Annotated in this window: 52 protein-coding genes and 3 pseudogenes (2 of these 55 running past the window's edge); 23 read left to right on the top strand and 32 right to left on the bottom strand. The window is 60.0% G+C overall.

The window, feature by feature from the left end; all coding sequences use genetic code 11:
- Positions 1–145, bottom strand: the 5' end (the start) of a protein-coding gene (locus FHX09_RS02200; protein WP_184449236.1) for a GAF domain-containing protein. The gene continues 1,208 nt to the left of window position 1, outside the view; 145 of the gene's 1,353 nt are visible here — the first part of the coding sequence; the start codon lies at positions 143–145; its stop codon lies off the left edge, out of view.
- Positions 142–627: a pyridoxamine 5'-phosphate oxidase family protein gene (locus FHX09_RS02195; protein ID WP_184449234.1), complete on the bottom strand. Its 486-nt coding sequence runs from the start codon at positions 625–627 to the stop codon at positions 142–144. The genes FHX09_RS02200 and FHX09_RS02195 overlap by 4 nt, the downstream gene beginning before the upstream one ends.
- Positions 628–914: 287 nt before the next feature.
- Between FHX09_RS02195 and FHX09_RS02190 the strand changes: the two genes are divergently transcribed.
- The 4 genes from FHX09_RS02190 (at position 915) to FHX09_RS02175 (ending at position 4,673) form a co-directional block, all read left to right on the top strand.
- Positions 915–1,376, top strand: a complete 462-nt coding sequence (locus FHX09_RS02190; protein ID WP_183723031.1) for a cupin domain-containing protein — start codon at positions 915–917, stop codon at positions 1,374–1,376.
- A gap of 56 nt (positions 1,377–1,432) precedes the next feature.
- Positions 1,433–2,278: an arylamine N-acetyltransferase gene (locus FHX09_RS02185; protein ID WP_184449233.1), complete on the top strand. Its 846-nt coding sequence runs from the start codon at positions 1,433–1,435 to the stop codon at positions 2,276–2,278.
- A gap of 35 nt (positions 2,279–2,313) precedes the next feature.
- Positions 2,314–2,931, top strand: coding sequence for a YceI family protein (locus FHX09_RS02180; protein WP_132593890.1), 618 nt, complete (start codon positions 2,314–2,316; stop codon positions 2,929–2,931).
- A gap of 1,301 nt (positions 2,932–4,232) precedes the next feature.
- Positions 4,233–4,673, top strand: coding sequence for a DUF3299 domain-containing protein (locus FHX09_RS02175; protein ID WP_246699369.1), 441 nt, complete (start codon positions 4,233–4,235; stop codon positions 4,671–4,673).
- 168 nt (positions 4,674–4,841) lie between these two features.
- On the opposite strand, the gene FHX09_RS02170 is transcribed toward FHX09_RS02175, so the two are convergent.
- From FHX09_RS02170 to aztA, 9 genes are all read right to left on the bottom strand, one after another.
- On the bottom strand, positions 4,842–6,227 hold the full coding sequence (locus FHX09_RS02170; protein ID WP_184449231.1) for an ATP-binding cassette domain-containing protein: 1,386 nt from the start codon (positions 6,225–6,227) through the stop codon (positions 4,842–4,844).
- A complete protein-coding gene (locus FHX09_RS02165; protein WP_132593932.1) occupies positions 6,224–6,997 on the bottom strand; it encodes an ABC transporter permease subunit in 774 nt (257 codons plus the stop codon). Before FHX09_RS02165 ends, FHX09_RS02170 begins: the two co-directional genes overlap by 4 nt.
- A gap of 2 nt (positions 6,998–6,999) precedes the next feature.
- On the bottom strand, positions 7,000–7,944 hold the full coding sequence (locus FHX09_RS02160; RefSeq protein ID WP_245505555.1) for an ABC transporter permease: 945 nt from the start codon (positions 7,942–7,944) through the stop codon (positions 7,000–7,002).
- Entirely contained in the window at positions 7,941–9,440 is a 1,500-nt protein-coding gene (locus tag FHX09_RS02155; protein WP_245505556.1) for an ABC transporter substrate-binding protein, read from the bottom strand. Before FHX09_RS02155 ends, FHX09_RS02160 begins: the two co-directional genes overlap by 4 nt.
- Before the next feature lie 236 nt (positions 9,441–9,676).
- Positions 9,677–9,970, bottom strand: a complete 294-nt coding sequence (locus FHX09_RS02150; RefSeq protein WP_132593893.1) for a hypothetical protein — start codon at positions 9,968–9,970, stop codon at positions 9,677–9,679.
- A complete protein-coding gene (locus FHX09_RS02145; protein ID WP_246699382.1) occupies positions 9,967–11,028 on the bottom strand; it encodes a GTP-binding protein in 1,062 nt (353 codons plus the stop codon). The genes FHX09_RS02150 and FHX09_RS02145 overlap by 4 nt, the downstream gene beginning before the upstream one ends.
- Positions 11,029–11,150: 122 nt before the next feature.
- Positions 11,151–12,113 (bottom strand): zinc ABC transporter substrate-binding protein AztC, encoded by a 963-nt coding sequence (gene aztC, locus FHX09_RS02140; protein WP_132593895.1) that lies wholly within the window; start codon positions 12,111–12,113, stop codon positions 11,151–11,153.
- A 19-nt stretch (positions 12,114–12,132) separates the two neighbouring features.
- The gene (aztB, locus tag FHX09_RS02135) at positions 12,133–12,999 is read right to left on the bottom strand and encodes a zinc ABC transporter permease AztB (protein WP_184449226.1); all 867 of its coding nucleotides are present in this window, start codon (positions 12,997–12,999) and stop codon (positions 12,133–12,135) included.
- The gene (aztA, locus tag FHX09_RS02130; RefSeq protein WP_132593899.1) at positions 12,992–13,792 is read right to left on the bottom strand and encodes a zinc ABC transporter ATP-binding protein AztA; all 801 of its coding nucleotides are present in this window, start codon (positions 13,790–13,792) and stop codon (positions 12,992–12,994) included. Before aztA ends, aztB begins: the two co-directional genes overlap by 8 nt.
- A gap of 128 nt (positions 13,793–13,920) precedes the next feature.
- On the opposite strand from aztA, the pseudogene FHX09_RS02125 reads away from it, so the two are divergent.
- From FHX09_RS02125 to FHX09_RS02115, 3 genes and pseudogenes are all read left to right on the top strand, one after another.
- Positions 13,921–14,912: pseudogene (locus FHX09_RS02125) on the top strand (GTP-binding protein).
- A 78-nt stretch (positions 14,913–14,990) separates the two neighbouring features.
- Positions 14,991–15,404: a Fur family transcriptional regulator gene (locus FHX09_RS02120; protein WP_132593901.1), complete on the top strand. Its 414-nt coding sequence runs from the start codon at positions 14,991–14,993 to the stop codon at positions 15,402–15,404.
- A gap of 42 nt (positions 15,405–15,446) precedes the next feature.
- Positions 15,447–16,415, top strand: a pseudogene (locus FHX09_RS02115) (GTP-binding protein); the annotation flags it as partial.
- A 605-nt stretch (positions 16,416–17,020) separates the two neighbouring features.
- Here FHX09_RS02115 and FHX09_RS02110 read toward each other — a convergent pair.
- The 3 genes from FHX09_RS02110 to FHX09_RS02100 form a co-directional block, all read right to left on the bottom strand.
- On the bottom strand, positions 17,021–18,304 hold the full coding sequence (locus FHX09_RS02110) for a type II toxin-antitoxin system HipA family toxin (RefSeq protein WP_184449224.1): 1,284 nt from the start codon (positions 18,302–18,304) through the stop codon (positions 17,021–17,023).
- Positions 18,304–18,654 carry a helix-turn-helix transcriptional regulator gene (locus FHX09_RS02105; RefSeq protein WP_132593905.1) on the bottom strand — a complete coding sequence of 117 codons (351 nt, stop codon included), beginning with the start codon at positions 18,652–18,654 and terminating at the stop codon, positions 18,304–18,306. The genes FHX09_RS02110 and FHX09_RS02105 overlap by 1 nt, the downstream gene beginning before the upstream one ends.
- A gap of 260 nt (positions 18,655–18,914) precedes the next feature.
- The gene (locus FHX09_RS02100; protein WP_165933187.1) at positions 18,915–19,064 is read right to left on the bottom strand and encodes a hypothetical protein; all 150 of its coding nucleotides are present in this window, start codon (positions 19,062–19,064) and stop codon (positions 18,915–18,917) included.
- Positions 19,065–19,128: 64 nt separating this feature from the next.
- Between FHX09_RS02100 and FHX09_RS29580 the strand changes: the two genes are divergently transcribed.
- Entirely contained in the window at positions 19,129–19,521 is a 393-nt protein-coding gene (locus FHX09_RS29580; RefSeq protein ID WP_348649153.1) for a recombinase family protein, read from the top strand.
- Positions 19,518–19,919 carry a recombinase family protein gene (locus FHX09_RS29575; protein WP_348649152.1) on the top strand — a complete coding sequence of 134 codons (402 nt, stop codon included), beginning with the start codon at positions 19,518–19,520 and terminating at the stop codon, positions 19,917–19,919. The genes FHX09_RS29580 and FHX09_RS29575 overlap by 4 nt, the downstream gene beginning before the upstream one ends.
- Here FHX09_RS29575 and FHX09_RS02090 read toward each other — a convergent pair.
- The 7 genes from FHX09_RS02090 to FHX09_RS02060 all read right to left on the bottom strand — a co-directional run bounded on the left by FHX09_RS02090 (position 19,867) and on the right by FHX09_RS02060 (position 30,184).
- Entirely contained in the window at positions 19,867–20,787 is a 921-nt protein-coding gene (locus FHX09_RS02090; RefSeq protein ID WP_184449222.1) for a zincin-like metallopeptidase domain-containing protein, read from the bottom strand. The genes FHX09_RS29575 and FHX09_RS02090 overlap by 53 nt on opposite strands.
- Before the next feature lie 395 nt (positions 20,788–21,182).
- Positions 21,183–22,553, bottom strand: a complete 1,371-nt coding sequence (locus tag FHX09_RS02085) for an alpha-glucosidase/alpha-galactosidase (RefSeq protein WP_183722034.1) — start codon at positions 22,551–22,553, stop codon at positions 21,183–21,185.
- Between the two features lie 21 nt (positions 22,554–22,574).
- Complete coding sequence (locus FHX09_RS02080; RefSeq protein WP_183722037.1) at positions 22,575–24,242, bottom strand: ABC transporter ATP-binding protein; 1,668 nt, start codon at positions 24,240–24,242, stop codon at positions 22,575–22,577.
- A 10-nt stretch (positions 24,243–24,252) separates the two neighbouring features.
- Entirely contained in the window at positions 24,253–25,386 is a 1,134-nt protein-coding gene (locus FHX09_RS02075; protein ID WP_132593913.1) for an ABC transporter permease, read from the bottom strand.
- 1 nt (position 25,387) lies between these two features.
- Positions 25,388–26,395 (bottom strand): ABC transporter permease, encoded by a 1,008-nt coding sequence (locus FHX09_RS02070; RefSeq protein WP_184449220.1) that lies wholly within the window; start codon positions 26,393–26,395, stop codon positions 25,388–25,390.
- 112 nt (positions 26,396–26,507) lie between these two features.
- Positions 26,508–28,595 carry an ABC transporter substrate-binding protein gene (locus FHX09_RS02065; protein ID WP_132593917.1) on the bottom strand — a complete coding sequence of 696 codons (2,088 nt, stop codon included), beginning with the start codon at positions 28,593–28,595 and terminating at the stop codon, positions 26,508–26,510.
- Positions 28,596–28,717: 122 nt separating this feature from the next.
- Positions 28,718–30,184 (bottom strand): alpha-glucosidase/alpha-galactosidase, encoded by a 1,467-nt coding sequence (locus tag FHX09_RS02060; protein WP_132593918.1) that lies wholly within the window; start codon positions 30,182–30,184, stop codon positions 28,718–28,720.
- A gap of 202 nt (positions 30,185–30,386) precedes the next feature.
- Between FHX09_RS02060 and FHX09_RS02055 the strand changes: the two genes are divergently transcribed.
- Entirely contained in the window at positions 30,387–31,277 is an 891-nt protein-coding gene (locus tag FHX09_RS02055) for an AraC family transcriptional regulator (protein WP_132593920.1), read from the top strand.
- Between the two features lie 21 nt (positions 31,278–31,298).
- Here the strand turns inward: FHX09_RS02055 and FHX09_RS02050 are convergent, their stop codons facing one another.
- Positions 31,299–32,012, bottom strand: coding sequence for a DUF899 family protein (locus tag FHX09_RS02050; RefSeq protein WP_183722040.1), 714 nt, complete (start codon positions 32,010–32,012; stop codon positions 31,299–31,301).
- Between the two features lie 339 nt (positions 32,013–32,351).
- On the opposite strand from FHX09_RS02050, the gene FHX09_RS02045 reads away from it, so the two are divergent.
- Complete coding sequence (locus tag FHX09_RS02045) at positions 32,352–32,687, top strand: hypothetical protein (protein WP_132593922.1); 336 nt, start codon at positions 32,352–32,354, stop codon at positions 32,685–32,687.
- Between the two features lie 49 nt (positions 32,688–32,736).
- On the opposite strand, the gene FHX09_RS02040 is transcribed toward FHX09_RS02045, so the two are convergent.
- Positions 32,737–33,483, bottom strand: coding sequence for a phosphoglycerate mutase family protein (locus FHX09_RS02040; RefSeq protein ID WP_183722043.1), 747 nt, complete (start codon positions 33,481–33,483; stop codon positions 32,737–32,739).
- Between the two features lie 187 nt (positions 33,484–33,670).
- Here FHX09_RS02040 and FHX09_RS02035 point away from each other — a divergent pair, with 187 nt between their 5' ends.
- Positions 33,671–35,086, top strand: coding sequence for a hypothetical protein (locus FHX09_RS02035; protein WP_184449218.1), 1,416 nt, complete (start codon positions 33,671–33,673; stop codon positions 35,084–35,086).
- Between the two features lie 676 nt (positions 35,087–35,762).
- On the opposite strand, the gene FHX09_RS02030 is transcribed toward FHX09_RS02035, so the two are convergent.
- Both FHX09_RS02030 and FHX09_RS29570 read right to left on the bottom strand, forming a co-directional pair.
- Positions 35,763–38,711 (bottom strand): ATP-binding protein, encoded by a 2,949-nt coding sequence (locus tag FHX09_RS02030; protein WP_184449216.1) that lies wholly within the window; start codon positions 38,709–38,711, stop codon positions 35,763–35,765.
- Between the two features lie 830 nt (positions 38,712–39,541).
- Positions 39,542–39,861, bottom strand: a pseudogene (locus tag FHX09_RS29570) (transcriptional regulator); the annotation flags it as partial.
- A 213-nt stretch (positions 39,862–40,074) separates the two neighbouring features.
- Here FHX09_RS29570 and FHX09_RS02025 point away from each other — a divergent pair.
- The 3 genes from FHX09_RS02025 (at position 40,075) to FHX09_RS02015 (ending at position 44,448) form a co-directional block, all read left to right on the top strand.
- Positions 40,075–41,607 carry an FAD-dependent oxidoreductase gene (locus FHX09_RS02025; protein WP_184449214.1) on the top strand — a complete coding sequence of 511 codons (1,533 nt, stop codon included), beginning with the start codon at positions 40,075–40,077 and terminating at the stop codon, positions 41,605–41,607.
- A gap of 828 nt (positions 41,608–42,435) precedes the next feature.
- Positions 42,436–42,714 (top strand): hypothetical protein, encoded by a 279-nt coding sequence (locus FHX09_RS02020; protein ID WP_132587881.1) that lies wholly within the window; start codon positions 42,436–42,438, stop codon positions 42,712–42,714.
- Positions 42,715–43,119: 405 nt separating this feature from the next.
- Entirely contained in the window at positions 43,120–44,448 is a 1,329-nt protein-coding gene (locus FHX09_RS02015; protein ID WP_184449212.1) for an MFS transporter, read from the top strand.
- A 158-nt stretch (positions 44,449–44,606) separates the two neighbouring features.
- Here FHX09_RS02015 and FHX09_RS02010 read toward each other — a convergent pair whose 3' ends face one another.
- The 5 genes from FHX09_RS02010 to FHX09_RS01990 all read right to left on the bottom strand — a co-directional run bounded on the left by FHX09_RS02010 (position 44,607) and on the right by FHX09_RS01990 (position 48,633).
- A complete protein-coding gene (locus FHX09_RS02010) occupies positions 44,607–45,401 on the bottom strand; it encodes a DUF899 family protein (protein ID WP_184449210.1) in 795 nt (264 codons plus the stop codon).
- A gap of 397 nt (positions 45,402–45,798) precedes the next feature.
- Positions 45,799–45,999, bottom strand: a complete 201-nt coding sequence (locus tag FHX09_RS02005; RefSeq protein ID WP_132587884.1) for a DUF2905 domain-containing protein — start codon at positions 45,997–45,999, stop codon at positions 45,799–45,801.
- 65 nt (positions 46,000–46,064) lie between these two features.
- Positions 46,065–46,529, bottom strand: coding sequence for a hypothetical protein (locus tag FHX09_RS02000; RefSeq protein ID WP_246699368.1), 465 nt, complete (start codon positions 46,527–46,529; stop codon positions 46,065–46,067).
- Entirely contained in the window at positions 46,492–47,214 is a 723-nt protein-coding gene (hutC, locus tag FHX09_RS01995) for a histidine utilization repressor (RefSeq protein WP_132587886.1), read from the bottom strand. The genes FHX09_RS02000 and hutC overlap by 38 nt, the downstream gene beginning before the upstream one ends.
- A gap of 57 nt (positions 47,215–47,271) precedes the next feature.
- Positions 47,272–48,633, bottom strand: a complete 1,362-nt coding sequence (locus FHX09_RS01990; protein WP_132587887.1) for a formimidoylglutamate deiminase — start codon at positions 48,631–48,633, stop codon at positions 47,272–47,274.
- Between the two features lie 121 nt (positions 48,634–48,754).
- Between FHX09_RS01990 and hutI the strand changes: the two genes are divergently transcribed.
- Genes hutI through hutU form a run of 4 tightly spaced genes read left to right on the top strand, consistent with a single transcriptional unit; the run spans position 48,755 to position 54,065 of the window.
- Positions 48,755–50,017 (top strand): imidazolonepropionase, encoded by a 1,263-nt coding sequence (gene hutI, locus FHX09_RS01985; protein WP_183722057.1) that lies wholly within the window; start codon positions 48,755–48,757, stop codon positions 50,015–50,017.
- On the top strand, positions 50,014–51,549 hold the full coding sequence (gene hutH, locus FHX09_RS01980) for a histidine ammonia-lyase (RefSeq protein WP_132587889.1): 1,536 nt from the start codon (positions 50,014–50,016) through the stop codon (positions 51,547–51,549). Before hutI ends, hutH begins: the two co-directional genes overlap by 4 nt.
- Position 51,550: 1 nt before the next feature.
- The gene (hutG, locus tag FHX09_RS01975) at positions 51,551–52,351 is read left to right on the top strand and encodes an N-formylglutamate deformylase (RefSeq protein WP_132587890.1); all 801 of its coding nucleotides are present in this window, start codon (positions 51,551–51,553) and stop codon (positions 52,349–52,351) included.
- Between the two features lie 25 nt (positions 52,352–52,376).
- On the top strand, positions 52,377–54,065 hold the full coding sequence (gene hutU / locus FHX09_RS01970; RefSeq protein ID WP_132587891.1) for a urocanate hydratase: 1,689 nt from the start codon (positions 52,377–52,379) through the stop codon (positions 54,063–54,065).
- A 16-nt stretch (positions 54,066–54,081) separates the two neighbouring features.
- Here hutU and FHX09_RS01965 read toward each other — a convergent pair whose 3' ends face one another.
- Both FHX09_RS01965 and FHX09_RS01960 read right to left on the bottom strand, forming a co-directional pair.
- Complete coding sequence (locus tag FHX09_RS01965) at positions 54,082–54,465, bottom strand: type II toxin-antitoxin system VapC family toxin (RefSeq protein ID WP_132587892.1); 384 nt, start codon at positions 54,463–54,465, stop codon at positions 54,082–54,084.
- Positions 54,462–54,719 (bottom strand): type II toxin-antitoxin system prevent-host-death family antitoxin, encoded by a 258-nt coding sequence (locus tag FHX09_RS01960; RefSeq protein WP_132587893.1) that lies wholly within the window; start codon positions 54,717–54,719, stop codon positions 54,462–54,464. Before FHX09_RS01960 ends, FHX09_RS01965 begins: the two co-directional genes overlap by 4 nt.
- 69 nt (positions 54,720–54,788) lie before the next feature.
- Between FHX09_RS01960 and FHX09_RS01955 the strand changes: the two genes are divergently transcribed.
- The 4 genes from FHX09_RS01955 to FHX09_RS01940 form a co-directional block, all read left to right on the top strand.
- A complete protein-coding gene (locus FHX09_RS01955) occupies positions 54,789–55,373 on the top strand; it encodes a HutD family protein (RefSeq protein ID WP_184449208.1) in 585 nt (194 codons plus the stop codon).
- 215 nt (positions 55,374–55,588) lie between these two features.
- Positions 55,589–56,602, top strand: a complete 1,014-nt coding sequence (gene tauA, locus FHX09_RS01950; protein ID WP_184449207.1) for a taurine ABC transporter substrate-binding protein — start codon at positions 55,589–55,591, stop codon at positions 56,600–56,602.
- 74 nt (positions 56,603–56,676) lie between these two features.
- The gene (locus FHX09_RS01945; RefSeq protein WP_184449205.1) at positions 56,677–57,468 is read left to right on the top strand and encodes an ABC transporter ATP-binding protein; all 792 of its coding nucleotides are present in this window, start codon (positions 56,677–56,679) and stop codon (positions 57,466–57,468) included.
- Positions 57,465–57,671 carry the 5' portion of an ABC transporter permease subunit gene (locus FHX09_RS01940; RefSeq protein ID WP_132587897.1) on the top strand. The gene runs 648 nt beyond the window's last position, so only the first 207 of its 855 coding nucleotides appear in the window; it begins with the start codon at positions 57,465–57,467; its stop codon lies beyond the right edge, outside the window. The genes FHX09_RS01945 and FHX09_RS01940 overlap by 4 nt, the downstream gene beginning before the upstream one ends.

Raw genomic sequence — 57,671 nt, 5'->3', positions numbered from 1 at the left:
TGGAAAGCGCGACATGCTCCTCATCGATCCGCACCACATGGGAGAGATAGGATATGTTCGGCATGCCATCGGCCGAGGCCGTGGCGATGATGGAGGGGATGACACCTTCGAAGCAGGCGGAAAGATCAGAAAGCCGCGGATTCATCGGGAGCTCGCACCAGATTGCTCGCCTGCCAGCATGCCGGCGAGCGGGCCGGGAGTCTGGACGTAGATTTCGCTGATTGCGAGCCGGGCGACCCGCGCCTCGCGCGCCGTCAGCCAAGGCGCGATGAGGCGCCGAGGCACACCGAGGGATTCGAGCTCTTCCGTCGCCGAGGCCATGAAGCGGTCGGCGCGATCGAGGTCGCGCCTTTCCGTGTCGCGCATCGTGGCGGTGCCCTTCAGCTGGAAGCTCACATAGTCCGAGGGGCTGACGAAGGTGGCGGCGATCCGCCCGGTCTGCTGGATGCAGGGCTCGAGTCGCGGCCACTGCCAAGCGGAAAAGACGACGTCGATCGTTTCGCGGTCTTCCAGGAGATGAAAGCCGACGCCGCGTCCCGCGGAGGGCCGGCGGCGATCGTCGGCCACCGCGATGATGCACATCAGCGGCCGATTGAAAAAGTCGAGGAGCCTGTCATCGAGCCTCACTGCCACCCCCTATTGCTGTTCCCCAGACTTCTTAGCAAACTTTTAGGATATTCGGCACGGCTTGCACATTCATTTAGGAACGCCGGATTTCGCGGCGCGCTATAGAAACGCCGTACCGGCTGGACGGCCTGAACAATCATCATCTGCCCGTCTTCGGCGGCCCCCGCGCCGCCCAGGGGAATGACGTCGATACCACGCCTCGCATGTCGGGGCGAGACACGATTTCTGCGTCCTGCCGCAAGAGTGAAAGCATCGAGGATCGATGCGGTCCGAACCTGGAGAGAGAGATGAAAAAATTCACCGACGCGGCGGTTTCGCCGTCGGGACATGGGACGCAGGCGATGGCGTTCGGCAGGCATGTCATCCGCATGATGGCAGCCCATACGGGCGGCTCGCTCGGCATGTTCGAGGCTTTCGTGCCGGCCGGCGAAGGACCGCCGCTGCATGTGCACGAGCGCGAGGACGAGTTCTTCCGCGTCCTTGCCGGCCGCTTCGGCTTCTGGTGCGCCGGCGACTATGTCGAATTGACGGAAGGCGGTTGCATCGCGCTGCCACGCGGCGTGCCACACCGCTTTAGCAATGTCGGCAAGACGGAAGGCCACCTCATGGTCGTCGTCACGCCGGGCGGGTTCGAAAGCTTCTTTCCGATCGTCGAACTCTGCAGGCCCGAAACACACGAGCAAATCGCCTCGGTCGCCAGGGACTTCGGCCTGATCTTTCCACCCGACAACGACCGCAAGGTCGCCTGACCCACCCGAACACACCACGGAACCTGAACACCGATCCATCGAAAGGAGACTGAAGGATGACACACGCGCCTTCGAACACAGACGAAATGACCCTGACGGCAGCGCAGCTCGACGCCTATCTCGCCCGGATCAGGATGGAGCGACCGGCTCACCTCGACATCCGCAGCCTGTCACAGCTGCATCGCGCCCATCTCAGGACCTTCACCTGGGAAGCGCTGGATGCCTTCATGGGATGGCCCTCCGCGATGACCCCGACCGCGGCCTTCGCCAAAATGGTCGAAGGCCGGCGCGGCGGTTGGTGCTACGAGATGAACGGCCTCTTCGGCGCCGCGCTTACCGCGCTCGGCTTCCGCGTGACCCGCCTTTGCGGCGGCGTCGATCGGGAGAAGCTCGGTGACATCGCCATTGGCAATCACCTCACCCTGCGCATCGATCTCGACCGTCCCTATCTCGCTGAAGTCGGCGTCGCGGACGCTATCGTCGAGCCGGTGCCGCTGACCGTCGGGCCGATCAGCCAGCGTGGTTTCGACTTCTCGATCATGCCGGCCGACGGCGGATGGCTGCGTTTCAATAACCATGTGCGCGGCATTGCAAAAAGCTTCGACTTCCGGCTCGACCACAGCGACGAGGTGGCGATGGCCACGACGCATGGCTGGCTGATGCAGGATCCGGGCTCGCCGTTCACCAATGCGCTCGCGGTTCTGCGGCACACGGTGGACGGTTATGTCGCCCTGCAGAACGACTGCCTGCGCCGCGTGACCGCAAAAAGCCTCACCGAGCAGCGCATCACGAGCGCTGACCATCTCGCCGACACGTTCGAGACCGTGTTCGACCTCGACATTCCCCGGCACAGCCGCGTCTGGGAGCGCCTTCAGGCTATCAGCCGCGACAAGGCCGCCTGAACCGGCATCATCACGTCAAAGTCAAGGAACCACCCATGCTTCGCATTCCTGTATTCTCACTCGTTATTGCCTTGAGCACGACCTTCGCCCTTGCCGCCGCCGGCGACCCGGCGCCCGGCGGCGCCTACAAGACTGATCCCTCGCATTCTAGCTTCAACTGGTCGTTCAACCATTCCGGCCTTTCAAATTACACCGCGCGTTTCACCAAAGTCGACGCTCGGCTGGAGTGGAAGCCGGAAAAGCCGGAAACCTCCACGCTCTCGGTCACGATCGATCCGCTTTCGGTCCGCACCGACTATCCCTGGCCGGAAAAGGTGAACTTCGATGCTGAGATCGGCGGCGAGGAGACGTTCCTGGCCGCCAAGCCGATTACCTTCATTTCCAAGACGATCCGCGTAACGGGCGAGAATACCGGCGCCGTCGAAGGCCTCCTGACCCTGCGCGGCGAGACGCACCCGGCGACGCTCAACGTCACCTTTAACGGTTCGATGGCCGAGCACCCGATGATGGGCGTCCCGAAGATCGGCTTCTCGGCGACCGGCAGGATCCGCCGCAGCGAATGGGGACTGGATTTCGCAATCCCCGAGCTCGGTGACTTGGTCACCTTTGCCATAGAAACGCAGATGGTGCCCGCCGATTACTCATTCCAGTGAGAAACGAAATGAGATGCAGGTCCGGCCGGACCTGCATCTCAATCACTGCAGCAGGGTCTCATGGCTCAGTCGCCACGTCAACGAAACTAATGAGCTTGGCAAATGTTGTGAAGCTGATTTGTGGGAACGTCGGAACGTCGGAGGGTGCTCGGCGCCGACTCATGATGGCGCATCAAGGCTCTTCAACCGCTGTTCACGGGATGTGAAGTATTGGACTCCCGAAACTGTTCCCCGCCTGGCCACGTTCGATATCAGTGGCGTGAAGTGGAACCTTGAGTCATGGGCAAAGAGAAAGCAATAGTGGAAGGCGCCTCTGCAATGATCCTTAAGCGGAAATACTGGCACCAGATGAAGGGCGATAAGGTAAGGCGCCGGCTGGCGTCTCCTATGTCATCGCCCGATCGTGCGGGCCGCGGCTTCAGCAGTCCACTTCCTCCGGCCAAACTGGGACCACCGCCAACCGTGTCGATTTTCGCCATCGAGAGCACGCGCGCTACTGCAACCAATCGAGATATTGGTGTATCGAGATCGTTGCTTGACCGTCGTTACCCCCATGAAAGTCGCGCGTCATGTCCGGGAGGCGGCAAATGCCTTGGAGGCGGTCCGGGCCACGCAATTCCTGGCACGGAATGAGCTGGATGCGAGGGATCGGAATCCGGCTGCCGTTCACTGAATGCTTGCTTTGACATCTTTTGGAATAAAAAGCCCGCCGTGTTGGCGGGCTTGGGAAGATTTGGTTGCGGGGGCACGCAACCAACGATTCCTGCGATTGGTTGAGCGAGATATACCGAAGCTGGCACGCATCACAGGACCGATGCACACGGTGAAGCCAGACGGTGGTCCACCAATGATGACTTCACAGTGAAGCTCCCTCTGCCTTCAACGATCTAGGCGTGATCACACCGATACCAACAGCGGGGTGATGTCGCCGCTCGCATCGCCTGCACGAAGCGTGACGACAAGCTCGAATTCACCCCCTCGCGATCAAGAGAACATATTGGCTAAAGAGCTCTGACATGCGGCAGAGCGTAGTGACCTGGGCGTTCCCAATAGTCTGGCTTGTCAAATCACGATCGAGACGTGCAACGACATCAAGCTTAGAGCTTGGATCGATGACCACAAAGCCGGCGATGAATCGATCCGACGCGAGATCTGTGATATCAGCCTCGCCTGGTCTGACAGATGCTGGAGCCGCAATGTTCAGTCGAAAAACTCACCTCATATTCGCAGCATGCCTGGCATCTCTTTTCTTTTCGCCATCATTTGCAACGGAAAGAATTTCGTGGAACTCGCTGAGACCGATGGACCAGCGGGGCGCGCTCCTGCCTCCAAGTGAAAGCGTGCCTGACGAAGTGGTCGCCAAGAGCCTCACTTGGCCCATTAACGGGCCCGCGGTGGAGTTGACAGGGTTTCTCCTGCCGATCGACCAGGAAGGAGAGCTTGTCTACGAATTCATGCTCGTCCCGTGGGCGGGAGCTTGCAGTCACGGTGCCGCTCCGCCACCAAACCAGATGGTTCATGTGTTCCCGGCTCAGCCATACCGAATTTCGCGAATATATGAACCGATCGTCGTGAGCGGTCGACTGAAGCCCGGGATCGACCAGGCCCAGCTTTTCATCATGGATGGCAGACGGGTCCTTACCTACGGATACAGCATGACGAAGGCCGATGTCGTTGCCGCGAATAAACTCGACGATCCCGATCTCCGCGCAATCCCTCCCGGAAATTTCCTGTCGAAATAGGGCGCAAGAAGCGAGACATGATCGCACGCGCGAACGAACCAACGCCTTGGCGAGGTATCTCAAGCTACAGTCCTCCACCTCGAGACATCGGCACATGCCTCGAACCGCATGAGCGGCAACGGCAGCGCTGGCGCGCAGAGATCTGCTTCGAGCGATCGCAGCGGCCGATCAGGGAGCTTCCAGACGAAGCACCTGATCGCTGACGGCGGTCAGCAGCGCTTCGTCATGGCTGACGACCATGATCGCCACGTCCCGTTCCCGTGCGACCTTCACCATCAGCTGCATCGTTTCCGCCTGCGTTACCGGATCGAGGCGCGAGGTCGGCTCGTCGGCGAAGAGGAAGACCGGATCGAGGAGCAGCGCACGCAGCAGGGCGATCCGCTGAAGTTCGCCGCCGGAAATCTCACTGGGCAGCCTGTTCAGGAGGTCGGATGACAGCTTGAGGTTCTCGAGAGATGATGCGATGCGGGCACGATCGATTCCGTGAAGCCGCACAAGGTCTTCTAGTCCCTGAGCCAATGTGATCCGGGCCGGAAAAGCAGCCGGCGGGTCCTGCCACAGCTTCTGGTAGCCCAGGCGCCGGATGGATGGGTCTCGCCAGAGCGTGCCTTGATGCGGCAGCAGACCAAGAATTGCATTGCCCAGGCTCGACTTGCCGCAACCCGAGGGACCGAAGATGCCAAGCACCTTCCCCGGCGATAGCGTGAAGTTCACCGGCGCGAAAAGTTGCCTTCCGCCTCGTGCGACCTGAAGACCTTCGGCCCGGATCAACGGTGGCATTTCCGCCGCCGGAGTGCGTCGAGCCCAGCGTCCGGGATCGGAGGCGACCAAAGCCCGGGTATAGGGATGTTCGGGAATGGTCAGCACGCGTCCGGCCGGACCACGCTCAATCACCTCCCCGCCCTTCATGACGAGAATCTCGCCGCCGAGACCCGCCGCAAGGACAAGGTCATGGGTGATGGTCAGGAGGCCGCCTCCTCCTTCAAGGCCACGACGCAGGAGCGCGAGTACATCGTCACGACGACCGGCATCAAGACCCTTGGTCGGTTCGTCGGCGACGGTGACGGTCGCCCCGCCCGCCCGCGCAGCGGCGAAGGCCAGACGCTGCGCCATGCCGCCGGAAAGCTGCCAGGGATATTTGGAGCCTGACCCGTCCAGACCCAGCGCCGCCAGGTCCGCATTGGCGCGGTCATCCGGGCGTTGATCACTCCGGAAGAATTGGTAGACTTCAGCGACCTGGCGTTTTGCGGGCATGAGCGGATCAAGGGCGAGCCAGGGCTCCTGCGGCAGAACCGCGACGCGGCGACCCCAGAGCGCGCGGCTGGCCCGGGACCGGCCCGGCTTCAGCCGCTCGTTTCCGACGATGATGCTGCCGGCCGCCTCAAGTCCCTTCGGCAATGTGCCGATGATCGCCTGCGCAAGCAGGCTCTTGCCCGAGCCGCTTTCGCCCAGGACGGTGACCGCTCTCCCCGCCGGCAGGCTGAGCGAGACCGGATTGACCAAGGCCTCCTTACCTGCATGTACCGTGATGTTTTCGGCGATCAACAAGGTCATCGGCGGCCTCCCGCAATGAGGTTGAGCGACAGGAGCAGGATGAAGCAGGCGAGCACCGGCTGGATGAGCGCCACGGGCGCTTCCCGCCAGCTTGGCAGAAGCTCGACCATCATCAGGCCAAGTTCAGGTGTCGGCGCGCGCATGCCGACGCTGACGAACCCAAGTGCCGCAATGGCGGCAATAGCGTTGGCGACGCCGAATGCCGCTGCCGTGCGCAGCATCGGCCCGATTTCCGGCCACAGAATGCGACGAAACACCCAAAGCGGGCCGAAGCCCTGCAGCGTCGCTGCCTCGACCGCCGGGCTCGCCAGGTGGCTGCGGGCCGCACTGCGTGTCAGCCGGAAGAATTCGATCCATTGCACGGCAGCGATGCCCGCCCAGAAGGCGAGCGGGGTAGACGGCAGGATGACGCCCATCATCAGCACCATCAGCAGGGCCGGCAGCGCCAGGAAGGAGTCCGCCAGCAGCGACAGCCCCCGGTCAATGAGACCACCTCGCCAGCTGGCCAGGGCACCGAGAGCGACGCCAATCACGGCGGCCGTCGCCGTCGCGGAAATGGCAATGACCAGAGAAAGGCGCAAGGCGTAAGCCAGGCGCGAATACATCGACCGGCCCAGATGATCGTATCCGAATGGAGCACCGGCATCCGGGCCTGCCAGCGCCTTCAGGAGCGCCTGCTTGAAGGGACCCACGGTGTCGAAGAGCGGCCCAATCAGGGCGTAGGCCAGTATGGCCACAAGCAGCACCCATCCCATGCGATAGCTTGACATCGTCACGCGCGCACCTCACGCGGATCGATCCGCCGCGCGACCAGATCGATGACGGCGTTTATGACAACGAAGGTCAGGCCCATCACAAGCGCCGTGCCCTGCACCATCGGGACATCGCGGTGGAACACGGCGTGAATGAGCGCGTGACCGATGCCTGGCCAGCCAAAGATCGTTTCGACTACCACCACGCCTTCGGCCAGAAGCACGAACTGAAGGCCGAGATAGGTGATCACCGGAGCACCGATATTGCGCAGGCCGTGGCGAAGGAGAACCTGGATCTCGCTCAACCCTTTCGTGCGCGCGAAGGCGTAGTGGGGACTTGCTTCAACGGCGGCCATTGCATCGCGGGTGATGCGTGCCGAGGCAGCCGCGAGACCGAGCGCCAGCGTCCCGGCCGGCAGGAAAAAGTGGCTTGCCTGGCCATAACCGGCCGATGGTAGCAGACGAAACTGCACCGCAAAGATCACGATCAGAACCAAGCCCAGCAGGAACTGCGGCACAGCCCTGAATGCTGCCGCGATTACGAGCAGCGCCCCATCGAAGCGGCCGCCGGCATTGAGTCCAGCGTAGATTCCGAGCGGCGGGCCGATCAAGAGCGATAGTGCCAGCGCCATTGCCGCCAGTTCAAGGCTTGCACCCAGCTGATGGACAATCTCCCCCCAGACGCTTTGTCCTGAGACCAGCGATTTCCCCAGGTCGAATTGTGCCAGGTCGGACATCCAGCGCAGGAACTGGGCCAGCGGATCGGCGCCCAGTCCCAACTCTACACGAACCGCCTGGGCAAGTTCGGCCGAGGCCAGATCGTAGCCGTAGCGGGCGGCGGCGATGCGATAGGCCATGTCTCCCGGCATTGCCTGCATCATCAGGAACGACATCACGCCGACCACCAGAGCTACGCCTGCCGCCTGCAGCAGGCGGAAGGCTATGATACGCAATGCCGCCGTCACTTGATGAACTCGGCCGACTTCAGCCCGAGCGTACGCTCGTAGGGATCGATCACAATGCCCTTCACCTTCTTGGAAATGGCCGCAGTCTGCTGATACCAGGCGATCGGAATGACGGGCATTTCGGCATGAAGGACACCGGCAAGAGCGGCGCGTTCGGCCGGGGTCCCGCCGTTGGCCGCCATCTTTTGGACGGCAGCCGTGAAATCGGCATTCTGCCAGCCCATCGCACCCCAATCACCGGTCGGCGCGTAGTCCTGCATCAGCGTTCCGATCGGATCAGGCACCAGCGCGAAGTTGCGGGCAAACAGCGCCATCTGAAGAGTTCCTGCGGCGTGCTTGGCGGGGACTTCGGATGAGTTGGTGGAGTTGATGGTGACGGCGATACCGACGTCGCGCAAAAGCTGTTCCAGCACAGCGGCCGTCAGGGGCAGTTCTGGCCGGTCCGGATAAGTCAGCAACTCGACCTCAAATCGCTGGCCGTCCTTTTGCAGCACTCCGTCGGCTCCTGGGGTCCAGCCCGCTTCGGCAAAGGCAGCCTTGGCGGCTTCTGCATCATATGCGAGAGGAGCAAGCGCAGCGTCGTGCCAATCCGCCATGGCCGGGGGAAACATCTGCGTTGCCGCCGCCGGGTAGCGGAGAACTGCCTGCGCCAATCCAGCGCGGTCGATAGCCAGCGACAATGCCCTGCGCTCTTCGATCGTGTCGAAGAAAGGTGAGGCAAGATTGATCTTCAACAGCAACAGGCGCGGCAGAGAGACGGATTCCACATTCACGGACTCCACGGCCTTGAGTCTCGAGACGGAGGCCGGATCGAGGTTGACCACCACTTCCGCATCCCCCGCTTCCGCCATCAGCGCGCGCGTCTCGGACCGACTGATGCCGCTATAACGCACAGCCAGCAATTTTGGCGCACCACCCCAATAGGCTTCAAACCGTTCTGCCTCCAGCGTCATCGGCGGCTCGAGCTTGGTTGCCTTGAAAGCGCCCGTGCCGATCAAAGCCGTCACCGTACCGTCGGCGGCATAGGACGCGGGTGCAAGGATGCCGGTGCGGTATTCGGCGAGGAAGGCGGGCAGCGCCGCGAAGGGCTTGGACAGCGCGATGACGACCTCTTCCCCCTCGGCAGCGATGGAGGCGATCGGCGCTTTCGTCAGGCCCCCCTCCTTCTTGGAAGACCAGTTCAGCGCGTTGGCCGCGGCTTCCGCGGTCAGCGGACTGCCGTCATGGAACGTCACGCCCGATCGAATGTGAAAGCGCCAAGCCAGATTGTCCGCGCTGACCTTCCAACCATCCGAAAGGCCGGGCAGAAGCTGTCCCGAAGCGTCGGCACTCACAAGCGTCTCGACCACATCCATCTTGAGGTAGATGTCGCCTGAGAGCACTGGATCGGCCGACTTGATCTCGAACGGCGCGGCCACGTTCAGGACCGTGTCATCCGCAAAGGCGGCCATGGGGATGAGGGTGGCAAGCAGGGCGACAAGTGGAAGGCGCAGCACAGTCGATCTCCGTTATGTTATAGCATGACGCTCCTCTAGCGGCGTTGTCACTCGTATTCAAGATGCTCCTGCGGAAAAATGTTGCACCCACTATTGCCCCAACATGCAGCGCGCTGCCCGCTCGTCGACGTCCCGTCATACGTTCTATTTTCTGACGCATCGTGCCGCTACCGGCGGTCTGACCGTCATTTCCTTGCTGTCGCGATAAGGCGGATGACGAGACACAACACGATCAGTCATACTGCGCTTCGCGAGAGCCACGGGGTGCAGGCTTCAGCAATATCCTGCTCGGTCACGTCGACCATGGCCTTGTGTACCGAAATCTGTCGGGTCGAACGCCCGGCACTCATGATGACAATGACCGTTTCCTTCGGTGGGCAACCGGGAACGGAACAAGCGAGCTCGTTGACGAAGACAGCATCGGCATCGCCAAGGCGGAAGGCATCGCGGGACCATTGCTTGATGGCACGTGCCGCGCCAACGATCGCCGGTGTTTGGCGCGCGAGCGGATTGGTGAAACCAGACTTCATATGACTCTCCGTTTTCGCGCCTTTGAAGTAGACACCAAGTAGGCGAAAAGCTCCTGGATTTGCTGGCTGCGCAGTTCGTGGCCGATCAACACGAGTTTCGTCGCTCTTGGTTCTCCGGGCCACGCATCGAGGCGCTGTATCGGATAGAGCCTGTGCTGGACTGCGTGGACGATAGCGGGGCGAGAAGGGTCATCCGCCAATGCCACGATTCCCTTCAATCTGAGCAGGCCCGATTGGATGTTGCTGACGATCAGGTCGAGGAACATTTGCAGCTTGTACGGGTCGAGCGGCTGCTCTTGGGTGAGCGCCACGGCCTTGATCCCGTCACCATGACGGTTGGGGTCATGGTCATGCACCCGGTGTCTGGAAAGTCCTTCCATGGCGAGCCATCCCACCACATCGTCGGTCTTGCCCAGCGTCGAATACCGTCCCGCTTCCAGAATGATCTCTGCAGGTCGGAAGTCGGGATCATGCCTGTCGTGAAAGCGGGCAGCTGGATTGAGCCATTGCAGGTCCGAGAAGGCGGGGCCGGCCAGATCGGTCTTTGTCGCGACAACATGATCGGCGAAGGCGAGCTGTTTCCATCCTTCGACATGGCGATCAAGCATCTCCCGACCGTCAAGTGCATCCAATGTGGTGAAAACCTTGGAAAGATGAAAATGACGGCCGACGACATGGTCGCGCAATCCTATCGCAGGTGCGCCACCGGCTACGAGGCTATTGATGATCGGTGCCGGATCAGCGAGACCTGTCGTCTCGATCAGGACACGCGAGAACGGCGCAATCTCTCCCAAACGCCGCGCCTCGTGAAGCTCGAAGAGCGAGGCTCGCACGTCGCTTGTCGCTGTACAGCAGATGCACCCAGTCGTGGTCCGAAAATAGCGCTCGCTCCCGACCTTCACCAGCGCATGGTCGATGGGAACGGAGCCGAACTCGTTGACGATCACGGCGCTGTCCGTCATCGCTGGATCAGCAAGCAATTCGTTGAGCAGCGTCGTCTTGCCGGAGCCGAGAAAGCCCGTCAGCAGCACGACAGGCACCGAGTCGTAAAGTGCCATGATCTCCTGCTCGCCTCGATCTGCTATGCCGCGCCGTTTGAAGATGCCGAAAGGCATGTCACCTCTCCCCTGCCTGGCCGGCACATGAATGGTGGCGGGCGTTGACCCGCCACCCTGTGCATTCAGCTCCCGAGAATGGCTGCCTTCATCGTCTTCACATTATGATGGAACATGTCGATATAGGTCGACGCCGGGCCGTCGGGACCGGAGAGCGCATCGGAAAACAGCGTTCCGCCGACCTTGAGGCCGGTCTCGCTCGCGACTTGTTCCATGAGACGCGGATTGGTGATGTTCTCGACGAACACCGCCGACGCCTTGTCTTCCCGCACCTGGTCGATGATCTTGGCCACGTCGGCGGCCGAAGCTTCGGCTTCGGTCGAGACGCCCTGGGGAGCAAGGAACTTCAGGCCATATTCATGCGCGAAATAGCCGAAGGCGTCGTGCGAGGTGATAATCGTGCGCTTGGCCTCGGGGATCGAGGCGATCTCGTCGCGCACTTCCTTGTCCAGTGCCTTGAGTTTGGCCAGATAGGTATCCGCGTTGGCCGTGAAAGTCGAGCAATCGGCCTTGTCCGCGGCGCATAGGGCTTCCGCGATGTTCTTCACATAGATTTCGCCATTGGCGACCGACTGCCAGGCATGCGGGTCAAACTCGCCGTGATGATGATGTCCTTCTTCCTCCGCATCGTGGCCGGCTTTGGCGTGGGTCCCGTCCGCATGTTCATGCTCTTCTTCCTCGCCCTTGAGCGGTGAGACGCCCTTGCTGACTTCGATGACCGGAGCCTTGGTGCCGCTGGTCTCGATCAGTCGCGACATGAAGCCTTCGAGGCCGAGACCATTGACGAGCACGACATTGGCGCTTTCCAGCGAGGCGGCATCGGCCGGGCTGGGCTCATAGGTATGCGCGTCGCCGTCGACGGGAACGAGCGTCTTGATCTCGATCTTGCCGCCTCCAACGTTCCTGGCGAGGTCCGCGATGATAGAGAAGCTGGCGACGACCTTCAGTTCCGCGGCAGATGCCGAGGAGGCGATGCCGCCAAGCACGATGGCACTGGCATAGCTGGCGAGGCGTAGGGTCCTGAACATGGGAAGCTCCTTCTGTTGATCAGGCTGTCTTGTGGCGGCGTGACTGGAGGAGGCCCATCAGCACCCCCCTTCGGCCGGCCAAAGCTGAGATGAGGTAGAAAGCGCCGGCGACGAAGATGATCGCGGGGCCCGATGGCATGGATGCATGATAGGACAACAGCAACCCGCCGACGGATGACGCGACGGCGATCGTCGCCGCAATCAGACAGAGGCTGCGGACGTCGTTGGACCAGAAGCGGGAGGCGACTGCGGGCAGCATCATCAGCCCCACCGAGAGCAGCGTGCCCAGCGCCTGGAAACCGCCGACCAAGTTGAGCACGACAAGCATCAGAAAGACGAAATGAACAGGGCCGCCGATTCGGCTGACCGATCGCAGGAAAAGCGGGTCGAGGCACTCGGCGATCAGCGCCCGCCAGAACACAAGCAAAGCGATCAGCGACACGCCAGAGATGGTTCCGATCACCGAGAGCGCCTCGTTGTTTAGGGCGAGAACGGAGCCGAAGAGCACATGCATCAGATCGACGCTCGAGCCATGCCAGGAGACGATGAGAACGCCGACCGCGAGCGAGATGAGATAGAAGGCCGCCATGGATGCGTCCTCCCGCTGCACGGTGATGCGCGACACGATGCCGGAACCGATGGCGACCAGCATGCCGACGGCGAGACCACCGAGCGTCATCGGCAGGATGTCGAGACCAAAAATAAGAAAACCGATCGCCGCCCCCGGAAGGATAGCATGCGACATGGCATCGCCCGTCAGACTCATGCGGCGCAGCATCAGGAAGACGCCGACCGGCGCGCAACTGATCGACAGGACGATCGACCCGAACAGAGCCCGTTGCATGAAGCCATATTGCACGAAGGGGAATATCAGCCAGTCATACATGGGCGGTCGTCCTGTGGCTGTGCGCCGTGTCGTCATGGCCTTGCGAGTGGACTTGTGACTCGGTGTCATCCTCGCACCAGCCCGCGTTGTCGTCCCACGCTTCCTGGAAGATTCGCGCCCGGGAGAGGTTATGCTCCGTCAGCACCTCCGATGTCGGACCCCAGGCCACGGGCTTGCGCGCCATCAGTAAGGTCTCAGGGAAATGGGACCTAACCAGCGCATGGTCATGCAACACGCAAAGTACGGTCCGGCCCTCGGAGACCCACGCCTCGATGACGTCCATAAGATGGCGGATCGTCGGCTCGTCCACGGCATTGAAGGGTTCGTCGAGCAATATGAGATCGGCGTCCTGCAACATGGTCCGGGCAAACAGCGCCCGCTGCATCTGCCCGCCCGAGAGACTGTCGAGGGGACGATTTTCGAAGCCGTGCAGCCCCACCTCGGCGAGACAATTAGACAGGTCGTCCCTGTCGCCTCGCGTCAGACGACCGAAGAGACCGCGCTTCTGCCAGAAGCCAAGTGACACGAGGTCTATGACCCGGGCCGGAAAGAAACGGTCGATTTCGGAATGCTGCGGCAAGTAGCCGAGACGGTCGAAATGCAGTTCGCACGTGCCGCTGATCGGCTTCAGGATTCCCGCGATGCCCTTCATCAGCGTCGACTTGCCGGACCCGTTGGCCCCGACGACGGCAGTCAGCGAACCGCGCGCGACGCTGCCGTTCAAGTGGTGGACGGCGGCATGAGAGCCATAGCCCAAAGTGAGGTTTTTGAAGTCGAGGCGGTTGGCGTTCATTTTCGGCACCGGGGATTGACAACTGCGTCTTATGTAATGTTATTACGTTCGTCAAGGGGACGTTATACCGTAACAATCCATCCGCCAACCACCCGCGACCAAATAACGCGCTGGAAAGGACGATCCCGATGTCAGTGGAAGCCGTCGCAAAGCTAGACCCCACCCCCGTCACTGTTCTTACGGGCTATCTGGGTGCGGGAAAGTGAACCGCATCCTGTCCGAGCCGCACGGACGAAAGTACGCCGTCATCGTCAACGAGTTCGGCGAGGTCGGCATCGACAACGACCTGATCGTTGACGCCGACGAGGAAGTCTTCGAGATGAACAACGGCTGCATCTGCTGCACCGTTCGTGGCGACCTCATCCGCATCATCGAGGGCCTGATGCGCCGTCGCGGCCGTTTCGACGGCATCCTGATCGAGACAACGGGCCTCGCCGATCCCGCACCGATCGCCCAGACCTTCCTCGTCGATGAGGACGTGAGAGCCAAGACCCGGCTCGATTCAATCATCACCGTCGTCGATGCCAAGCACTTTTTGGGTGAGATCGACAAGGCACACGAGGCGCAGGAACAGCTTGCCTTCGCCGATACTGTCATCCTCAACAAGATCGACCTCGTGTCCCCAGATGAGATCAAGGCCGTCGAGGAACGCATCCGCAGGCTCAATCCATTCGCGGCGCTCATCCATGCCAACCGTTGCGACGTCGATATCGCTGCCTTGCTGGACCGCAGGGCCTTCGACCTCGATCGCCTCCTCGAGGTGGAACCCGATTTTCTCGATGAAGTCCACGAGCACGAGCACGACGATCATGTGACCAGCATTTCGCTCGTGGAACATGCGCCGCTCGATCCGCAGAAATTCTTCCGCTGGATCGAATATATCGTGCAGGCTTACGGCACCGACATCCTGCGTATGAAAGGGATCATGTCGTTCGGCGATGACGACGACCGCTACGTTGTTCAGTCCGTCCATATGCTGATGGAGGGCGATCATCAGCGCCCCTGGAAGCCGGACGAGCGACGTGTTTCCCGGCTCGTCTTCATAGGCCGCGACCTGCCTCGGGACATCATTTCCGATGGATTTGGCAAGTGCCGCGCGACGCGTGTCGCTGCTGAATAAGCGAGCTCACGAGGGGGATCGGAGGTCCGCCGCTTGCTCCGATCAGCTGATTTTACCTCTAAGAGTCCGAGCCACATCATGCCTCAAGACGCTGCCACCGAACATAGGAAACTGACCCGAAACCAGGGCCTCGTCCTGTCTGTCCTCGAGGGAGCTGGGCAGCCACTCAGTGCCTATGGTATCCTTGACCGGCTGCGCGGCGAGGGCCTGAAGGCACCGCTTCAGGTCTACCGCGCACTCGACAAGCTCGTCGAGGTAGGCCGAGTTCATCGTCTCGAAAGCATGAACGCCTTCGTCGTCTGCTGCCACTCGAACCACGGGCACATCCATTCCCGGTTCACGGCCTTCGAAATCTGCGACGCTTGCGGCAAAGCCTCCGAATTTCACGATGAAGCTATGGAAGACGCGTTGATGCAGCACGCCCGCAACGGCCGCTTCAAGATCAGGACGACAGCCATCGAAGTCAGGGGCATCTGTCGCGAGTGCCGCTAGCCGCTGTCCATTTCAATGACCTATCCCAAGGAGATTACAACCATGCGGGACAAACTCCCCGTTACCGTGCTTTCAGGCTTTCTCGGGGCCGGAAAGACCACCCTTCTCAATCACATACTTGCAAATCGCGAAGGCCTCCATGTAGCACTCATCGTCAACGACATGAGCGAGATCAATATCGATGCCGCGCTCGTTCGGGACGGCGGTGCCAACCTGTCGCGGACGCAGGAGCAACTGGTCGAGATGACCAACGGCTGCATCTGTTGCACCCTGCGCGACGACCTGCTCAAGGAAGTGCGGGCACTCGCCGATCAGGGACGATTCGACTATCTCCTCATCGAATCGGCAGGCATTGCCGAGCCGCTGCCGGTCGCCGCCACCTTCGATTTCCGTGACGAGAACGGAATGAGCCTGTCCGACGTCGCCCGGCTCGACACTATGGTGACGGTGGTCGACGCCGCCAATCTGCTCAAGGACTACAGTTCCTCGGATTTCCTCTCCGATCGGGGTGAAACCGCCGGCGAAGGCGACGTCCGCACCATCGTCGACCTCCTCGTCGAGCAGATCGAGTTTGCCGATGTCGTCGTGCTCAACAAGGTCAGCCTCGCCTCGTCGGCCGAGCTTGATGCGGCGCGCAAGATCGTCGTCGCACTCAATCCCGATGCCACGATACTGGAGGCGGACTTCGGCTGTGTCGAGCTCCGTGACGTGCTTGGGACCGGCCGGTTCGATTTCGACCGGGCGGCCGAGCATCCGCTCTGGTACAAGGAATTGCACGGTTTCAAGGACCACGTGCCAGAGACCGAAGAATACGGCATTCGCTCCTTCGTCTACCGAGCAAAAAAGCCATTCAACCCACTGTCGTTCAAGGCGTTTATCGATCGGTCCTGGCCCGGCGTGGTTCGTACCACGGGTTTCTTCTGGCTGGCGACGCGGCCCAATTTTGTCGGCGAGATCAGTCAGGCCGACGCGCAGGTTCGCACAGGCAAGGCCGGTCTCTGGGCGGCATCGGCATGGCGACGCTCGATGCGATGCGGCAAGCATCGCAGCCATGATCGACATGTTTGCCCGGCTTGCCATCTTCTTCAGGAATACAAAGCGACGCCACCGAGCCATCTGGAAGGACGTATGTCGCCAAATTGTCCGTTGGGGCAGCGACCACAGGGCGAGGAGAAAATCCGAGAACAACGAGCAGCATCGCGCAGAATATGCGCGACGCGACGCCAAACGTTTTCCCGTGCTTGCTCATGTGCCGATTCGAACCGAATTGGCTGGATTGACAACCTCGTCCGCGGAGAACAGATTTTCCGCATTGCAATTGGCTGCGGGTGTCAGCCAACCCGATTTGCACCTGCGACACTAAGCCGTTGATTTTATTGGCGGTAGAATCGCGGCGCCGATTTTGGCGCAAGACAAAGAACCAGGTAACCTATTGTGCCACCAAGGTTTTTTCGTCTTATATTGGTTGCGGGGGGGCAGGATTTAATCTTAACTTGCGATCATCGCCCCTGCCCCGTGCTCTACTGAAATCTCTTCCTATCGGTGGCCATAGATGCGTCGCCTGAACGGATGACGGTTTCCCTTGTCGCCGATTAGTCTGAAGTCGCCCCAAAAGCTCAACCCATCGCTTCCTTGACCAGCGTTAGCGTCTCAAGTCTGTCGATGATCCGTTTTGCCCGCTCTTCACCAAGCAATTCGGGAGCGGCTGACGGCCATAGCTCCAGCGCGCGTTCCACGGCCAACGTCACTTCACGAATGATCCATTTCGGATCGACCTGGAGAAAACTCGCCACCCGCTCAAAGCGATGTAAATTTACGCTTTCAAAACTGTGTGTTTTTACAAACCTGAGGGCCATAGTATCTCTGGGCATGTAAAGTACAGTAGGCACGATGTCGTATGCTGGTGAAAGACGGATTTCGCCTGGCTGTGGAAAGCAGAAAGACCAGTTCTTCAGGTGATTGTCGCCGTTTCCCAGCAGGACATCCGCGACCACACGACGAATAGCCTCCGATATGTCGGCGCGATGATCGGTGCTGAAGCGTCGAACCATGTTGATGATCGTCTCGGTCGTAGCCATCGTATACTTGCGATCGCCAATCGCCCCGATGATCTGCCCTGCGTCTTCGATGTGAATGCGATGCCCATCGGCTGTACGGTCGAACCGATCGACGACAAGGACGTTTTCACCACGCGTCAGAAACTCGGCAGGCACACCTGTTATCGCGTCACGCGAGACAAGACGGCATTTGGCGGTCCGGACTCCGATCAACCCGGCCAAACGCATCGCACCGTACTCTGCTTCGGGAAGGCTGGGAAATTGTTCGCTCGCCACTTTTATGATGCAGCGGCCGGTGTCGCCGCGTCCAGGCACGGTCAGACGCTCGCCATCCGGATTGGCCGTGAACTTCAACTGAATGCCGGCGAGCGAGAATTTGACGGCGCCTTCCGGCAGCGGTGCCTGGAAGCCCTGGACCCTATCCAGAGTAAGCGGGCCTGCGGAGGATGGCACCCCAGTTTCCGGCACGATGAGAACGGCACCTGGGAGATCCGCGCCGAGCCTAGTCAGCACGTCGAACTCGTCGTGATCACCGGAGCCCATTTCGGCCAGGACGAGCTCCCGAAGAGCACCTTCCGGTAGAAGCCCGGAAAACCAAGGGGGCAACGTTCCGTGCAGACCGATTTTGTCCCCTCTATTCGAAAGCCGATCGCGCGTGCCCTCGTCGTTTTCAGGATCATACCAGCCGAGGCTTAGAATCGGGCGCTCAGGCTCTCTCAGATAGGTCTCCGCAACGGCAAACGCGACGCCGCCATCGGCATCACGTGTCAACGTCCCTACCCTCACCGCGCCTAACCTGCGATCGAGAAGATGAACACCGAGGATAACGGGGGCCTTTGCCATTAGTTATCCTCCTCATCCTCTTCGCCAAGATCGATGAACAACTCGTCGAAGGCTGAGGGCGTCTGCTTCGATTGTCGCTTCTCTGAGCCAGTCTCCTCGATCAATCCGCGGACTTCGGCAACCCGCGAGCGCGGAACCAAGACGGGTGTCAAATCGAGAGCATCGCAAATCTCGGCAAAAAGGGTCAGACGATCGCGACCCCAGCGATTGCTGGCCAGATCGCGCTCCAGTTCGGAGATGCGTGCCCGATTGCGGCCAAGCCGGGCGGCGATTTCCGGCTGGCTCAAACCACGCCGCTTTCGAGCGGCGCGAAGCTGCGTACCTAAGATATTGAAGACAGTCTCCAGCATACGGAATTCCGATCGCTTCTGGCTTAACATGCGGAATATCGCTACGTCTCAGTCGCCGACTTTGCAAGCGGAATTCCGCTATATTGCACTTCTTGATGCGGAATAACGCAACTTAGCGACTATCAGTGACGAATTTTCCAGAAATGTCATGGCTAAGTTCGCGGCTCTCCTTCGAAAACTTGCCGCTCTGCGGGCAATTTCCATCCCGTTTCGGAAAATCTCATCGACGGTTGCGATCGGAGACGGCAGACTGCTGACGATCACAATGTGTGGCCGGCGGCCTTCAGTGCTGCCGCAATCGTGGTGAGCGGAAGCAGCAGCGAGCGTGGCGTGTCGATGAGCGGAAGCGCGCCGAGTGTCTTGTACCAATCAGCGACCTGATCATTCTTGGCATCGATCGCCAGAACCACGCCACCGACTTAGGTGGCGGCAGGCCGATGTTGCCACTTTCTACAAGCATCTGAAGTTCGCGGCGTGCCGATCGTCACGCTGGCCGAGGGAGAGATCAGCGAACTGCATCTCGGCCTCAAGGGCACGATGAACGCGCTGTTCCTCAAGGACCTTGCCGCCAAGACTCATCGCGGCATCCGTGGTCGCGTCGAGGAGAGCAAGTCAGGCGGCGGACTCTGCTTCGGCTACAATGTCGTCAAGCAACTGGATTCTCGCGGCGATCCCATTCGCGGCGACCGCGAGGTCAACGAGGCCGAGGCCAATGTCGAGCGGCGGATTTTCCGCGAATTCGCCGCCGGCGTCGGCCCGCGCACGATCGCCCGCACCTTAAACGAGAAAGGCATCCCCGGCCCGAACGGCAAGCTCTGGAGCGACACGACCATCCGCGGCCACGTGAAGCGGGCACTGGTCTGGTGAACAATGAACTCTACATCGGCCGTCTCATCTGGAACCGGATGCGCTATATCAAGGATCCCTCCACCGGGAAGCGTGTCTCGCGGCTGAACCCCGAATCGGAATGGATCATCAAGGACGTGTCGGAACTGCGCATCATCGATGTCCAATTGTGGCAGGCGGTCCGCGAACGTCAGGGCGAGATCGCCGCGAAGTACGCCAACGTCACCGAGGCCGTACGCATGCACCATAAACCGCCTGAACGGCACGCGCCGCCGAAGTCACTGCTGTCGGGGCTGGTGTTCTGCGGTTGCTGCGGAGGCTCCTACTCGCTTCGCGGCGTTGCGGGGCAGGATTTGAACCTGCGGCTCACGCCGCCTCCCCTTCCTCATGCTCCGGCTGCAGATGGTGCAGGTAGCTGACAGCGCGTTGCGCGTGGCTGGCCGCAGTAAAGATCGCCCGCTTGTCGCCTGAGAGAACCTTGAGCCAGGAGGCGAGATAGCTCGCATGGTCGGGCCGCGGCTCGAGTTCTGGAACAATGCCGAGATCGGCGCAGAGGAAGCAACTGCCGAGCTCGGCGATCAGTTCCTCGCGGGCGCGTTCGCTGTTGTCCTTGGCGTAACGGTTGAGGTCGCGATTAAGACGATGCGGGGCTGCCGTCCAGTGGGTCAGCTCATGACTGAGGATGGCGACATAGGATTGAGCATCCCGGAAGGCTTCGAAGGCCGGCATCTGGATGTAATCGCGGGCCGGGGCGTAGTATGCCGACGATCCGCCGTGCCGGATCAGGGCGCCGGTGTTGGCGAAGAAGCGGTCGGCATGCCCGATCCGGCTGATCGGATCTGGAACCGGTGTGACTGGCCGGAAACGCTCGCCAAGTCCTGTGATCTGTTCGGTGTTGAAGACGGTGTAGGCTTTCAGAAACGGGATGTCGTGCTCGACCGCATCGCCGATCTCATTGGTTTCGGCCCGGATAAAGGAGCTGGCAAAGACGACTGTCGTTCCGGTCTCGCCCTTGCGAACGGCAGCACCGAGTTCCAGGGCCTGACGAAATGTCATCCAGGTCGACGAGGTAAAGCCGCGGGCAATGGCTTCGGACCAGAGGAGCAGGACGTTGATGCCGGAATAGGGTTGGCCGTTGTGACGCAGGGGCCGGGTGATGCGGTCGCTTGCCTGTGTCGTGTTCCAGGGCTGCATCCAAGGTCTGACGCCCTGTTTAAGCTCGGCGACGATCTTGTCGGTGATGCGGCTGTAGAGATCGGATCGTTGGCTTGTTGGCTGCCTCGTCATGTTTAAACCTCCGTTTAAGGTCGCGACCATCGCGACCTGCTACGGCGGTCCAAAAGCCGGGCTCAAGCGCTGGCCTGCACCCGATAGGGCCGCAACGGCAGTGGAGGACGGCAAAGCCGTTGCGGGGCAACGCTGGGCCGGCAGGACCTCAAAGCCGGGGCAGGACGCGAGGCGCGGGCATCAGCGGGATGTTCAACCGCAGGCTGGCAAACCAAAGATCGGCAGACGGGCGGCGGAACAGTGAGGGTTATCCGAACACGGCCGCCCTTACCTTCCCGGCCGCCTCTCCCCGAGATCGGGCGGAAACCGGTCTGTCCGGCATGACGCGACGGCCAAAAAAAGTCCCGCGGCAAAGCCGCGGGACCTCTTAGTGGCCGTGACCGGGAGAGAGATGGTCAGGCGGCCTGAACCTTGCGGCCGGTGCGCGCCCATGCGGGCAGCCAGTCGCCGTGGGTGGCGAGCAGATCGTCGACCATGGACCAGATCTGGTCGAGGTCGAGTTCCGCAGCCGTATGCGGGTCCATCATCGCGGCGTGGTAGATATGCTCGCGATTTTCCGTCATCAGCGCCTGGACCGTCAGTTCCTGGACGTTGATGTTGGTGCGCATCAGCGCCGTCAGTTGCGGCGGCAGGTCGCCGATAAAGGTCGGCTGGATGCCGGAAGCGTCAACGAGGCACGGCACTTCGGCGGCGCAGTTGGCGGGCAGCGAGGTGATGCAGCCATTATTGCGGACGTTGCCGTAGATCACTGAGGGTTCGCCAGTCCATACCGAATTGATGATCGAGGACGCGTACTCCTTCGACTGTTTAACTTCGATCTTGTCGGCCGAACGATAGGCTTCCGCCTGTCCCTTCCAGCGCTCGATCTGCTCGATGCAACGCTTCGGATATTCGTCGAGCGGAATACCGAACTTCTCGATCAGGTCCTCGCGACCTTCCTTGATGAAGTAGGGCGTGTACTCGGCAAAATGCTCCGAGCTCTCGGTGACGAAGTAGCCGAGCCGCGTCAGCATTTCATAGCGCACCTTGTTCGGGCAGCGCGGATTCCAGCCGGGCTTCGGCGCGCGCCCTTCGCGATAGGCGTGGACCAGATCTGGATAGAGGTTCTTGTAAGAGCCATCGGGCTGACGATGCTCGAATTTCAGGTAGAAGGCCATGTGGTTGATGCCGGCCGAGCGGTAGCGAATTTCCTCGTAGGGAATATCGAGGTCGTGGGCGAGCTCCATCGCGGTGCCCTGTACCGAGTGGCAGAGGCCGACCTGCTTGATCGTGGGATATTTTTCCGCAATCGCCCAGGTGTTGATCGCCATCGGGTTGACGTATTGCAGCATGATCGCCTCGGGGCAGACGGCGAGCATGTCCTCGCAGATCTTCCACAGATGCGGCACGGTGCGCAGGCCGCGCATGATACCGCCGACGCCCAGCGTATCGGCGATCGTCTGGCGCAGCCCGTATTTCTTCGGGATTTCGAAGTCGGTGACGGTGCAGGGCTCGTAGCCGCCGATCTGGAAGGCGACGACGACGAAGTCAGCACCCGTCAGCGCCTTGCGCTGGTCGGAGTAAGTCTCTGCCTTCGCCTTGACCCCAAGCGTTGAGATCAGCTTGTTGACGACGATGGCGCTTTCTTCGAGGCGCTGCGGATTGATATCCATCAATGCGATGGTGGCGCCAGACAGCGCCGGCCGCTGCAGCACGTCACCGATAATGTTCTTCATGAAGACGGTGGAGCCAGCTCCGATAAACGTGATCTTGGGATTTCTTGCCATTATAACCTCCGGCATGTGCAATCAGGCTACCTCGAAAGCGGCTTTGACGAGCCGTTCCGTGTAGGCGGTCTTGGGATTGGTGAGAACTTCGTTGACGGGTCCCTCTTCCATGATCTTGCCATGCTGCATGACGATCACACGGTGGCAAAGGGCGCGCACGACTTTGAGGTCGTGCGAGATGAAGAGGTAGCTGAGGCCGCGCTCGTCCTGCAGCTTGCGCAGCAATTCGATGATCTGGGCCTGGACGGACAAATCAAGCGCCGAGGTCGGTTCGTCTAGCAGGATGAACTCCGGCTCGAGCGCGACGGCGCGAGCGATCGCGATGCGTTGGCGCTGACCGCCGGAAAACTCGTGGGGAAAGCGCGACAGGATATTGCCGGGCATGCCCGCCGCTGTCAGTGCCTCGCGAACGCGCTCGAGCCGTTCAGCCCTGGTCGCGCCCAGTTGGTTGACAATCAACCCCTCCTCGATGATCTGGCCGATCGTCATGCGCGGATTGAGCGACGAGAACGGATCTTGAAAGACGACCTGCATGCGCGAACGCAGCGGCCGCATCTCGGCCCGTGATTTGCCGTGGATAGGCAGCTTGTCGAAAAAGATCTCGCCGCCGTCAGGATCATTCAGTCGAAGCAGAGCCTGTCCGAACGTCGTCTTGCCGGAACCGGATTCGCCGACCAAGCCCAGCGTCTCATGGCGGCGAAGCGTCAGGTTCAGGCTATCGACGGCAACCAGTTCCTTCAACTGTGGTTTGAAGAAGCTGCCGTGGCGCATCATGAAGGAGACGCGTACGTCCCTGGCCTCCAGGATAACATCCGATCCTTCCGGTAGCGGATTGGCCTGACCGCGCGGCTCGGAGCCGAGAAGATGCTTGGTGTAGGCATGCTGCGGGTTGGCAAACAGCCGCTCCGTCGTGTTGTGCTCGCGCATTTCACCATGCTGCATCACGTAGACGTAGTCGGAGAACTTGCGCACGACCGTCAGGTCGTGGGTAATGAGGATAACTGCCATGCGCAGTTCCGTCTGGAGATTGCGAATGAGATTGAGGATCTGAGCCTGCACGGTGACGTCTAGCGCCGTAGTGGGCTCGTCTGCAATCAGCACATCGGGATCGTTGGCAAGGGCCATGGCGATCATCACGCGCTGCCGCTGTCCGCCCGAAAGCTGATGTGGATACTGCTTCAGGCGTGCTTCCGGATCGGGGATCTGAACATGCTTCAAGAGTTCCAAGGCCCGCGCCTCGGCTTGCCTGCGGCTGACCCTGCGGTGGACGCGGATCGCTTCGACGATCTGGCTGCCGACCGTGTAGATCGGGTTCAGCGAACTCATCGGTTCCTGGAAGATCATCGAGATCCGATCGCCCCGCAGTCTGCGGCGCTGACGCTCCGAAAATGTCAGGATATTGGTGCCGTCATATTCCACGCTTGAGTTGTCGGAAACGGTGGCACGCTTCGACAGAAGCCCCATGACTGTGCGGGCCGTCACGGATTTGCCGGAACCGGACTCGCCGACAATGGCAATGGTTTCTCCACGGTAGAGCTGAAAGGAAATATCCTTCACCGCATCGACGATGCCGTGCTCGACCTTGAATTTGACGCCGATATTGCGGGCGTCGATGATCGGGCTTTCAGTGCGCCCCTCGTGATCGAGGCGAACGGGCGGGGCGAAGGAATTGACGAGTGCAAGGGCCATGTTCTTCACCTCAATAAGGATCGACTGCATCGCGCAGGCCATCGCCGAGCGCATTGAACGCAAAGACGGTAATCAGGACGAAACCGACGGGCGCCAGGATCCAGGGATAGGTGCCGATCACCGAGTAATTCGCGGTGTCCTGCAGCATCAGGCCCCAGGAAATCAGCGGCGGCTTCACGGCAAAGCCGAGGAAGCCGAGGAAGGATTCCAAGAGCACGACACTCGGGATATGCAGGGTGACCGCAACGATGACGTGGCTCATCACGTTCGGGAAGATGTGCTGGAAGATGATGCGCCGGTCGGTGGCGCCGACAGCCATGGCGGCACGCACATAGTCGATGCGGGCGAGCGCCAGCGTCTTGCCGCGCACCTCGCGCGACATCTGTGCCCAGCCGAGCGCCGACATGACGATGATCACGAAACCGAGGAAGACATTAGTCGGCGCCGTCACCGGGATCAGCGACGTCAGGGCGAGATAAAGAGGCAGTTGCGGGAAGGCGAGCACCACTTCGACGAAGCGCTGAACCCAGGTGTCGAAGGTGCCGCCGAAATAGCCTGATACCATGCCGACCGTCGTACCGATCATCGTCACGATGAGGACAACGGTGAGCGCGATCGTCAGCGAAATCCGCGAACCGATGATGGCTCGTGAAAGGACGTCACGGCCGAACTTGTCGGTTCCGAGAAAGTGCACCGGCTGGCCGTCCACCGAACCGAAGAAGTGCCGGCTCGCCGGGATGAGACCAAAGAGCTTGTATTCGGCACCGCTCACGAAAAAGCCGAGGAGGCGCGGATTGTCGTAGTCAGGGCCGACAATCGGCTGGAAGGTCACGGGATCGAGCTCTTCGGATTCACCGAGCGCATAGACACGCGGCGGATAGGCGAAGTTGCCGTCTTTGTCGCGAAAGCTGATAACCTGCGGCGGGGCAAAGCCGACATCGGTCGCCTTGGGATCCATCGGCGCGAAGAAATCCGCAAAGACTGCCATGAGAAGCAGCATGCCGACGAGGATGAGACCCATCACGCCGGTCCAAGAACGCCTCAGTCGGCGCCAGACGAGCGAAAGGTAGCTTTCATTGCCATGCGGTGCATTCTTGACAGATTCTTCGTGCGGTGGCGGGGGAGCGGAATCGAAGGCGAGCATATCAGGCTCCTCCGTACTGGCGGACGCGCGGGTCCAGCATGGCAAGCAGCATATCAGCGATGATGTTGCCGACGATCAGCGTGGCAGAGAGCACCATCATGAAGGTGGCCGTGACGTAGACGTCGCCGATCGCCATGGAACCGACGATGGCAGGACCGACGGTGGGAAGCGAGAAGATGATCGCAGTCTCGATTTCGCCGGTCAGCATGTAGGGAAGCACGACGCCCTGATACATCACGAGCGGGTGCAGCGCGTTAGGGACGGCGTGGCGCATGACGACCGCTTGGCCTGACAGTCCCTTGGCGCGAGCGGTTTCGACATACTGCGCGTTCAGTGTATCGAGGAGGTTGCCGCGCATGACGCGCATGTTGTAGGCGAGACCGCCGAAGGTGGCGATGGCGACAACCGGCCAGACATGGCTGACGAGATCGACGAACTTCGCCCAGGACCACGGCGCTCCACCAAATTGCGGTGAGAAGAAGCTGCCGATCTCCGAGACGTTGAATTGGAAGACAAGCAGGTAGACGATGATCAGCGCCATCAGGAAGCGTGGTACCGTCATGCCGAGGAAGGAGACGCCCGAAAGCAGGCTGTCGATCCAGGTGTACTGACGGGTGGCCGCCCAGATGCCGAAGCCGATGCCTAGCACGGATGCGAAGATGTGGCAGACCAAGGCAAGCGCCAGAGTGCGCGGCAGGCGCTCGGCCACGACATCGGCGACAGGCTTGTTGTAAAACATGCTGTAGCCGAAATCGCCTTGGGAAATGATGCCCTTGATCCAGTTGAAGTACTGGATGACCATCGGCTGATCGAGGCCATGGGCAATGCGGTAGGCCTGGGCCTGTTCATCCGCCTGAGCAAAGGAAGCCCCACTTTGATTGATCAGCTGCGAACGGATGTAGTCGGCATAGTCACCAGGCGGTGCCTGGATGATCGCGAACGTCACGTTGCTCAAAATGATGAGGACGGGTATCGCAGAGGCTATGCGCACGAGCAGGAATCGTAACATCGGACGGTTCGCTTCTCCTTGCCGCCAGTCGTGCCTGTCGGTACAGCCGGCTTGTTGATCTTACCCGGCCGCGCTTCACGCGCGACCGGAGTCCTCGGTTGGGAGGGAACTCTTAGTTGACTGGGCCCTTGTCACCGGGCTTGCCGGGCAGTTGCTCGGGGAACAGCTCGTATTTGCCCTGCTTGTCGGCAGCCACCCACAGACGTTCGCGGATGACGGAGTCTTCAGCCCAGTTGAACATGAAGATCGGGGTACCTTCGGGCACGTTCGAGAAGCGCTTGTTGATGATCAGCGCACCCGGATATTCCGTGAGCCCGACGGTATCGACATTCTCGGTCGCGACCTTCTGGTACTGCTTCATGAGTTCGACGCGCTCGTTGTTGTCCTGGCTGGCCTGAAACTTCGTGATAATACCCACCAGCTTCTCTTCGTAGGGCATCAGGTCAACTTTGCCGTCCTTGCCAGCGCGATGCTGCCAGCTCGTGCGTGGGCCGACGGGCGCAAGCTGCTCGGTGTTCTGGACCACCGACGCAAGCTCCGGCGAACTACGCTGGATCAACCAGTCGAAACGGCCGCCATAATGGGCATCGTCACGCTTTGCACCGTCCAAAGCATTGAGGACGACCTTTATGCCAAGCTTTTCCATCTGTCCGATGACGCCTTCGGCAAGGCTCTTGTCGGTCGCATACTGGTTGTTGACGAGAAGGACGATCTCAACGTTCTTGCCGTCGGCCGTTCCGGCGGGGAAATTGACGAAGCCGTCACCATCCGTGTCCTTCAAGCCAACCTTGGCAAGCAATTCCTTGGCGCCCTTCAGATCGAAGGGGTAATAGACGACGGAATTGCGATCGTAGAAGCTTGTGCCCGACGAGAGGCCACCGGGATAGATCGCCGTGAACGGACCCTTGACCAGCGAGTCACCGATCGCCTTGCGGTTGAGACCCATGGTGATCGCCTTGCGGAAGTCTTCATTGCGGTTGAGTTCGCGGATCGCCTGGCCACGGGCATCGGGATCGCCCCAGCCGTTGGCGGACAGGTTCATGCGCATGTTGTAGCCGATCAGGCGCGGTCCGAAGGCAAGACGCGCCGGCGCGGTCTTCTCGGCAGCGCGCTTCAGCGACGCCACGAAGTTTTCCGGTTGTTCCAGGTTGGAAAAATCGCCGGAACCTGCCACGGCCTGCACGTCGCGGTCGGCCCAGGTCGACAGCTTGTAGTGCAGCTCATTGAGGTAGGGCAGCTGATTGCCCTTCTCGTCGACCTTCCAGTAGTAGGGGTTGCGGCGCAACACGATGATGTCGTCGGGACGATATTCCACCGGCACCCAGGCCCCCATGACCGGGATGTTCATGTATTCCGGCGGGAAGGCATTCTTGAACTGGTCGTAGGTGTTCTTCGAGTATTTCGGATGCTGCGGCTTCAGGATATGCGACGGGCCTGGGCAAAAGCTCGGGTAGGCCATCGTATAAAGATACTGCTTCGGGAAAGCGTCCTTGAAGGTCCATTCGACGGTGTAGTCGTCGATCTTCGTCAGCGTCGTTCCCTCGCCGAAAGCCTCCGGCGATGCGCCGCCGCCGAGCGGCGAGACGTTGGGATCGATGACCTCGTCGTCCCAATAGAACATGACGTCGTCGGCGGTGAAGGGCACGCCGTCGGACCACTTTGCGCCTTCGACCAGGTGCATGGTCAGCTTATGGCCGTCCTGCGACCACTCCCAGCTCTTCGCAAGGTTCGGAAGCGGTTCGGTGTCCTTGGCCTGAATCTGGAAGAGAGGTGCGGTGCGCGTCAGGCATTCCGACATGCCGATATCGATGCCGCCCCAGCCCTGGGTCTGGCCGGCACCGTAATTCCATCCTTCTGGACGGCCGCCGATGACATGGCGCATGGTGTCGCCATAGACACCGACACCATCGACCATGTTCTCGGTCTTGAAGACGAGCGGCTCCTTGGGGAGGCGGTCCTTGACCGGTGGCAGCTTGCCAGTCGCGACGAAGTTCTTCGTCACCCAATCCGGCTCGTGATATTCAGGCAGCGCCTTGAACTCTTCGATCGTATCTCTCGAGACGTATTTGATCTTGCCCTCCGCCGGGAATTGCGGCGGTGCGGGCGGTGCCGTCGGCTCGGAAGCGTAGGCGTTCAAGGCCGAAACCGAGACGCTGAGCGCCAGTCCGGCAAGAATGCCAAGGTTACGGAAATTTTTCATCGTTTCTCCCTCTTGTTTCAGGGGGCACTTGGCCGCCCTGTTTCTCCTCAGACGATCCGGGGGACAGGTTTGCGCCGATGGGTTCCCTCCCGGAGCCCATCGCCACCCGTCCTCCGGGAAACTTAGACGGCCTGCTTCATTGCCGCCTTTTCGGCACGTAACTCCTCGATCGAGCGGACGTTGCGGCGGGCTGCGCCTTCCCAGTCGCGGGTCTTGACCGTCGACTTTGCCAGCCGCTCCTTGGCGGCTGGAACAACATTAGCATATTGCGGCAGCCAGCGTGCCTGGGCCACGACCATCTCGTCGACCATCTGCCAGACCTCTTCCGGGGTCGCGACAGCCCCGACCAGCGGGTCGTGCAGTACGGCAAGCTTCAGAAGGTCGATATCGCCGCTGATCGCTGCATGTACCGACATGCGCTGGACGTTGATCGACGCCATACAGGTGGCAGCGCAGGCTTCCGGAATGGTGATGCCCGAAACCATGTTGATGCCGAAGCGGTCAACGAAGCCGGGCGACTCGATGATCGCATCGCACGGCAGGTTGGTGATGACCCCATTGTTCTTGAGGTTGAAGTGACCGCGGTAGACGCGCCCCGTTTCCAGGGCCTCGAGGATATGGCTCGCATGCTCGTTCGAGCGCTTGGCCGGATCAATCGGCTTGGATGCCGATTCCAGAAATTGCGGGAACTCGGTCTCGAACCAGTTGCGGGTCTCGGTGGAGTGCCGGAGGTAGCCACCGGTTTCGCCATGGATCCAGTCGGACATGTCGATCCACTTGGTGATCTCGTCCGGGCGCTTGCGATACCAGGGGAGGTATTCCGACAGATGCCCGTTGCTTTCCGTGGAGTAGACGCCGAAGCGCTTCAGGACGTCGATACGTAGCTTTTCCTGCTGCGAGAAGACCGGATGCGCCTCGAAGGCTGCGACGAGCTCGTCCTTGCCGATCTTGCGCCCGTTGAGACGCAGGTCTACAAACCAGGTCTGGTGGTTGATGCCCGAGCAGATATAGTCGAGTTCGGAAGGCTGCTTTGCGCCAAGCACTTCGGCGATCTGTTCGGCGCCATGCTGGACACCATGGCAAAGCCCGACAGTGTCGACCTTGCCGTATTCGATCGCGGCCCAGGTGTTCATCGCCATCGGATTGGCGTAGTTCAGGAACTTGGCACCCGGCTCAGCAACTTCCCGGATATCCTTGCAGAAGTCGAGAATGACCGGAATATTGCGCTGGCCATAGAGAATGCCGCCAGCGCAAATCGTATCGCCGACGCACTGGTCGATGCCGTATTTCAACGGAATGCGGATGTCGTCCGCATAAGCCTCCAGACCGCCGACACGCACGCAGCTGATGATGTAGCGCGCACCCGTCAGTGCCTCGCGACGGTTGGTCGTCGCCGTCACCTTGGTCGGCAGCTTGTTGGAAGAAACGATCGTGTCGAGGATCTGCTTGATCATCTGCAGATTGTGTTCGCTCAAGTCGGTGAGCGCGAACTCAACGTCCTGGAATTCCGGCACGCAGAGGATGTCGGTGAACAGTTTTTTCGTGAAGCCGACGCTGCCCGCGCCGATGATAGCGATTTTGAAACTCATGATCCTTGCCTCAATGCGATCAATTTGCCGGCGCTGAAGGATGAGAAGAAGAATTGGACGCGGGCTTGCGCTCGACGCCAAAAAAGGCCAGAAATCCGGCTTATTCTCCTCCCCGCCGCTCCTCGGTGCTGGCGGTGTTCTCTCTCTTGAGAGCCGATTATGCGCATATTCGGCGAGGCCGCCAGAGAAGGATTATGCTTTCATGGGTAATTCTGTGCTGCAAAAACTGATTGATAATGGTCCTGTCATGCGGACAGTATCGCTGCCGCGCGGCCGCCAGAGCCTGCACACGATGCCCACCAGCACCGGCTACGAGATCCGCGAGAACGCGACCTATGACTGGGATGGCCGAAAGCGCGGGCAAACACCTTTTACCGTCCTGCAGCATACGATCAGAGGCGCAGGAAACCTGCGCTACGAGAATCGCCAGCTGCAGGTGAAGGAGGGAGAGACGCTGCTGGTCCTCGTTCCGCACAATCATCGTTATTGGCTCGAGGATGGAGACCGCTGGGAGTTCTTCTGGATTTCAATGAATGGAGAAGAGGCGCTTCGTATCCATCGCTCGATCCTTGCCGTGACCGGCCCGATCTTGAAGCTGCAACCGCGGACAATCGAGCATCTGGCCGACTGCAGCCTGCGGCTGATCAATGATGCGGAGACGCCGGGACTGGCCTCCGCAATCGCTTATGAGGCAGCCATGGCGCTATATGACGACGTCTTCGGCTCGCATCCTGTCTTCAGTGAAGAGTACCGGACGATGCAGCACGTCATCGACTACATCATGGCCAATCTGGAGCGACCGCTGCCCGTCGAGGATCTTGCGCGGGTCGCGGGTCTCAGCCGAGCACATTTCTCGCGAATGTTCGCGGCCAACGAGGGCCTGCCGCCAGCAGAATTCGTTCTTCAGAAGCGCTTGAAGCGGGCGGTGAAACTGTTGACCAAGACCGCCAACATGCCTGTGAAGGAAGTGGCGATCCGCTCGGGCTTCGAGGATGCCAATTATTTCTCCAAAGTATTCCGGCGCGTCTATGGCACCAATCCGACCGAGTTCCGCACGACCGGCATGTATGCGAGCGTCGGCAAAATCCGCTGACGCCCGCGTTGAGCGGCAGCGCTATTGTGCTGTGTCGTAATCGAGTTTCGGATACCAGGTCGGCGGGCGGCCTTCAGGCGTGGTGTCAAGCACGGTCCAGAGCGGCATGAAGTCGGGTGCACCGCGTGGATCCTGGCCGGGATCTGCGGTTGCCGGCCCCATCTCCGGGTTCCAGAAATGGCGGATCACACCATCCTTGATCGTGAAGACGTTATAGGCGGCGTCATCGCTGCCATCAGGCCCAGTGGCGTGGTAGTCGCGGCTAAACTCGTCGGTCGTGTCGGAGTAGAGTGGCAGGTGATGCCAGCCGCGCTCCTTCTTGAACGCCAGCAACCGCTCGATGGGCGAGCGCGCAACAACGGCGAAAGCGACCCGCTGGCTGATATCAGGAACCTCGCCATCGAGTGCCGACAGCATGGATGTGCACATCGGGCATGGTCGCTCTCGCTGCGGCCCGTACATGTAATTGTAAATGACGAGTGTGGATTTATTTCCGAACAGGTCCTTTAGCGTTACTTCGCCGTCCGGCCCTTGAAAGCGGTAGTCCTTTGTTACCTGGCCGCCGGGAGGCAACGCACGGCGCTGCTCAGCCACGCGCTCGATATGCCGGCGCAACTCGATTTCTTCGGCGAGCAGGTCATCGCGAGCCTGCCGATATTCGAGACTTTCGTTCGGAAAACTGAGGCCGTTTCTTCTTGCCAGCTCCCTCGCAGAAACAAGGTTATTTGCATCCATCACGTGAACCTCCTCCGGTTTTTGACAGGACGATGCGGCGGATCTCGCCGACGCGTTCCGCCGTCCAAACAAGGAACGTTTGACGACTGCGAAATTCGACAGAAGGGTTCAAATTTTTTTGATGCAGCCGATCGGATGCACTTTCTAGGAGCTTGAATTTGCTGCGATACTATCCGCCGTTGCAGCTAGCTGCACATTCGTTTGTCTTAGACTTTTCTCCCCTTTCCCACGCCGATTTGAGGCCTATGTCCCCTTCATCCTTCATCTCCTGGAAAGAACCAGGGGGGCTTCAAAGCAGCGTGGCAACCGGTGTCGAAGCCGCCCTCTATGGAGAGAACAATGCGATCCTTCATATCCCTGATCGAGGCAGCCGTTGTCGCGGCCGGTTCCCCAGTCGCATCTGATGACGGCAAGGGCATCGAGCGTGCTCAGGCCGTGTGCTCGTTTCTCGAAAATACCGGCTTGAATGGCAATTGTGCCGTCGATGCCAAGGAAATGCTCATCGAAGTTTCGCTAGCAGGGCAATACGACAGCCAGGCTGACTGCCCCAAGGTCGCTGACATGTTGCGGGCACATGGTTTTCAACTAGGCCCGAACTGGGAGCTTCGGATCAAGGCGAGCATCAAGGACGAGCCCGAGGTCACCGAGTGCGGTCTGGCGCCTGCCCGACAATGAAAGCCAATCTAGCAGAGCGACGTGCGTTAGCACGCCGACGGTCAAACAACTATGGCGTCGATTTAGGCGTGATCGTCAGCGCTGATCCATGAGCTTCCCGCAACTCGCTATCGCCAACCTGGCGGTCGGTTGCCTTGTGCAGCAGGATTGAACTGTAGCCCTGAAGACGCGTTCCTTCGATCAATGTCACGTCGGAATTTCCTGGATTGTCGGAGCGCTCGAACCAGTCGACCGCGTGGCGGAGAAAGTTCATTTCAAACGCTCGATTTGTGACACCGTGGCCAACGATGACGATGTCGTTGCCTCCATCGGACACATCATCGATCACGGTTTGCACAAAAAGACGAAGCCGCTGCGCCACATCCGCCCTGCTCTCGCCATCCGGTGGCCTTGCATAGAACTTGCCGCTGTTGTTTCGCAGCCTGGCCCATTTCTCGAACTCATCTGGAAACTTCTGTCGCCGCTCCGCATGGTCGTAGATTTCGGTGAAGAGGCCAAAATCCTGCTCGCGCAAGAGGTAGTCCTCCCGAACATCCCCTACCCATTCCGGCGGCAGGGCCTCCAGCAGCGCATCCTTGCTTTGTCGCGTCCGCAGATACGGCGAGAACCATATATCCAGTCTTTGGTTTTCGCCCTGGGGCAATTCGGCAAGATAGGCCGCAACCGCTCGGCCGGCCACGAGCGCTTGTCGATAGCCCCATTGTGTCAGCGGGACATTGTGATCGCCAAACTGCCCATAGGCTTTCTCATTGATGTTGCCCAGAGATTCGCCGTGCCGGACGAGAAAGATGCGCATTGGTCGCCGTGTGTTGCAATATCAGTTGGCGCCATCATGAAGGCATAGGAGGCGCGGTGCAACTTGGGCGGCATCGGCCGGGCGGTACCTGCAATGCGGGCAGCATCCGGCAAAAAGCAAAAGCAGCAATTGAGTTAAATATTAGCGCGTGCTTTATTGCGTCTCGCGTTCACTACCGGAGGTATCTATGACCCAAGATATCTGGAAGGCATGCGTGGCTCGTCGCTCGACGGTGATCATGCTGGGTTTCGCCGGGTTCTTCGGCGTTATCGGCCCCGCACAGAGCGCGACAATCAACGTCGCACCAAAAAGCGAGGGTCGTGACGAAGGGCTCACGATCCAGGCGGCGGTTGCGCTCGCGCAGCCGGGCGATACGATCATGCTGGCGCCTGGATCCTATTTCCAGGATTTTCGATCGGTGCGGGATGGTGAGCTTGGAAAGCCGATTACGATCGAGGGCTCGCTTGGATCGGTCGTTAAAGGCGGCGGCCAGCCCCGGGTGATTGAAATCAATCACAGTTATATTGAGCTCCGGAATTTCACCGTCGATGGCCGATTTGAGAAGCCGAACACGAAGAAGAGCTATCGCGACAAGCTGCTCTACGTGATCGGAAACACACCTGGAAAGGAATTGACGGGGCTTCGCGTGCTCGGGATGGATATTCGCAACGCGGGCGGCGAGTGCGTGCGCCTGCGCTATCAGGCAAGGCAGAATGAAATTGCTTATTCCAGAATAAGTTCGTGCGGCCGCTTCGACTTCGTGTTTAACGATGGCGGAAAGAATGGCGAGGGCATCTATATCGGAACCGCGCCGGAACAATTAGGCGGGCGTGGCGCGCCGGATAAGGCGATCGATCATTCTGATCGGAACCGTATCCACGACAACGTCATCGCTACCGGAGGCAATGAATGCGTCGACATCAAAGAGGGCTCGAGTGGCAATATTGTCGAGAAGAATAGCTGCACTGGGCAGAAGGACCCCAATTCCGGTGGCTTTGACTCGCGCGGCAACGGCAATGTCTTCCGCTACAATCTAGTCTACGACGTCGTGGGGGCCGGCGTGCGCCTTGGCGGCGACGAAGAGGCCGATGGCATCGGTAACGACGTCTACGGGAATACCTTTCGCAATGTGGGTGTCGGGCTAATCCGGGCGCAACGGGCGCCTCAGGGAAAGATCTGCGAGAATATTTCTCAGAACAATAAGGTCGTCAGCACCAATTCGATCGGCAAGACACTTGATCCGACCGGGCCATGCGACGGACCGAAGGCAACGGCAGATCTGCGAACCCAATCGGCGGCTGCGTCAAACCGATCCGAGGTGGCGAAGAAAATCGAGAAGGGTAGCAATCCGCTAAGCTGCGGACCCTCCGTTGCCGGCTGTGTGATCGGGCGCCTGGAAGGCGACGATCGCAACAGAATCAAGATCGTCGATGCTAGCGACGTCGTCTTGCGCGGCCACCACCTGATTCTGACCGATGCCGTCGGACCTGACGGGAAAGCGATGCCACTAAAGCCGCTCGCGGGAAAGTTGATCAGGATCGAATACACCAGTATTCAGAAGAAGCGGTTTGCCGGCGCCAGGATTATCGAGGTAGTCAACTAACCCGGTGCGGGCGCGACTTGCCGTCACAGACAGTGAACGATGGATCTGCGCGCCGGGGCCCACGCATCATTGGCTACCGCCAGCGAAACCGATGGCGGGATACGTGCAGCGTCAGCGCATGCAAAGGCGCCGGGTACCGTCGTTTCCTTGGCGGTGTCGGCGCGCATCTGGGTGCCGAACGGCGTCTCTTCCAACTCACAGCCGAGAGGTTCTGCTATCGGCGTGGCGGGAGGCAGTGAAAAGGCCGGCGACGGACAGCTTGCGTCCACCGGCAAGTGCGATATCTGCACGCCCTTCCATGCGTGCAATTGGCATCGCCTCTATCTTGCTGCGTTCTTGGCATCAAGCGTTCCTGCACTATTGGTGAGAAGGGTCCGGCTGCACTCACCCCGATCTTGTCTTGGTTCAAATTCATCGCCATGGCCGTAAGAGCAATGAAAGATACTCTTGCCCCATCGCTCACTCATTCGTTCAATTTCAAGCAGGGTGTCTGTCACGGCGGCGAACAAAAGCCGCCGTCCTTCGCTGAATCGCTGGGAAGGATTCACATCCTTTCTTAGCGACGGCCGGGTTGCCGGACCCACAATGCGGCCGAAGGGGCCTGCGGGGTTTTGCTCTCGGCAGAAAGTCATGGCAAGGGGATCGGGTCTACAAGGTTGTCCCGACCACGCGGTCATCACACGACACGAAGGCGAGGTTTCCTTTGCGGCTGGGAGTCGAACAGGGATCTGGCTTCGCACTCTTCGATGAGCCAATCACTGTCGGTTCCCAACATCCAACGATCCCGAGACTCTTTCTGAAACCAGTTAGCGCGATTGCCGACGACATAGAGCCGCCTACGAGCTCTCGTCACTGCAACGTTCATGATGTTGGGTTGGGAAAGTGCCCATTCGATGCTATCAACGCGCTTCGCTCCAAGCACTAGTAGTACTGTTTCAGCCTCTCTCCCTTGGAAGCTGTGGACCGTGCCGATGGAGTGATCGATCCATTCTTCTACGATGACCGGCGGCAAATCTCCGAATACTTCGGTAGCGTTTTGCAAGAGATGCAGCTTGAGGCCGACAGCGACCTTCCTGAAGGGCGTGATCACGAAGAGATCAGGTAGTTCACGATCTGAGTGACGATCAGCGATGTGGCGCGAAATGACGTGCGTGGCAACTGCGCCTTCTTCCGGAATGTAGAAGTCGTTTGCAGTCTCGGCGGTTCCGACCACGTTGATCCAAGCGCTGGGCCCAAAGGCTGGTCGTCTCTCGTTCTGCCGCGCCTCGTGGTCCAACGTCTCGTCCGCCAGCACCATGGAGTGCTCATAAGCCATGCCGTTGGAGATCGAGAACATTGGCTCGACACATCGCCGATGAACGCGCAGGGGAGCGCCGATCCATCTGCCGTTTCGGACTGCGCCGAACGGATTAATCCGGTCAGCTAACGTTTGCAGCGAGCTGGATTTGCAACGAAACTCGGTGCCAACGTCGAATTTCGCCGCGAGCGCCCGATCCACGGAATTGCTGATGGTGGAGATCGGCTCAAGCTGAAATGGATCGCCGACGATGATTGCACGCTTCGCCCGTGATACCGCATCGATTGCGTGGTGGCTGCATGCCTGTCCCGCCTCATCGACGATCAGCCAAGGTATCGTTCCTCGCTCGAAGCTTCCAAACACGTTCGCAAACGAACAGAATGTCGATGAGACGACCGGAACCAGAAGACTGAATGTGCTCCACAGATGGCCTGCAAGCGCTTCCAGCTCGGTGCTTGCCCTGCCCGAGTTAAGCTTAATCCAGCCTATGAGGTTCGCTTGGATGCTGTTCCTTGCATGAAACACAAAGGATTCGTGAAGCTTCATGGCGGCAACGAAGAGTTCGGCACGAGCCCGCTCGAGAGCGGATGATGTGCCAACGAGCATCTGGGCTCTGCACCGTGGCGCCGCGTTCAAATATTCAGCGGGAGTGACGACGTTGCCAAGTTCTTCTAATGCACACTCAATCTGCTCACTTGCTCTGGCCAGGATGGGGTGCGGCAGAATGGTGGCGGATTCTTGAATCGCAAGCGCACCTGAACTCAGCGGCGACGCAACTGATGTGCGCGCCGGCCCTGACCAAGGGCCAACGTCGGTATATTTCGAACCGAAGGTTTCGGTTGCATGCATGAGTTGGTTCAGCCGCCGGTGAGTTGCTTTCAACGCCCCGACGGCCTCCTTCGCTGCGGCGTATCTATCTCGTGCAACGTTCCAAGCAGTCGCATTGCGGCTATCGAACAGCGAACCATCGTCGAGCGCGTCGATCACAGATGCTGCGCATCGATCGCGATTGCGCCTGTTTCCAAGTGGGACTGAGATCGCGCCCCAGGGTTCGGCCGCAACGTGATGCTGCGCCATCAGGCTCTCGGCCAGTTTCGGCAGGTAGCTCAGTGAATTCCTGTAGCTCTCGCCAAGCTTCTCTTGCCTGGGTAGTTCGAGTGTCAGGTTGGCTACTGCGTTATTGTTGGTACTTGCGATCACAACCAGGAAGTCGTGCAGCGGTTTGTCGATTCTGTATTGAGGGCTGTTGCCATTGGCCGCCACGAGGGCGAAAGCAGACTTTGGATCCTCGTAAGAATGCAAGACATCGGCGCGACGACTGATAACCTCGGCAATGACATCCATCAACAGAGTGGTTTTGCCGGTGCCCGGCGGGCCGTTGATCGAGAACGTCCCACCTTCAGCGACACGCGAGAAGGTCTCGTTGACTGCGACTTGCTGCTGTGGCGAGAGAGAAAAGTCAGAGGGCCATCGAGCGGACGGATACCTGTCCGTTTGCAAGCACTCCAGGATCGTTTCATCACTGCTTGCGTCGAAATCCGACATGGCAACCGGCTTGGTGAGCAGATCCCAAGCTGCGCCCATGACCACGCCATTTTCAAGGTCACTTGCCATCTGACGCAGTAGATTGGGATAGACACTTGAAAACACGCGCGCGTCCTGGATCTTCCTCGGACGGTTCCCCTCGATGAACACCTTTGAGCGGGTTACGACAATGCATTTAACCGTTGCTTGAATGTCGGTGGGCAGTTGCAAGGCAAAGTATGCGCAGTGAGTAAGGGCCTCGGCAATTGCCAAGGGCTTGGATCGAGGCTTCACCCTGGTTTTGAATTCACTTGCCAAAATCTCGGCATAATCAGAGAACGTGATTGTCGTACATTCGAGAGTGACGGCTAGATCGTAGAGAAACCGATTGACGACCAGAGAGCCTTTCTCCACCGCTCGCTTGTCGGAGACGGCGAAAGTACCGGCAAAGGTATATTGGCCGTCTTCGACAGGATCGCGACCGTGCGCGCCCTGCTCGGGTGACCAACGACGGATCAAGAGTTTGTCGCATTCCCTGAGTGCCGCGATGCCAAACCGGACAAAGTGTCGGTACACTCTGCTCGTATCCGCCGTCGACGGCCAGGGATCCTTGTCATCGACAATGTGGGACACCGCCACGTCGCCACTTCTTTCACCATCGTCCTCGGCAATTGGGGCACTGTAGCGCTCGACATGCTCCCAATACTTTAGGGTTCGAAGGACCTCCTCGCGGGAATGCTGAGCACGGCCGGGGACACGCAAATTGGGATGGGTACCCGCCAAGCTCGTTGTCGTGTCTTCCATGTATCGCCTCGATCAGCCTTCGACAGGCCAAGCCCGACAATAGCGGCGGGCCACTTGCCCAGGCGGAATCGTCGAATAGCCCTTCTAAGACGAGATGCGGCCATAATGGTTAACAAAGTATTAACGCTAAAGGGGCGGTGGTCTGGCACGTCCCCGGTTTGCCGGACTTCTCGTCCTGGCGACAGAACGCCCGCGTCATCGCAATAGCTGCCACTGTCGTCAAACTGGGAACCGGCCGAGCGCGAAATCGAGCTCAAGTTTGGCGTTTCAGTGTGCCGATCGCTTTAAACGCCGGTCTTGCATGCCCTCGCGTGCTGGCGGGGTTGCGCTCTCCGATCCGGGAGATGCTATCGGTCTCCTGTATACCGAAGGGCGGAACTTGCGTTCGGCGAACCGCACCACCCTTGAGATCCTGGATTCGCTCCCCAACGATGAGGGGTTGCGCTAGCATGCGCCATTTGTGGCCTTGTCCAATCACACGGCGTCTATTGCCATTTTGCAACGCCTCGTCCTTTAGTGCGGCTATATGAGAATGTTCTTATGTGTAAGGCATTGCCTGCCTGCCGTGGATCCACATAGGCTCTCGCTTCGAAGGGAGAAGGGCCGATGCAATGGATTTCGTGGCAACGACCGGTGCTAGTATTTAAGATCACGGACCTGATCGATCGCATTCTGAGGAATTGGTGCGATGAGAATGGGCATCAAAAGGGAAGCGTTGAGGCAAAGCGAAAGGCAAAGAGTCTGCTTCAATGGATTGAACTTGGCGTCACGGATGAACACGAGCTTACGGACCTGATCCGTGACGACATCGTGATCACCACGAAATAGGCTCACGGCACGACGGCCAAGGCAGCGTTTCTTCCGCTTTGAGGTGCTCGCAATAACGGTTTGGCGCGCTTGCTGGGCGGCGCCGTCGTAGTCGCAAGGAGACGTAGATCTTCTTGTGGGTGGCCTTCCCCGCTGTGAGGCGGTTGGATCTTGTTCCAAGCAATAGCGAGCCCGACGCGGTTTGGAAGCTCCAGCGTCGATTCCGGCGCAAAGCCAATGCCAATCCCAGCCGAGACGAGCGACACCAACGAATAGGTCTCGTCGCAACTCTGTAGGCAATGTTCTTGGTCGGATCGTATGCCTCGAGCCCCTTACTAAAATGGATTTAGTGAGGGCTCCCCTAAGACCAGAAATCGATCCCGTTCATCTGAGCTACGACTGCATCTGACGTCATCACAAGAATTCGACCCAACTTCGGGCCAAATTCATTTGCCCACAAAGCAGAATAGCGCAGAATTCAAGGGAAGCTGCCTGCTGCGCAATCGAGCGTCGCAAGGGGGATGATACCGGCAGCGGCCCTTTGAGGGAGGAGAAAATGGCCAGTAACCATTCAGACCTGAGCGGACCCGATCTGGCCCTCGGCATTGCGCTCGCCGATCTTCCCGATGGCGGCAAGCTGGTCGGCCATCGGGACGGCGAGGCGGTGCTTCTGGTGCGCTGCGGAGCAGAGATATTCGCCGTTGCCGCCGCCTGCTCGCACTATGGCGGACCGCTGGTCGACGGCCTCGTCGCCGACAACAGCGTCCGCTGCCCCTGGCATCACGCCTGCTTCGACCTGCGCACCGGAGAGGCCCTGCGCGCGCCGGCCCTGTCGCCGCTCGCTTGCTGGTCGGTCGAAAAACGCGGCGAACGGATTTTCGTTGGCGAGAAGCGCAAGAGGCCGCAGCCGGCTTCGCGTGAGAGCAATGCTGGGGTATCTGCGGAAAGGATCGTCATCGTCGGCGGCGGCGCGGCCGGTTTTGCCGCGGCCGAGAGACTGCGGCGAGAACAATATCAAGGCGCCATCGTCATGATCAGCGACGACGAGGCGCTGCCCGTCGACCGGCCCAACCTTTCCAAGGACTATCTGGCGGGCAAGGCTCCCGAAGACTGGGTCCCGCTGCGCAAGGAAGGCTTTTATGCCAGGAACGGCATCGATCTGCGCCTCGGAACTAAGGTTGCTGGCATCGACGTCCGTGCCAGCGAGCTCGTGCTCGCCGATGGGGCACGGGTCGCCTTCGACAAATTGCTGCTCGCGACCGGCGCCGAACCAGTGCGCCCGACCATACCCGGCGCCAGCCAGCCTCAGGTCCACACGTTGCGCACGCTTGCAGACAGCCGCACGATCATCGCGCAGAGCGGCGCGGCGCGGCACGCTGTCGTGCTTGGCGCCAGCTTCATTGGCCTCGAGGTCGCCGCCGCGCTTCGGACCCGCGGTGTCGAAGTGCATGTCGTGGCGCCCGAGGAACGGCCGATGGAACGGGTACTAGGCCCCCAGATGGGCGACTTCATCCGCGCCCTGCATGAGGAAAATGGCGTCGTTTTCCATCTTGGCGATACCGCGGCGAGCATCGGCGCCAGCGAGATCGTACTGAGCAGCGGCACTACCCTCGCCGCCGACATGATCGTTGCCGGCATCGGCGTGCGACCGCGAGTCGATCTCGCCGAAAGAGCCGGTCTCGCCACCGATCGGGGCGTCCTGGTCGATGCCTATCTCGAGACCAGCGCGCCGGGGATATATGCCGCCGGCGATATTGCGCGGTGGCCCGACCCTCACTGCGGCGAGAACATCAGAGTGGAGCACTGGGTGGTGGCGCAGCGGCAGGGCGCTGCCGCAGCCCTCAGCATGCTCGGACGCCGGACGAAATTCACGGATGTGCCGTTCTTCTGGAGCCAGCATTACGATATCCCGATCAACTATGTCGGTCATGCCGAGAGATGGGACGCCATCGAGGTTGAGGGCGACGTTGCCGCGAAGGACTGCCTCCTGCGCTTCAAGCGCGGCGGACGCGTTCTGGCAGTTGCCACAATCTTCCGCGATGTCGAAAGCCTTAAGGCAGAACTGGCGATGGAGCAGAGCAAGGCCTAGAACGTGATGGGATCATGCCGCATGACTTGCGTCTGCCCAGCCGGGTGACGATACCAGCCTGAAGAGAGGCGACTGCAGACGATCACGCCAGCGGCCCGCCGCGTCTGGCGGCGGGCTTTCTTCCAATCCGTAGACTACTTGCGCCCCCCACTGGGACGGGATTTGCCGCCCGTTCCACCTGCGGTCTTAGCGTCGGGGGCTTGCCCGAAATTGGTCCCTCCCAAGTGGCCTCCGCCGCTCGTGTTTGCAACTTGACGCTCTGTTTTGCGCTGGATCTCAGTCGCATTTGTTTTGCTCATTCTAGATTCCTTTTCGTTGCAAGAGTGATCGCTGCCCGACATAGCCCGGCATGTGAGATCGATTTTGAGAGAAAAGGTCTGCTTGACGCCAAGGGGCGCGAAACGAAGCTCGACTAGCAAACTCGATGCGGCAGGCCGAGCCCCATTGTGTTTAAACCAAGGCCTAGAGTGGTGGAGCAGCCAACAAAAAAGGCCGGGGCGAAACCGCACCGACCTTCCTCACATCGCTACTCACGCCAGTGCCAGTACATCCGTGGTCAAAAGCAGAAAGCGACTGCGGCGATTGCGAGCGACAGATGCTTTCCAGCGCTCATCAGCAATGCCGATAGCGGTGATATAGGCTCTCCCCGCATGAAACGCAACCTCAATTCTTGGTTTTGTTGCGGATGTCTTATAAAAATAAAAATTGCAGGAATTACGTTGCAAGCGGAGCCGCGCTCAGGCATGGTCTTTCCGTCAGCAGCCAATGTTAAGGGCGCTGCTGCATCAGGGCCCAGCGGCCCTTGCCCCAGATAGAAGGAGGACCGAAATGTCTTCCGAATATAATTTCGTTTTGAAGTCAACAGACCTCACGATGCTGCAGGGCGTCTTGGATGAGGCGGGATACTGTTCAGCCAGTAGCCTTGCCAATCCGGAAGGCTATAACGTCGCGGCGAAACTGCTTATCGAACGTTTCCAGAACGGGATGACCTCTGCCGACGACCTATCCAGAGAACTGGAAAGGCATTTTGGCAAGGTGCTTTCGGCAGTATCTCCGCCAAGTTTCGAGCGGACGCGTGCCTCTATTCAGGGCCGCCCCCTCCGGTAGAACTGCTACTCCCTTTCGCCTTGCCGCTGCAGCAGATAATAGCGTTGTCGGTCCCAGGTTTGCCGAGGGACGTCGCTTTCTTCTGGTCTAACCCGTGTCGGCGATAATAATGGATCAAGGGCCAAGAATGGGCTCCGCTTTACGACCTGGACGGACCTGTTGTCGGTCATATCCACGGCCGGGGCAGTATTCTTTTCGACGAACTGCTGAGCTTCCGTAAACGTCTGACCTCCGAGGCCGAGCGTGCGTGTCAGTCGTGGTCGCGTGTTGTTTGCCGTCACTGGCTGCCGCCTGATTGTCGGCGCGCGCCCCGCGACCTGAAGAGTGGGTGTCAAGTTGGGATCGGCCTGCTTTCGTGCTAAAATACAAGAAGTTGGGGGGCGATGTTAAGCGGGAGGAAGAAACATGCCCACTCAGGTTCCAAGGGATTTCCGCCGCGTGATCATTGCCGCGTCGGTAGGAAACATAATCGAATGGTATGACTTCTATATCTTCGGAAGCTTGGCCGCGGTTCTTTCGGTCAAGTTCTTTGAGCAATCCCATCCAGTCGCAGCGCTGCTGAGTACGATTGCACTCTTCACCGCAGGATTCCTGATCCGTCCACTGGGGGCGTTCCTTTTCGGCTGGATGGGTGACCGGGTCGGCCGCAAATACACGTTTCTCATTACGCTCAGCGGCATGGGGTTGGGCACGGGTGCGATCGGCTTGATGCCGACCTACGCGTCGATCGGACTAACTGCTGCCTTTCTTCTCTTCGGCTTACGGATGATCCAAGGCTTGTGCTTGGGCGGCGAGTATGGTGGCGCCATCACCTATGTCGCCGAGCATGTCCCCGACGAACGCCGCGGCTATTACACCGGGTGGCTTCAGACCTCTCCGACGCTCGGAATCGTCGTGTCGCTGGCCGTGATCATCGCGACGCGCACCTATTTCGGCAACGAGGTCTTCAACGAATGGGCTTGGCGCATTCCGTTTTTGGTCTCCTTCCTGCTGGTTGCCATTGCAATCTACATCCGTCTTCAGCTCCAGGAGACACCGATCTTTGCGGAGATCAAGGCTAAGGGGCTGATGACCCGAAATCCATGGAAGGAAGCCTTCCTGAGCTCCAACATCCAATATGTCGGGATCGCCACCATCGTGCTGATCGGGCAGGGAGTGGTCTGGTATAGCGGTCAGTTCTGGGCATTGTACTTCCTGCAGCAGGTTTCCAAGGTAGACGCGTTGACCTCGTCCTACATCGTTGGAGTTGCACTGCTCATTGCAACGCCGAGTCTGATCTTCTTTGGATGGCTGTCAGATATTATCGGCCGCAAGCCAGTGATCCTGGGAGGGATGTTGCTCGCCGCGACCACGTATTATCCGCTGTACTTGTGGCTGGGACTAGCCACGCAGCCTGGCAACATCAACTATCCAGCCGCGGTCTTCATCATCTTCATCCTGGTTTGCTACGTCGGGATGGTATACGGCCCGGTTGGTGCGTTCCTTGCTGAATACTTCCCTGGTAGGATCCGCTACACGTCTGTATCGGTGCCGTATCACATCGGCAATGGTTGGGGTGGCGGATTGGTGCCGTTCATTACCTCAGCGGCGTTCGCGGCCACTGGCAGCATCGGTTACGCGCTGATATACCCGATCGCGGTTCCTGCCGTATGCTTCCTGCTTGCCCTTTTCTTGATGCCCGAGACCCGCAAAATAAGCATCTGGGAGCCGATCGAGCCGAAAGCTGAATTGTAACATGGCCACAATGTGCGGGCCGCAAGGCCCGGCACATTGTCGCACTGCAGTTCCGATGGCCATTTCGGAACGCGGTGACCTTGCGAGGTCGGCTGGCGCCTATGCGCACCATATTCTGCGCGACCTGTTCTTCACTTCTCTACTACCTGGACCATGGCTCAGGGCTTCTCGCTCGCGTGTTGGCTCCGGAACGCCGCTTCTCCAGCGTTTGAAACCTCGACCCATTTCTCGTCGGGTATTGCGTTTGCAACGTAGCTGTCATGCCAGTTCCACCACTTGTACGTCGGCGTTTTCGGGTAGCCCTCGGGCGAGTCCTCCCAAACCTCCTGCCGGCCCAAGGGAGTGATGTCGAGGTAATTCCACGTGCTTCCCATTTGCTCGTCGCCGCGGTTATTGACGAAATAAGTGCGGAATACGCGGTCGACGTCACGGTAGAACACGTTCGTGCCATGCCACTCATCCACGCCGAAGTCGGCGTCGAAGCTGTCGGTGATAGTAAACCACGGCATCTCCCAGCCCATCCGCGCCTTTAGGCGCGCGATGTCGGACTGGGGCGCACGCGAGGCGAAGACGAGGGTGGTGTCACGCGCGTTCAGGTGCGCGACATGGGCGACTTGATCGGCCACCATGGAGCAGCCCCGGCACGCGTGGTCGGGCCAGCCGAATACGCCCGGCTCGAAGAAGGCGCGGTAGACGATCAACTGTCGCCGACCATCGAACAGGTCAAGCAGGCTTTTCCTGCCCGCAGGTCCCTCGAACCAATAAGCGGTCTCGACGGCCATCCACGGCATCCGCCGGCGCTCGGCGGCCAGGGCGTCACGGGCGCGGGTCATGTCCTTTTCTTTCACAAGCAACTGCTGCAAGGCCGTCTCCCAGGCCCGCGGCGACACGACCGGTGGCGTGTGCATATCTGGCTGCGTGCCTATTTGACCATCGTCCGTTGATCTCGACATGGCTTTCAATCTCCTCGATCTGGGCGAATTTTCGCGCCTGCTGGCTGACATCCGGTTCGTCGTTGTTGCTCGTCAGATAGCTTGGCACCGGAAAGCGAACAGGGGGAGTAACAAGTGTGACGCCATTCCGTCGGCGTCGCCGACAAAGCCGCGCCGCGCACATTCGAAGCGCAAGCCGGGGGTCTGTATCGTGTTGTGCAAGGCTCCAGCTATCGTGATGGGTCGGGTAGACCGCTTTCCCGTAAAGGAAGCCCTTGACTGACATTCTTCCATTCTTCGAACGTCAGCGCGCCAATGGTTTACGACCCGCTGCAGTCCAGCGGTGGGCGCGCGAAGAAGAGCGATCGCGGCGCTGGCACGCAAATTGTTGGTTGATCACAACAACTGGCATTGCTTCCTATCGACTGAGGAGCCAGAGCATCACGGACAGCAGAATGCTGACAAGCAGACCGGTGGTAATAGGGATGTAGATGGAGAAATTCTCGCGCTCGATAAGAATGTCGCCCGGCAGCCTCCCCAGGCCGATGCGCACAAGCCACGGCCACAGAATACCAACCACGACGACAGCAAGCCCGACAATGATGAGGACCCTGGACATGGAACACGACGCTATAAGAATTCGCTCGATTGGATGGTAACCCAGTTTCGATACAGGCAACACTCTTACGTGGCGGTCACATAACCAGGGACGAGCCCCTGAATATGTTCCGGTCGCTCTTCCAAGGCAGCCGGCGATAAGAGATCTCTGCCGAAGATCGCAGAAAGCGTGTGATTGTTAGAGAGATAGAAATATGAGAGCGCTGCAATTGATATGTCGAGGTGTACCGGGTCGACGCCCTTGCGGAAATCGCCGCTCTCGACCCCACGCTTCAGCATCCCGGCGAGCAAGTCCACCAAGGGTGAGTTCAGATCCTTTGTAAGCGATGTCTTCAGTGCGTAGAAGGCCAATCGCTCTCCGCTTGGCGCTTCGTGAGCGTCACGCCAGGCGTCGAGCAGCTCATCGGGCTGCGACAACCGCAGGCCTTCGCCGGTGATCTCCGCCCACTCGCGGTCGACGAGTACGGCCGGTGGCGCTTGCCGAGGCCGTTCTCTATTGCGATGCCGGTGTGAACCGCGCCACCAGCGCATGGCGGTCACCGGGATAGGTGAAGCGTACATGGGTGACCGGCCCGACATTGCTCCAAGTGCGGCGCTCGACGACCAGGCAGGCGGTGTTACGCGGGATCCCGAGGGCGGTAGCCTCGTCTGAACCGGCCGAAACGGCGTGAATGCGGTGCTCGGCGCTGCTCCAGGGGATCTGATTGATCAGCCAGGCGCCCGGCGCCATTTCGGAGAAATCGGCCTCGGCGGCTTCAGGCACGGTCGACAGGCTGATCAGTCGCTCTTCCAGGCAGAACGGTCGACCACCCGCCTGATGGATGCAGGCCACATCAACCACGGAAGATCCTGGTGCGACGTCAAGGCGTCTAATGTCGTCGACCTTCGCCTTGCGTTGTTCGCGCTTGGATACGGCGAAGGAGTAGGAAAGATTCAGTGACTGGACCTCAGCCCTGATGTCGTGGATCTCCAGGACGGCCGATTGCGCCTGCGGCTGCGTGACGAAGCTGCCGGATTTCTTGCGACGCTCGATGAGGCCCGCCTTGGCGAGCTGGGTTAGCGCCTTGTTCACGGTCATGCGCGAACAGTCGTATTTCTTGGTGAGGTCCACTTCAAACGGGATGCGGTGACCCGGCGGCCACTCGCCAGAAACGATGCGGCCTTCGATGTCGCTCACGATCCGCTGGTGCAAGGTTGTCTCCTTGCTTTGGTTCATCGTCACGCTCCGTTTAATGCCTCCCGCTCTAATCTGTATGTTGCGACCTGGAAAGCCCTATGCTGCCAGAAGCTCGCCCATCGCCTTCAGGAACCGGCGATTGATTTGATCGCGCGCCACGTGGCGACCGCCAGCGACCTGCTTGCGGCCGTGCGCCCAGACGCTGTCGACGGCCACGCCACCGGCAAAGACCCAGTGATCGAGCAGCTGATCGCCGGAAAGGTAGGGTACGGCTGTCTTGCCGAGCGAAATGAGGTCGGCTTGGTGGCCGACCGCGATCCCGCCCGGTGCCTTCAGTGCAGCGCCGCCACCGGTCATCGCAAGATCGAAAAGTCTGCGCGCGGTCGAGCCGCCTGGCGCTGCGATGACATTGCGAGCCCTGAGCGCCAGACGTTCCGAGTATTCGAGCTGGCGCAGTTCGCCTGGAAGCGAGATCAGAACGTTGGAATCCGAGCCGACGCCGAAACGGCCGCCTTCTTCGATGAAGAGCGGCGCTTGGAAGGTGCCGTCGCCGAGGTTGGCTTCGGTGATCGGACAAAGGCCGGCGATCGCGCCGCTGCGCGCCATGCCGCGCGTTTCCTCGTCCGTCATGTGGGTTGCGTGGATCAGGCACCAGCGACCATCGACGGGCGCATTGGCCAGCAGCCATTCGACGGGCCGCGCGCCCGACCACGCGAGGCAGTCCTCGACTTCCTTCACCTGCTCGGCGACATGGATATGGATTGGCCCGTCGCCGGCCAGCGCTACGACCTTGACGAGTTCCCCCGGCGTAGTGGCGCGGAGGCTGTGCGGGGCAAGACCGAGCTCGGCACCGGGAAGGCCGCTTGCCATCTTGCGGCAGCCCTCCAACAATGCGGCAAAGCTGTCCAGTGAATTGATGAAGCGCCGTTGGCCATCGATCGGCGCCGCGCCACCGAAGCCGGAATGGGCATAGAACACCGGAAGCAACGTCAAGCCGATCCCGCTGATATTTGCTGCCGCCCCGATGCGCTCGGCGAGCTCGGCAATGTTGGCATAGGGCGCGCCGTCCTTGTCGTGGTGCAAATAATGGAATTCGCCGACACGGGAAAAACCGGCTTCCAGCATCTCCATATAGAGTTGGGCGGCCACGGCCTCGACATGCTCAGGCGTCATCGAGAGGGCGAACTTGTACATGACGGTACGCCAGCTCCAGAAGCTGTCGTTCGCCGGTCCGCGCACTTCCGCAAGGCCAGCCATTGCGCGCTGGAAAGCGTGGCTGTGCAGGTTGCTCATCGCGGGAACAAGCGTGTCGTGATGCTCGTCGCCGGGCTCGGCGGCGACGCCCGTTTCAACGCTTGCGATACGGCCATCGGCGATCGTCAGGCGAACGTCCTTTTGCCACCCGTTCGGCAGAAGTGCTGCGCTTGAATGCAGTGTGGTCGCTACCGTCTGGGCCATAACGCTTTTTCTCCTCTTTGGCGCCGCGCATCTTTCTTTTCCATGGAGACGCACAAAATTTCACTTGTCACCTGTTTATTATGTATATACATGTTTCCACATAAAGGAAGGCGCAAAGCTGATGAATGGGAACAAATTTTCAAGCGATGAAGCATCCGGCGATCTCCGTCCACATTTGTGGCGGAATGCGCGATTGGCGACGCTCGATCCACAAAAGCCGGGTCTCGGCATCATCGACAAAGGTGCCATTGTTACAGAAGGCGGCCGCATAAGTTTTGTCGGTCCAGAGGCCGACTTGCCGGTGTCGGCGATCGAGCGAGCCCAAATCACGGATCTCGAAAGTCGCTGGGTGACGCCTGGCCTCGTCGACTGCCACACCCACATCGTCTATGGCGGCAATCGCGCCCGCGAATTTGAAATGCGCCTGGAAGGCGCGACCTATGAAGAGATCGCGCGCGCCGGCGGCGGCATTGTCTCTTCCGTCAAGGCAACAAACGCACTCTCGGTCGAAGGTCTCGTCGAGGCGGCTCTTCCCCGCTTGGATACACTTATTTCCGAAGGCCTGACGACGATCGAAGTAAAGTCGGGCTACGGGCTGAATATCGACGGCGAACTGAAGATGCTGCGCGCGGCCCGCCAGCTTGAGCAGGTCCGTCCGGTCCGTGTCGTTACCGCCTATCTCGGCGCTCATGCGACGCCGGTCGAGTACAAGGGCCGTAACGGTGATTACATCACGGACGTCGTTATCCCGGCTCTCGAATACGCTCATGCCGAGGGCTTGGTCGACGCTGTCGATGGCTTCTGTGAAGGGATCGCCTTTTCGACAGTCGAGATCGCCCAGGTCTTCGACAAGGCCGAGGCGCTCGGCCTGCCGGTCAAGCTGCATGCGGAGCAATTGTCCAACCTAGGCGGTGCAAAGCTTGCAGCCTCTTATGATGCGCTCTCGGCCGACCACCTCGAGTATCTGGATGCAGAAGGCGCCACGGCGATGGCCGCGGCCGGTACGGTCGCCGTCCTGCTGCCGGGTGCCTTCTACGCCATCAATGAGAAGCAGAAGCCGCCTGTTCAGGCGCTGCGCGACGCCGGCGCTCGGATCGCCATCGCCACTGATTGCAATCCCGGAACGTCGCCGCTGACCTCGCTGCTCCTGACGATGAACATGTCGGCGACACTGTTCGGTCTCACTGTCGAGGAATGCATCGCGGGTGCGACCCGTGAAGGCGCACGCGCCCTCGGACTTTTAGAGGAAACGGGCACGCTCGAGCCCGGCAAGTCCGCAGATTTCGCCATCTGGGACGTCGAAAGCCTCGCCGAACTCGTCTACCGCATCGGCTTCAACCCACTTCATGCACATGTCTTCAAGGGCGAAAGGATCGACCGTTGACCATTACCCTTCATCCCGGCTCCGTTTCGCTGAAGGAACTGGAGACGATCTACTGGACCGGTGAGCCAGCAAAGCTCGACGCTTCCTTTGACGCCGGCATCGCGAAGGCCGCTTCACGCATTGCCGAGATTGCGGCTGGCAATGCGCCGGTCTACGGCATCAATACCGGCTTCGGAAAGCTCGCGTCTATCAAGATCGATAGCGCCGATGTGGCGACGCTTCAGCGCAACCTTATCCTCTCGCATTGCTGCGGCGTCGGCGCGCCGCTGCCTGAAAACGTCGTTCGTTTGATCATGGCCCTGAAGTTGGTTTCGCTTGGTCGTGGCGCGTCTGGCGTGCGGCTGGAACTGGTGCGGCTGATCGAAGGCATGTTGGAAAAGGGCGTCATCCCGGTCATCCCGGAAAAAGGCTCCGTTGGCGCCTCGGGCGACCTTGCCCCCCTCGCCCACATGGCCGCCGTGATGATGGGCGAAGCCGAAGCCTTCTTTGCCGGCGAGCGTCTTTCCGGCAGTGCGGCTCTCGAAAGCGCCGGACTGAAACCCGTCGTGCTCGCTGCGAAGGAAGGCCTCGCACTGATCAATGGTACGCAGACCTCGACGGCGCTGGCTCTTGCCGGTCTTTTCCGCGCACATCGGGCAGCCCAGGCGGCCTTGATTACCGGAGCCATGTCGACGGACGCAGCCATGGGTTCGTCCGCCCCCTTCCATCCGGACATTCACACGTTGCGTGGCCATAGGGGCCAGATCGATACGGCTTTAGCACTTCGGGGACTTCTCGAAGGCTCGGTGATCCGTCAAAGCCATATTGAAGGCGACGAGCGCGTGCAGGATCCCTACTGCATCCGCTGTCAGCCCCAGGTCGACGGCGCCTGCCTGGATCTGCTGCGCTCGGTTGCTCGGACGCTGGAAATCGAAGCGAACGCCGTCACCGACAACCCGCTGGTGCTTTCGGACAACTCGGTTGTGTCCGGCGGCAACTTCCATGCCGAGCCAGTCGCCTTCGCAGCGGATCAGATCGCCCTTGCCATCTGTGAAATCGGCGCGATCGCGCAGCGGCGTATCGCCCTCTTGGTCGACCCTGCGCTTTCCTACGGATTGCCGGCCTTCCTGGCAAAGAAGCCCGGCCTCAACTCCGGCCTGATGATTGCGGAAGTAACGTCCGCGGCACTCATGTCGGAAAACAAGCAGATGTCGCACCCGGCCTCCGTCGACTCGACGCCGACGTCGGCCAATCAGGAAGATCATGTCTCCATGGCCTGCCACGGTGCCCGTCGGCTGCTGCCGATGACTGACAACCTCTTCAATATTGTCGGCATCGAAGCCCTGACCGCAGCCCAGGGCGTGGAGTTCCGCGCCCCCCTGACAACCAGCCCTGAACTGCAGAAGGCGATTTCGACAATCCGCAGCGCAGTGCCGAGCCTGGAGCTCGACCGCTACATGGCAAACGACCTTAAGGCGGCAGGCGATCTCATCGCGACGGGCACGCTCAATGCATCCGTCCAGCCCGGCATCCTACCCGTTCTGGAGAGCTGACATGGCTGTATTCGAAGTTAAACAGGGCTCATCTCCAGTCATCCTCGCGTTTCCCCACACGGGGATCGACGTTCCCGGTGATATCTGGGAGCGTTTGAACGAAAACGGCAGGATTCTTGCCGATACCGACTGGCACATTCATCACCTCTATGATGGCCTGCTGTCAGACGCGACCACCGTGCGCGCAACCTTCCACCGCTACGTCATCGATGCGAACCGCGATCCGGCCGGTGTCAGCCTCTATCCCGGCCAGAACACCACCGGTCTTATTCCGGAAACGGATTTCGACGGAAAGCCGATCTGGAAGGATGGGCAGGGGCCTGGTGAGGCCGACATCGCGGCGCGGCTGCGGGACTTTCACGCGCCTTATCACGCCGCACTTGCCGCCGAGATCGAGCGTGTGAGGGCCATCCATGGCGTGGCGATCCTCTACGACTGCCACTCGATCCGCTCCCACATTCCGTTCCTCTTCGAGGGCAAGCTGCCGGATTTCAATATCGGCACGGATATGGGCAAGACCTGCGATGGCGCCATCGAGCAGGCGACGCTCACCGTCGTTGAAGCCGCTGAGGGTTACGACAGCGTGCTCAACGGCCGCTTCAAGGGCGGCTGGACGACACGCCATTACGGCCAGCCCGAGATCGCCGTGCACGCCATCCAGATGGAGCTTGCGCAATCGACGCATCTCCAAACCGAGGCGCCACCCTTCGCCTATGACGCCGCGAAGGCAAAGCGTCTTCGCGTCCATCTCAAAGACATTCTGGTGCGCATTGAACAGATCGCGCCGGGCCTGAAACGATAACAATCACTCGACAGGGGGAACCCGCATGACTGCAAACCCACGCCACAACATTCGCGAGATCCGCGCACCGCGCGGCAATGAGCTCAACGCCAAGAGCTGGATGACCGAAGCGCCGCTGCGCATGCTGATGAACAACCTTGACCCTGACGTGGCAGAAAATCCGAACGAGCTCGTGGTCTATGGCGGCATCGGCCGTGCGGCCCGCACCTGGGACGACTTCGACCGGATCGCAGCGACCCTGAAGACGTTGAACGAGGATGAAACGCTCCTTGTGCAATCCGGCAAGCCAGTCGCCGTCTTCCGCACGCACAAGGATGCTCCACGCGTCCTGATCGCGAACTCGAACCTCGTCCCGCACTGGGCGACCTGGGATCATTTCAACGAGCTCGATAAGAAGGGCCTTGCCATGTACGGCCAGATGACGGCCGGCTCGTGGATCTACATCGGCACGCAAGGCATCGTTCAAGGTACCTACGAAACCTTCGTCGAGGCAGGCCGCCAGCACTACAACGGCAACCTCAAGGGCAAGTGGATCCTGACCGGCGGTCTCGGCGGCATGGGTGGCGCACAACCGCTCGCTGCTGTCATGGCTGGCGCCTGCTGCCTGGCTGTCGAAAGCGACGAAACCCGCATCGATTTCCGTCTCCGCACCCGCTACGTCGACGAAAAGGCAAAGACGCTCGACGAAGCGTTGGCGCTGATCGACAAGTGGACGAAGGCCGGTGAGGCAAAGTCGGTCGGTTTGCTCGGCAATGCCGCCGAGATATTCCCGGAACTCGTTCGTCGCATGAAGGCCGGCGGTGCGCGCCCCGATATCGTGACCGATCAGACCTCCGCGCACGACCCGCGCAACGGCTACCTGCCTGCAGGCTGGACGGTCGAGGAAGCCAAGGCCAAGCGGGAGACCGATCCGAAGTCGGTAGAAGTCGCCGCGCGCGCCTCCATGAGGCAGCACGTGGAGGCCATGGTCGCCTTCTGGGATGCCGGCGTCCCGACGCTCGACTATGGCAACAACATCCGTCAGGTCGCCAAGGATGAAGGCCTCGAGAACGCCTTCGCCTTCCCGGGTTTCGTGCCGGCCTATATTCGTCCGCTCTTCTGCCGCGGCATAGGTCCGTTCCGTTGGGCGGCGCTCTCCGGGGATCCGGAAGATATCTACAAGACCGACGCCAAGGTGAAGGAACTGCTGCCCGACAACAAGCACCTGCACAACTGGCTTGACATGGCACGTGAACGCATCGCCTTTCAGGGGCTGCCGGCGCGCATTTGCTGGGTTGGGCTCGGCGATCGCCATCGCCTCGGCCTTGCCTTCAACGAGATGGTGAAGAACGGCGAGCTGAAGGCGCCGATCGTCATTGGCCGCGACCACCTGGACTCTGGCTCGGTCGCGTCGCCGAACCGCGAGACGGAAGCGATGAAGGACGGTTCGGATGCCGTTTCTGACTGGCCGCTGCTGAATGCGCTGCTGAATACGGCGTCTGGCGCGACCTGGGTGTCGCTCCATCACGGCGGCGGCGTCGGCATGGGCTTCTCACAGCATTCCGGGATGGTCATCTGCGCCGACGGCACGGACGATGCAGCGCGGCGCTTGGAGCGCGTCCTCTGGAACGACCCAGCGACCGGCGTCATGCGCCATGCCGATGCCGGCTATGAGATCGCCGTCGATTGCGCCAAGGAACAGGGTCTGCGTCTGCCGGCAATTCTGGGGAATTGACCTGTTGTGCCGGGCCTCAAAATTCCATGAGGCCCGGATACTGCAGCACGGTCTGATCAACTGTGACCAAGGCAACGCCTTCGATCTTTGACTGGGCAATCAGCATACGGTCGAAGGGATCCTTGTGGATCGGCGGGAGTGCCGCGATTGCAAGCGCATGCTCGCCGTTGATCGGCAGCTCGACATAACCATTTTGGAGAAGGCGCTCTCTCAGCATCGAGGGATCGGCGCGAAAATCGGGGCGGATCTGCGCTTGGTTGATCGCGATTTCCCAGAGGCTGGCGGGGCTGAAAAGGAGCTCGTTCTGGTCGTCCTCGATCAGCGCTCGCAGACGATCAGGCAGCCGCTCGCTATCGCCGGCTGCCCAGATTAGAATGTGCGTATCAAGCAGCAGCCTCATTCGGGGAACTGTTCACCCTCACTGAATATCTCCTCGATCTCATCGGCCATCATGGTGTCGAAATCGTCGGGAACCAAGATCATGCCTTTCATGAAGCCGATCCGCTGTTTCTTCGGGGCATCGGCCTCTTCGAGGGGAACGACTTTCACCAGGGGTTTCCCGGCCTTGGCTATGATGAACGCCTCACCTTTCGCGGCCTTCTCGATAAGCCGCGACAGGTGTGTCTTCGCTTCGTGTATGTTCACGGTCTGCATAGCTGCCTCGATAGACTTAGTCCAATAAACTTAGTTCACCCTGCCTTCCCTTGCAATGATGGAGCCCAAATGACCCGCGCCACCGTTCTCAGATCCAGCACCTATCGCGGCATGCCGTGGAAGAACGGCGGCGGCCAGACCGTCGAAATTGCGGTCTCGCCGGAGGGCGCGGCACTGTCTGATTTCGATTGGCGCGTCAGCATGGCAACGGTTGAAACGGATGGGCCGTTCTCGATCTTTACCGGCATCGACCGGACGCTTGCGATCCTTGAAGGCAACGGCATGTCGCTGACAATCGACGACAACGCGCCTGTGTTGCTAAAACAGGCCAGCGCTCCCCTCGCCTTTCCCGCGGATGTCGCGGTGGCGGCGAGGCTCGCCGAGGGACCGATCACGGACCTGAACGTCATGACCCGGCGCAACGGACTGCGCCATTGGGTCGAGAGGGTTGATGTCGATTCCACGGTGACTGTGCATCCAGCCGCACCGACATGGTTTCTCCTGTGTCATCAAGGAACCCTCACCGTCGAATGGAGCGGTGAGCACGCCGATCTTGGTCAAAAGGATGCGCTTCTTCTTCAGGGAGCCAAAGGCAAGGATGTCGTGGTGAGCGGCAAAGCGTGCTGCTTTCTGATCTCTATCGATCCGATCTGACAGGAATTTCCTCAGGAAGAACGATGCCAGCTGGTGGACCGTAGGTGGCCAAGGCTCGAATGTTCACGCCCGTCTTAGAGGCCAAAACAATATTGTCCTTATAGTCTATAAAATAGATAGTTTTATCTGTGTGCGAGTGGGTGCCCGCCCTAATGTTTCCATGTCGAAACAAGTTCAAGCGCTGAAGCTGGTGCTCAGCCGCAAGGGGGCGAAACATGAAGATCAGGACATTATTGGCGGCAATTACGCTCGGCTCCGCAAGCCTGCTGGCGCCTTTTGTTGCCCAGGCAGCCGACAAGAAAGTGGTTGTTGCCTACCAGACCGACGCGCTGCCGTCATCGGTGGCAATTGCCAATGGCGAACTCGCCAAGGCAACCGGCTATGAGATCGATTTCCGCAAGTTCAATTCAGGCGCCGAGATTTTCGCGGCCATCGCCTCGGGGGACGTGCAGGTCGGCTATGTCGGCTCGAGCCCGTTTGCGGCCGCGACATCCCGCGGATTGGAGGTCAAGGCTTTCTACCTCTCCTCGATCTCCGGCATCGACGAGGCGCTCGTCGTTCGCAACGGTTCGGGCATATCATCTCTGTCTGACCTGAAAGGCAAGAAGCTCGCTGCCGCGCCCGTCTCCACCGACCATTATCAGCTCTTGGCGTTGATCAGGTCGCTGGGCCTGACGGAAAAGGATGTGCAGGTCTTTGCAATTCCGCAGCCGGAGATCGTGGCCAGCTACAATCGCGGAGACATCGATGGCGGTTTTGTGTGGGATCCGGCACTGAGCGAATTGAAGAAGAATGGCAAGGTGCTGGTCACATCCAGGGATGTCGCCGACAAGGGCGCTCCAACCTTCTCCGCCTGGGTCGCAGCATCGAAGTTCGCCGATGAGAACCCGGCGTTCCTGAAGACCTTCGCGAGCGTCATCAACAAGTACTATGCCTCCTTCGCAGCGGATAAGAAGGCTTGGGATGCCGACAGCGAGAATGCCAAGCTGCTCGCCAAGACACTTGGCGGAACGCCCGAGCAGCAGGCTGGCGCACTCAAGAACCTGACACTTCTGACGCCTGACGTACAAGCCTCCGAAGCCTGGCTCGGCGGCGGCGAAAAGTCGGGCGCCGCCAAAATCCTCAAGGATACGGCCGCCTTCCTGAAGGATCAGGGCAAAGTGACCGAAGTGCTGCCGAGCTACGCGGCCTTTGTCACGCCGGATGCACTCGTCAACGCAAGCAACTGAAATAGCGATTAATCCTCCCATCCGAGCACGCTGGCGCGATATCGCGCCAGCGTCATAATATGAAGAGACGGCACATGCTCAAAGTGGATCACGCAAGCGTTTATTTCAAAACGCGGGATGGCCGCACGGTTCATGCCCTGGATCGCGTTTCGCTCGATATTTCGGACAACAGCTTCGTCGTGGCACTCGGCGCCTCCGGCTGCGGCAAATCCACACTTCTCAACGCGATTGCAGGCTTTCTGCCGCTTTCCACCGGCACCATTACTCTTGACGGCCGACCGGTCACACGTCCCGGCGCGGACCGTGGCGTCGTCTTCCAGAAAGACACGCTGCTGCCTTGGAAGTCAGTCCTCGACAATGTCGCGCTTGGCCTGCAGTTTGCGGGCGTTCCAAGGGCTGTGCGGCGCGCGCGCGCAGAAGAGCTACTGTCACTGGTCGGGCTGAAAGACTTTGCAAAGGCCTTTCCTTACGAGTTGTCCGGCGGCATGCGCCAGCGCGTCGGCATTGCCCGCGCCCTTGCCGCCGATCCCGAGGTGCTGTTGATGGACGAGCCGTTCGGCGCGCTCGATAGCCTGACTCGAGAACAGATGCAGGAACTGCTCGTATCGATTTGGAAAACCACGAAAAAACGCATCTTCTTCATTACGCACTCGATCGAGGAAGCCCTCTTCCTCGGCACGCAGGTCGTGGTGATGTCGCCGCGTCCGGGCCGCATCGTCGCGCGCTTTGATCTCGATTTCATCCGTGAGTTCGCCCGAACCGGCGATGCCCGATCGATCAAGACCGCACCAGCGTTTGCCAGTTTGCGAGAAGAAATTCGGACCATTCTGCATGGCTGCGACGAAATCAGGAGTGCGGCGCAATGAGCGATGTCATCGAAACGAGCGGCGTTGTCGTCGGCGCCCGGCCCGATCAGCTGAAAACCGTTCACATGAAGGGGTTCGGCGCCGGCGAAAGCAGTACGCTTGTGATCAGCCTTGCGACGGCAGTCGCGTTGATTGGCACCTGGTGGCTTGTCGCAAAGCTCGGATTGGTGCCGCGTCTCTTCCTGCCGACGCCGCAGGAGGTT

The sequence above is a fragment of the Rhizobium sp. BK538 genome, from assembly GCF_014197575.1.
GTDB lineage: Bacteria > Pseudomonadota > Alphaproteobacteria > Rhizobiales > Rhizobiaceae > Rhizobium.
Note: the sequence above shows the minus strand (reverse complement) of the source record. Positions and strands in the feature narration are given on the sequence as shown.

Coding starts and splice junctions, on each gene's coding strand:
- FHX09_RS02000 (WP_246699368.1), bottom strand. CDS start 46,529: ATGCGCTGGTGGCGCGGTTCACACCGGCATCGCAATAGAGAACGGCCT.
- FHX09_RS02005 (WP_132587884.1), bottom strand. CDS start 45,999: ATGTCCAGGGTCCTCATCATTGTCGGGCTTGCTGTCGTCGTGGTTGGT.
- FHX09_RS02075 (WP_132593913.1), bottom strand. CDS start 25,386: ATGCTCGCCTTCGATTCCGCTCCCCCGCCACCGCACGAAGAATCTGTC.
- tauA (WP_184449207.1), top strand. CDS start 55,589: ATGAAGATCAGGACATTATTGGCGGCAATTACGCTCGGCTCCGCAAGC.
- FHX09_RS02080 (WP_183722037.1), bottom strand. CDS start 24,242: ATGGCCCTTGCACTCGTCAATTCCTTCGCCCCGCCCGTTCGCCTCGAT.
- FHX09_RS02145 (WP_246699382.1), bottom strand. CDS start 11,028: ATGGCACTTTACGACTCGGTGCCTGTCGTGCTGCTGACGGGCTTTCTC.
- FHX09_RS02175 (WP_246699369.1), top strand. CDS start 4,233: ATGGACCAGCGGGGCGCGCTCCTGCCTCCAAGTGAAAGCGTGCCTGAC.
- FHX09_RS02045 (WP_132593922.1), top strand. CDS start 32,352: ATGCGATCCTTCATATCCCTGATCGAGGCAGCCGTTGTCGCGGCCGGT.
- hutG (WP_132587890.1), top strand. CDS start 51,551: ATGGCTGTATTCGAAGTTAAACAGGGCTCATCTCCAGTCATCCTCGCG.
- FHX09_RS02085 (WP_183722034.1), bottom strand. CDS start 22,553: ATGGCAAGAAATCCCAAGATCACGTTTATCGGAGCTGGCTCCACCGTC.
- FHX09_RS02165 (WP_132593932.1), bottom strand. CDS start 6,997: ATGTCAAGCTATCGCATGGGATGGGTGCTGCTTGTGGCCATACTGGCC.
- FHX09_RS02065 (WP_132593917.1), bottom strand. CDS start 28,595: ATGAAAAATTTCCGTAACCTTGGCATTCTTGCCGGACTGGCGCTCAGC.
- FHX09_RS01960 (WP_132587893.1), bottom strand. CDS start 54,719: ATGCAGACCGTGAACATACACGAAGCGAAGACACACCTGTCGCGGCTT.
- FHX09_RS02105 (WP_132593905.1), bottom strand. CDS start 18,654: ATGCTGGAGACTGTCTTCAATATCTTAGGTACGCAGCTTCGCGCCGCT.
- hutU (WP_132587891.1), top strand. CDS start 52,377: ATGACTGCAAACCCACGCCACAACATTCGCGAGATCCGCGCACCGCGC.
- FHX09_RS02060 (WP_132593918.1), bottom strand. CDS start 30,184: ATGAGTTTCAAAATCGCTATCATCGGCGCGGGCAGCGTCGGCTTCACG.
- aztA (WP_132593899.1), bottom strand. CDS start 13,792: ATGAACGCCAACCGCCTCGACTTCAAAAACCTCACTTTGGGCTATGGC.
- FHX09_RS01965 (WP_132587892.1), bottom strand. CDS start 54,465: ATGAGGCTGCTGCTTGATACGCACATTCTAATCTGGGCAGCCGGCGAT.
- FHX09_RS02035 (WP_184449218.1), top strand. CDS start 33,671: ATGACCCAAGATATCTGGAAGGCATGCGTGGCTCGTCGCTCGACGGTG.
- FHX09_RS02030 (WP_184449216.1), bottom strand. CDS start 38,711: ATGGAAGACACGACAACGAGCTTGGCGGGTACCCATCCCAATTTGCGT.
- FHX09_RS02055 (WP_132593920.1), top strand. CDS start 30,387: ATGGGTAATTCTGTGCTGCAAAAACTGATTGATAATGGTCCTGTCATG.
- FHX09_RS02150 (WP_132593893.1), bottom strand. CDS start 9,970: ATGAAGTCTGGTTTCACCAATCCGCTCGCGCGCCAAACACCGGCGATC.
- FHX09_RS02040 (WP_183722043.1), bottom strand. CDS start 33,483: ATGCGCATCTTTCTCGTCCGGCACGGCGAATCTCTGGGCAACATCAAT.
- FHX09_RS02020 (WP_132587881.1), top strand. CDS start 42,436: ATGTCTTCCGAATATAATTTCGTTTTGAAGTCAACAGACCTCACGATG.
- FHX09_RS02010 (WP_184449210.1), bottom strand. CDS start 45,401: ATGTCGAGATCAACGGACGATGGTCAAATAGGCACGCAGCCAGATATG.
- FHX09_RS02015 (WP_184449212.1), top strand. CDS start 43,120: ATGCCCACTCAGGTTCCAAGGGATTTCCGCCGCGTGATCATTGCCGCG.
- FHX09_RS02070 (WP_184449220.1), bottom strand. CDS start 26,395: ATGTTACGATTCCTGCTCGTGCGCATAGCCTCTGCGATACCCGTCCTC.
- FHX09_RS02170 (WP_184449231.1), bottom strand. CDS start 6,227: ATGACCTTGTTGATCGCCGAAAACATCACGGTACATGCAGGTAAGGAG.
- FHX09_RS02025 (WP_184449214.1), top strand. CDS start 40,075: ATGGCCAGTAACCATTCAGACCTGAGCGGACCCGATCTGGCCCTCGGC.
- hutI (WP_183722057.1), top strand. CDS start 48,755: ATGAATGGGAACAAATTTTCAAGCGATGAAGCATCCGGCGATCTCCGT.
- FHX09_RS02120 (WP_132593901.1), top strand. CDS start 14,991: ATGCCTCAAGACGCTGCCACCGAACATAGGAAACTGACCCGAAACCAG.
- FHX09_RS02180 (WP_132593890.1), top strand. CDS start 2,314: ATGCTTCGCATTCCTGTATTCTCACTCGTTATTGCCTTGAGCACGACC.
- FHX09_RS01990 (WP_132587887.1), bottom strand. CDS start 48,633: ATGGCCCAGACGGTAGCGACCACACTGCATTCAAGCGCAGCACTTCTG.
- FHX09_RS02050 (WP_183722040.1), bottom strand. CDS start 32,012: ATGGATGCAAATAACCTTGTTTCTGCGAGGGAGCTGGCAAGAAGAAAC.
- FHX09_RS02190 (WP_183723031.1), top strand. CDS start 915: ATGAAAAAATTCACCGACGCGGCGGTTTCGCCGTCGGGACATGGGACG.
- aztC (WP_132593895.1), bottom strand. CDS start 12,113: ATGTTCAGGACCCTACGCCTCGCCAGCTATGCCAGTGCCATCGTGCTT.
- FHX09_RS01955 (WP_184449208.1), top strand. CDS start 54,789: ATGACCCGCGCCACCGTTCTCAGATCCAGCACCTATCGCGGCATGCCG.
- FHX09_RS02185 (WP_184449233.1), top strand. CDS start 1,433: ATGACACACGCGCCTTCGAACACAGACGAAATGACCCTGACGGCAGCG.
- aztB (WP_184449226.1), bottom strand. CDS start 12,999: ATGTATGACTGGCTGATATTCCCCTTCGTGCAATATGGCTTCATGCAA.
- FHX09_RS02110 (WP_184449224.1), bottom strand. CDS start 18,304: ATGGCAAAGGCCCCCGTTATCCTCGGTGTTCATCTTCTCGATCGCAGG.
- hutC (WP_132587886.1), bottom strand. CDS start 47,214: ATGAACCAAAGCAAGGAGACAACCTTGCACCAGCGGATCGTGAGCGAC.
- FHX09_RS01945 (WP_184449205.1), top strand. CDS start 56,677: ATGCTCAAAGTGGATCACGCAAGCGTTTATTTCAAAACGCGGGATGGC.
- FHX09_RS02090 (WP_184449222.1), bottom strand. CDS start 20,787: ATGACGAGGCAGCCAACAAGCCAACGATCCGATCTCTACAGCCGCATC.